The sequence below is a fragment of the Peribacillus simplex genome (genome assembly GCF_030123325.1).
GTDB classification, from domain to species: domain Bacteria; phylum Bacillota; class Bacilli; order Bacillales; family DSM-1321; genus Peribacillus; species Peribacillus simplex_D.
In genome coordinates, this window is record NZ_CP126106.1 from 3,427,906 (window position 1) to 3,485,576 (window position 57,671).

Genomic DNA, 57,671 nt, shown 5'->3' on the forward strand with positions numbered 1-57,671 from the left:
TAATAAATAACCCCCAGAAAAGTCCTAATGTAACATGTGCTCCATGTGTCCCTAATGTTGTAAAAAGCATCGATGTAAATGCACTAGTTTGCAGTGTAGCTCCTTCGTGATAATAGGTAATGAACTCAGTAATTTCAAATCCTAAGAACCCTAATCCAAGAAGGAGAGTGATCACGAAGAATGTCAACATGGCTTTCTTGTTGCCAAGTCGCATGGCATGAATTCCAAGCCCGATGACAAAACTGCTTGTTAAGAGCAAGAATGTTTCAGCAAGTACTGGAGTGATTTCAAAAATTTCTGCTCCAGCAGGACCGTTACCCGTACGATCAACTAATGTAAAATATGATGCAAAGAGTGTTGCAAAAAGCATAATTTCGGCTCCAAGGAAAATCCAGAAGCCTAAAATATTTAGACGATTTTGTTCCGTACTATATTCAAGAGGTTGCGAGTGATCTATTTCCATTTATTAACACCCCTAAATTTTGCTTCTGTCTCTTTAATTTCTTCTACAGAAATGTAATGCCCATGGTCTATTTCGAATGAACGATGAGCCATGCAAACAAAGATGCCGATTAGTCCAATAATCGCAAGAAACCATATGCTGAATACTAACGCAAATCCAAAGACAAAGAAGATACAGGACATGATAAACGGTACGCCGCTGTTATTGGGCATATGAATTTTTTCATAGTCACCCTTGAATAATTCATGACCTTTATATTTTGCATCCCAAAATGTCTCCCTTGAGTTCACTTGTGGAATAATGGCAAAGTTATATTCTGGTACTGGATTATGAGTAGCCCATTCAAGGGAACGTGCATCCCAAGGATCATCACCAACATCTTTTGGAGCATGGCGAATGCTATAGTAAATCGTATATACGATTAATACAAAGCTGATTGCCATTAATACTGCCCCGATGAACGAAATCATATTCAATGGTCCAAATCCAGTCGATTCAGAGTATGTGTATATACGACGTGCTTGACCATCTAAACCAGTGATATACATAGGGAAGAATGCTAAGCAAAAACCAATGGTTAGAAACCAGAACGCCCATTTCCCAATCCTTTCATTCAACATGAAACCAAACATTTTCGGCCAGTAGTAAGTTCCGGCACCAAGCACCGCAAATACTACACCCGGAATAATGACATTGTGGAAGTGAGCTACTAAAAACATTGTATTATGGTATTGATAATCCGCCGCTGACATCGCAAGCATAACCCCAGTAACTCCACCGATTGTGAAAAGTGGTATGAACCCTATTGAATAAAGCATAGGGACGGTAAATCTGATTCGACCTTTCCACATCGTGAACAACCAGTTAAAGATCTTGATTCCAGTCGGAATAGCAATTACCATCGTTGTAATCGAGAAAATACTATTAACATATGCTGCTTGCCCCATTGTAAAGAAATGGTGCGTCCAAACGAAGAATGAATATATAGAGATAAATACCATTGAAGCAACCATTGATCGATAGCCATATAGGTTACGCCGTGAAAAGGTTGGGATAATCTCGCTAAAAAGACCAAATGCAGGCAAGATTAAGATATATACTTCAGGATGTCCCCAAACCCAGAACAGGTTAGCCCAAAGCATATCCATACCGCCATCAGTCATTGTGAAAAACTTGGTTGCGAATAGTCGATCCATTGTTCCCATGATCAGCGCCACTGTTAATACAGGGAATGCGAAAACGATAATAATGCTTGTGACTAAAGAAGACCATGTAAACATTGGCATTTTCATTAATGTCATACCGGGTGCTCTCATTTTAAGAATAGTCGTCAAAAAGTTAATCCCCGTCATTAATGTACCTATTCCGGCTATCTGAATACCAATCATATAATAATTCGTTCCAACATGCGGGCTAAATTCATTACCTGCAAGAGGGAAATAAGATGACCACCCTGCATCAGGCGAACCACCAATTACAAAAGAGATGTTGAATAGCATCGCACCCATAAAAAATAACCAGAAACTTATGGCATTTAGTCGTGGAAATGCTACATCTCGGGCCCCAATTTGTAATGGCACTACGAAATTCATTAAGGCCATAATGTACGGCATCGCCATAAAGAGAATCATCACAACCCCGTGTGTTGAAAAAATTTCATTATAGTGCTGTGAATCTAATAATTTGTTATCCGGTACGGCAAGTTGCGCACGCATCATCACTGCATCTACCCCACCACGAAATAGCATCAACAAAGCAGATATTAGATACATAATACCTATTCTTTTATGATCGACTGTTGTTAGCCAGCCACTCCATAAATAAAACCATTTTTTAAAGTGGGTTATACCAACAATGATCAAGAGAACAGTAACACCAATGGCCACCATTGATGAGTATATGACGGGACTGGGATTAGGTATAAGAAATCTAGAGAAAAAACCCATACTTTTGTGTTTCCTTTCTGAAAATATTTTTCTTGAGATAGACTAAGAAATTATTCATGTTTGTGTGGTGATTTTTCTTTACTATTACTCGACTTATGATCATGCTCCATATGTTCACCTTTTGAATTCGCGTTAGAGTCACTTGAGCCATGATGATGTCCAGCATTTTCACCTTCTGGAGCTGGCGAGAAGTCTAAATGAGTTCCAGTAAACGTTAACTGTCCCTCATGACCCGGTTTTAATAATTCATTGAATCTTACTTCAGTAATAGGTTTCGCAGTTTCTTTAACTTCCTTTACCCATTCATCAAACTTATCTTGAGACATCGCTTCGACATGGAACGTATTTTCAGCGAATCCTTTCCCACTAAAGTTTGCATTTCGTCCCATCATTTCCACTGATTCGTCCGCTGCTAAGTGTAATGTGGTCACCATGTTAGACATGGCATATTTTTGACCGCCAAGTTGTGGAATCCAGAAACTCGTTATAGGCCCGAATGAATAAAGTTTAAATTCAAGTGGTCGATTTGTTGGAATATACAAGTAGTTTACTGTCTCGATATCGTTTTCTGGATAACTAAAATGCCACTTCCAGTCAGATGACGAAGCGTAAATAACTAATGGATCTTGACCTTTGTACCCTTCCGGAGTGGCTTCCACTTTATTGTTGGAAATTACAGAAACAACGGAGAAGAAAATGACGATTAAAATTGGCACCCCAACAATAATCGTTTCAACAACATGATTTCCTTCTATGTAGGGTGGTTCATAATCTTTAGGTAGTTTAGAGTCACGGTATTTCGTTAAAACAAAGACTAAAATAGCACAAACAACAATTACTATAACCGCCATGATCGCAATTGATAGCCAAATCACATTGGCTTGCGTTTGGGCTTGAGGTCCTTTGGGATCTAATACCGCTAATGATTCACAGCCAGAAAGCACATTGACTATGGTAGAAAGAAAAGCTAATAAAACCCATTTTATTTTCATATAAGCATCCTTTCTTTAAGATTTTATTTCTAAGTTATCCACAAAGGATGAACCTATCCCTAAAAACGCTTATTAAGATTGGTAATTTATCACAAATACATTTATAAGCGGGATGATTATGTAGAATTCATATGGGGAATGTTCAGAGAAACATGTAATCTAAATAACTACTTGTTTTGAAAAGTAATTTGAATATGTGAGGAAATAATGCATTGATCTTTTTATTCCTAGTGGTCAAAGTAAGGGGAGTGAAGATGAATATTTAAAATGGTGGCAATTGTCCTTAATAGGGGTTGGCTGCACTAATGGTACTGGATTTTTTCTTGGATCGGCCAATGGTATAAAAATAACTGGCCCTTCAATTGTCCTGTTCTTCACGACAAGCCGCAGGGATCTTAATTTTGTTCAATTGGTCTTTCATTATTATTTCTGCTCTTCGTATTTTGTAAATAAAATTAGTTGTTTTAACAGTGCTTTTTCATCTACCCTAATACATTGAAAAAATTTCAAAAAACCTCTACAAAAGAGTCTTCCAAAATAATATATCTCAATTAACCGCTTGCTTCCTTCAGAATTCCGCGTCAACACGGAAAGTATCCGCTAATAATGCCTTAACTGTTAGAGATGTGCACCCTATGGACCGCACCGCCGTACGCACAGAAAAACCTCATCATAAAAAGTAGATGAGGCAACTTCTAATTATTTTGTTATTTCCCAAAATCAAAATAATTCCGCTTTAACAACCGCTTCATCTTCAATAACGCGTCATAAGTCGTCTGTTTCCCTAACTGTTTAGTATCAATTAAAAACAGCTGGTCTTCAATCTCTTTAGTCGTTTCATCACTTTGAAAAAAAGCATCGCAACTCTGACAATGAGATGAAGGAGTTTCCGTAATTTCTACCGCCCTCGTACCATCCGGCAGTTCCCAATACACGGTCCCCTTTACTGATGCAAGCTTCCCTTTCTCACACCATGGACACGTCTCCATGCTATTCATCCCCCTTTTGAGTGCCCTTTTTTTGCTGTGCCTGGAATTTCTTTTCTTTTAACAGATCTCGTTTTTCACGCTGGTTCTTCAATGAAGCATGCTCTGGGTTGGTCACGTATTTTTCCCGTCTATTCATTCGCCTCAGCCCTTCAGGCACTAAATTGAATTGCTTGTCGTTCATTAAACCCGATACACCTATATCTGACTGTTTTTCTTCCATATCAGGATATACTCCTTTGAAATAATCATCTGCAAGTCCTGGTGTATATTTCTCAGGTTCAGGATATGTGGTTATCACACCTTCAAAATTGCGCAGCACCGTTTTTGTTGGGGATTGTGAAAGGATATAATTCGGCTGCAGTGTGATCTTCCCTCCCCCTCCTGGAGCATCGACGACGAAGGTAGGTACAGCATAACCGGATGTATGGCCTCGGAGCCCCTCGATGATTTCAATCCCCTTTGAAATGGGTGCCCTGAAATGACCGATGCCTTCCGAGAGATCGCACTGATAAATATAGTAAGGGCGGACACGGATCTTAACCAGATCATGCATCAGCTTTTTCATGATGGCGACACTGTCATTTATCCCCGCTAAAATAACTGCCTGGTTGCCTACAGGTACACCTGCATCGGTAAGCATCTCACATGCTTTCTTTGACTCTTCGGTAATTTCTATCGAGGTATTGAAATGAGTATTCAGCCAAACTGGATGATATTTTTTTAAAATGGCACATAAATTTTCAGTGATTCTTTGGGGAAAAACAACCGGAGCCCGCGTACCTATCCTGATTATTTCAACATGAGGAATTTCCCTTAAGTTTTTGAGGATATATTCAAGGATTGTGTCATTGATCAATAATCCGTCACCGCCGGAAATAAGGACATCCCGAACTGCCGGCGTGTCACGTATATAACCGATTGCAGCGTCCAATTGTTTTTTTGGCACTCCCATGCCAATTTGGCCTGAAAAGCGTCTTCGCGTACAATAACGGCAGTACATGGAGCATTGATTCGTCACCAAAAAAAGAACTCGATCCGGATATCTATGGGTCAGTCCCGGTACAGGGGAGTCCTCATCCTCATGAAGCGGGTCTTCCATGTCATATTTGGTTTTATGCATTTCTTCAGAGATGGGGACCGATTGCATTCTGATTGGACACCTTGGGTCATCTTTATTCATTAACGAAGCATAGTATGGGGTGATATTCAATGGAATGGTTTTTGTGGAAATCCTCACACCTTCCTCTTCATCCGGAGTCAGGTTTATCACTTTTTTCAAATCATCAACAGTTCGGATCGTATTCGTAAGCTGCCACAGCCAGTTGTTCCATTGTTCTTCGGTTACATCTTTCCATAGCTCTATATCTTTCCAATTGCGATCTGGCTTATATAAGTCAAATAACATGGTTATACCTCCTGAGTTATGATAGTAGTATTAAATGCAAGAAGGGTGCCAAAATGACCCAAAAATTCGAATGCCCATGAAAAAAACCGGATTGCTGGCTGCATCCGGATTTTTTCCATTCAAATATGTTTTTTTATTTTATATTGCAAGGTCTGTCTTGGAATCTGCAATAGCTTCGATGCCTGGAAAACGTTACCGTTCGTTTGACGAAGGGCCTCGGTAATCAATTTTGTTTCCATCTCAATCATGGCCTCACGAAGCGGAAGGATTTTTTCTGATGGGGTGCGCTTTTTTAAAAATTGGGGCAGATCTTCAAGATTCAAAACATCATTCTCCGTATGGTTCATCATGAATTCTATCGTATGTTTAAGCTCCCTTACGTTTCCAGGCCAATGATATTTCCGAAAAAAAACCTTAGTCTTCTCATCCATGCCTTTTATCGACAGTCCTAATTTACTGTTAAATACTGATATGAAATGTTCAGAAAGAAGCTCTATATCATCAATCCGCTCCCTTAATGGAGGCAGCTCGTAGCTCAATACGTTCAATCGGTAAAATAAATCCGGCCTTAGCCTGTTTTCCGATACTGCCTTTTTCGGATCTATATTCATAGCTGCCATGATCCTGACATCCACCTGTACACTCTTTGTACCGCCTATCCTCCTGATGAAGCCATCTTCTAGCACACGCAGAAGCTTTGCCTGCAAATCAATCGGCATCGATTGCAATTCATCTAAAAACAAGGTTCCTCCGTTGGCTAATTCAAACAATCCCTGACGTTCCACAGCACCAGTGTAGCTTCCTTTTGCCGTACCGAATAGAAGCGATTCCAATAAACTTTCTGGTAGGGCAGCACAATTTTGCGCGATGAAAGGTTCTTTACCGCGGCTCGAATCCTGGTGGATGCTTTGAACAAAAAGCTCTTTTCCTACACCGCTTTCCCCATAAACCAATACGGATGAGGAGGAGCGGGCAGCCTTTTTCCCTTGTGATATCAAACCTTTAAACCCAGTATCATTTGTCAGGATTTCTCTGAAAGAATACAACCCGCCGTTCCCAGGCGTTTTCCTTTCAGGACTTTTTATCGTCTTGAGCGAGCTTTCCAGATCAGCTAACCTTTCAGATAATTGTTTCAAGCTTGAATAATCCTTGGCAATTTCTATTGCACCTATCATAAACCCATCAACATATATGGGGAGCGTCGTATTTAGCGTCTCAATGATGCGCCCATGTGCATTTACATACGATTGACTATAGTTGTAGATTGGTTTTTCAGATTTAATGACCCGGAGTAAGGTCGATGATTTGTAATTCAAAGAAGGGAAGGCTTCAAGCAAGGGTTTCCCAAGCACCTCACTTCTTTGCATCCCATCATGATTGGCCGCCACTCCGTTATAAAAGATGGTCTGTCCTTTTGGATCTATCACATGAATGCCTTCATCAATAGTTTCTAATATCGCTTCCAACACTTCACTTGTATTAAAAAATTCACTTGGCAAGATATCCCCCCTCAATACCCACTTGCTAAATGTATATGAGGAAATGCCAAAAACTTGTCATCAACCGCCTAAAAATGAGCATTCAAGTAAAATTTTTCACCCAAAGGTTCATATCCTCCAGTTTATCAAAGATATAACAATTATTGGCCAAACGTCCACGGTACGAGTATCCATGCTGATGCAATGCAGCATTCATGCCGAATGAGAGCGACCGGGCAATCGAATAGATACAATAAATTCCATGTGAAATAAGATGGTCTTCAAGCGCGGAAATCAAGTGTTTCATCAAGCCGTACTGCCGATGTTCCGGCAATGTCGCACAATCGGTGATTTCTGCATTATGGTAAAGGGAATTAATTTCTGCGGAAGCAGCACTGACAATCCTCTCTTGATGGACATAAATATAAAAAACCGTTCCCATTTCCATGCACTTTTTCACATATGCCGGATCATTCATCGGTGTGGGATACACTTCGAAAACCTTACCATATAATCGGGCCAGCTGAAGTGCATCTGTAAATTCTGCTTTACGGCCTTGATAAGCTGACGGCGGATCATCCAGGCCGGATTTTGCCGGCAGACTCTGAACATCGGTAAGGATTTGATCTTCCTTTTCCCATTCTGCACTGTTACGCCTTTCATTCCGGTTATATTTAACAAGGAAGAAACAATCGCTTCCCAAGAAGAATTTATCGATGCTTCCTTCATATAGAAAGCCTTGAGCAAGCAATGCCATAACGTTTTCCCTGCGAGACTTGAAGATGACTTTTTCTGCTGATATGCCTTTAGCCACCTTTAAAGATTCCTCCACGCATTCTTGAAAATGACCCAAATAATCATCAACCCTGATTCGCTTATTAAAATGGTCGATCGTAATATGTATGGTGCACCTTGGCTTTTGAATTTTTTTTTCAATGATTCCAGCCTCCATTTATCCCCCTCCTTTCACATTTTCGAAAATTGGTGCGAAAGGCCTGACCCTTCCTGGAATCAGACCTTGGGAAAAATGATTATTCCTGGTCCACCCCACACCATTCAATAATGGTCAATGCGATGATTTCCGCAACCTCCATCATTTTATCCACCTTTATATATTCGTTCGAATCATGTGCCATCTTCGTTTCCCCTGGTCCAAACACAACTACGGGGGTAGAGCCCACCGATGAAAGATACCCTCCATCCGTCGCCCAAGGGGACGCTTCGACAAACGGTTCTTCCCCTACCACTTTTTCATAATATGTTCCAATTGTCTTCATAAGCGGGTGATTTAATTCGAGGTTGCCAGGCAGCCACCTGGCCCCAAACCATTCTAATTCAATAGGATTTCCTTTGAACCATGCATCATTCTGGTTTAAAGCATCTATTCGCTCCTTCAGCGATTTCTGTGCCTCTTCCATCGTTTCTGTCGGGGCGATGCCGAATCTACCTTCTAGAACGGCTGTATCCGGCACGGAGGAAGGCCAATTCCCGCTTTGAATGCTACCTATGTTGATTGGAATGGGAATAGGGACATTTTTATAGAGTGAATGACGGAGTGACTCATTCCGTTCTTGTTCAAGCATCTTGATTTCTTTCATTACACCAACCGCTTTATCTATTGCACTGACTCCTTCATACCTCGTGCCTCCATGTGCAGACTTGCCTTTTATTCTCAGTCGAAACCACATCGAACCTTGCTGTAAAGGGAATAGTTTCATATTTGTTGGCTCCGGAATGATCGCACCATCAGCTTTATACCCCCGTATGACTGCCGCAAGTGTGCCGGCACCACCGCTTTCTTCTTCAATCACACTCTGGAATATCACATCTCCCTTCAATTGGATTCCAGATTCGACGATCGCTTCGATGGCCAGCAATAAAGATACATTGCCCCCTTTCATATCCGTCGTTCCCCGCCCGAAAACTTTCCCGTCAACCAACTTGCCGCTATACGGTTCATCGTGCCATGCCGCATGATCTCCTTCAGGAACCACATCAATATGCCCGTTTAAAATAATGGATTTCCCCTTGCCTGTTCCCCTTTTTATAGCCACAAGGTTCGGATTACCTTTAAAATCCCTGCGGTCGCAATAAAAATGGGGATGTTTTCTTAATTGTTCATCCCCGATTTCCCAAAGGTCTATTTCTAGGCCAAGTTGTCTGCACTTCTCGACCACTATGGCCTGTGCACTTCCTTCTTGCCCCCTTTTGCTCGGTTCCTGAACCAGCTTTTGCAAAAGCTGAACCCCATTCATCCGATGTTCATTCAACCATGTTCTTATTTTCTCCTCATACATATCCATTCTCCTCTCTCATTCTTTTAAAATATGGATGTTTTCAGAGACGGTAAACGAGGCTTCGGTCCGATTCCTGACTTCCTGAATGCTGGACGTATCAAATACATCAGTTAATAGGAGGCCCTCCGAAGTTACGGAAAAAACGCCTAATTCGGTGATGATCATATGTACGCATTTCTTGGCAGTTAACGGCAACGTACATTTTTTGACCAATTTAGACATGCCCGCCTTATCGTTATGTTCCATCAAGACAATGACCTTTTTTGCCTTCGCAGCCAGTTCCATTGCACCGCCCATGCCTGGCACCCGCTTTCCCGGGACAATCCAATTAGCGAGATCCCCCGCTTGACTTACCTGAAGGGCTCCTAGAATCGTGATATCCACCCTGCCTCGCCGTATCATCCCAAATGCAACAGTACTGTCGCAGTAAGAAGCCCCGGCTCTAATCGTGATCGGCAGTCCCCCAGCATTGCAAAGATGCGCATCTTCCTTCCCCAATTCAGGGGTACTGCCAATTCCCACAAGGCCATTTTCTGCATGAAACATAACTTTATGATCATTCAAAAGATGATTCGGTACAAGTGATGGAATGCCAATTCCCAAATTGACCAGCATCCCATCACTGATTTCTGCTGCTGCCCGTTTCGCTATTCTGTTTCTATCTCCGGTTCCCAAACCCATTTCCAATCGACTCCTTTTGATGGAATGATATAATCCACAAAGGCACCGGGTACAATGATGTCCTCTGGATCCAAAGTGCCAAGCGGAACGATTTGCAAGGCTTCGACTATAGTGATTTGACCGGCCGCAGCAACGATTGGATTCGTGTTCCTGGCACTTTTATCAAATATAAGATTTCCATAAGGATCTGCCATTTCTGCGTAAACAATGGCGATATCCGCAGTTAATGCCGGTTCCACCAGATAATTTTTCTTACCCAGCTTTACGGTTTGCTTGCCGTCCCGGACGATATCGGCCTCAATTCCAATATCAGTCAATATCCCGCCAAGTCCCATCCCTCCGGCCCGGATGCGTTCGACAAGTGTCCCTTGCGGAGAGAACTCCACTTCGAGTTCTCCATTATTCATTAATAGTCCTGCATTTGGATTGGAACCGATATGGGAAACGATGATTTTTTTCGCACGGCGTTGGGTGACCAGTTTTCCGATTCCGATATCGGGGAAACCTGTATCGTTCCCAATCAAGGTTAAATCCTTAATACCTGATTCCAAAATCAGATTGATCAATCCCGGAGGCGTCCCTATGCCGCCGAATCCCCCAAACAGGATGGACTGTTTATCTTTAAAGTGATGGCGGACATCCTCCAAACGACAAATCTTCTGGAACGTATTTTCCACCACTATGACTCACTTCCTTGTTGTGATGGCCGTTTACCTATCGATTCATTAAATTGCCAAAAAGTTATATCGACCCTCATTAACAATTCAGCACACTCCTCTTCCGATATCGTTAACGGCGGGGAGATGATGATCGCTGCCCCTGTTACACCGTCAAGGCCTGCAGCTGCGGGATAAAGAAGTATTCCATTCCTCATTCCCAATTCAATGATTTCATTAGTCACGTCTGCCTCCTTCGGAAATGGGACCTTCGTTCCTTTATCCTGGACAAATTCGATGCCAATCAATAAACCTCTCCCGCGTATATCACCGATAAAGGAATACTTCCCTGCCAACTTTTTCAGGCCCCTAATCAGGTAATTCCCTCTGTCGGCTGATTTTTCGACAAGTTCATTCCTTTCGACATATTCTAAAACGGCCAAAGATACCGCACACGATAACGGATTTGCACTTAGAGTATGCCCTCCTATAATTGACTTCGAGCCTTTCATTATGGGCTCCATCACGTTTTTGGTCATTACTGCGGCCGCTATTGGTGTATACCCCCCACTCATACCCTTACCAAATGTTACGATATCAGGCTCCACATCCCAATATTCGGAAGCAAGCATCTTCCCGGTACGTCCAAATCCGGTCATTACTTCATCCGCAATGAATAAAATATCATTCTCTTCGCAGATTTTCTTGAGTTTTCGAAAATAACCATCAGGAGGAACAATGGCCCCTCCGGCTGCGCCGATAACAGGTTCTGCAATGAAAGCCGCTATATTTTCACTGCCAATACGCCGGATTGATGCTTCCAATTCCGAAGCACAGGACATTCCGCACGTATGTGGATCAAGTTGAAGTGGACATCGGTAACAATATGGAGGAGATACAGAAGGATATGATTCAAGCATGGAAGTAAACCTTTCCCGGCGAATCGGATGTCCAGACATTGAAAGAGCTCCCATCGTGATGCCATGGTAGCTCATCCATCTCGATATGATTTTCTGTTTCTTTGGCTTCCCTTTTTCCTGCCAATGCTGAATGGCAATTTTCAATGCTGTTTCAGTCGCTTCGGAGCCGCTGTTTACAAAAAAGCTGTATGTCAGTTCCCCTTTGGTCAATTCTGCAATTTTTCCGGCAAGTTTCTCTGCAGCATCGCTGGTGAATTGGGACCGATACACAAATGAAACCTGTTTAGCCTGTTTTACCATCGCTTCAATGATTTCCTGGACTCCATGGCCAATATTGGCTGTAACAGCACCGGAAGAAGCATCAAGGTATTCCTTTCCATCTTTGTCATATAAAAACACTCCCTGACCATGGCTGATAGTCGGGTAGGCTCCTCCCAGGACCGGTTTGATCAATGAAGACTGCTCCATAAGCCCACACACTCCTTCTCATTAAAAACAAATGCAATATAGTAAAGTGTATGTCCAGATGAAAGCAATCTTGCTAAAGAAATTGGCCTAAGCATGTTAACGGATAAATTTCTTGCTTTCATGGGCGGTCTTCCAAAAATGGCCACAAAAAAAGTGTATCCGCGAGAGATACACTTTTTTCTTACAATGCGCTATTTAGTTTTTCTTCACGAATTGACTCCAAAAAACTTTCATCCTTTAAAACAGCCAGCACATTTTTATAAAAAGCAGTTTTATCGATAACTGAAGTATGCACATATTCATACTCTTTTAAAGACGGATGACGCAAAACATTTTTCATGCAGGAATGACAAACTTTTTTAGTTCCTAACTTATAGTAGTTCAAGTTACTTGCATCCCCATTAGAAGTATCTTCGTTACAAACGAAACAAGTATGGCTCACACGGCCTTTTTTATTATACTCGGCCAAAGCCCCCTCTAAACGAATGGATGCTGGAATTGTTAATAACACATAATCACCTTTTCTATTTTAAATCTCTTAGTATTATATCAGAAAAATATAGAATTTGAACTATTAGACTCATATTCCCTAATAATGCTTGTAAAATAGGATTATTTCCAGGGCTGACAAGAGGAAAGACTCCTAAAAAACACCCTAATGCAAAATATATTCATACATATCCCAAACAGATTAAAACACCGTCCATTTTTTGAACGGCGCCTTCAAACTGTATCATGGATGGATCTGGATCATCGCTTTTCCGTTCATTACCTTCATTACTGCTTTTGAACCAACCGGCACCGTTACAAATGGATGAACATGACCAAAGTTGGCATTAGCGATCACGGGTATGCCATTTAACTCCTTTTTGGTGGCGATGATTTCCTGCAAAGCATATTCAGTCATTCCTGAATCCTTTTGGAAACGGCCGATGACGATTCCTTTAATCCCACTTGCACCTGGCTGATGGAGCAAGGATTGTAAATCCCGGTCAAAACTGAATGGGTGGCTTTCTTCGTCATCTTCTATGAAAAGGATACTGTCCTTTAAAGATGGCATGTACTCTGTACCTTGTAATAGATTGAGTGTACAAAGATTTCCCCCAATGATTGTCCCAGCAGCTTCACCTTCCTGAATGCCCATGTATCCAGCATTCGGGTGGAAAGTGCGGTCATCCTGTTCTAAATGCCAAGAATCATCACTCCACGTTTCACTTGGATCAAGATAAAAGCCTTCACTTTCAATTACAGCCTTTTTAAAATATTCCATCGTATATTCCAGACCAGCCTTCATCCCGAACGTCGAGAAATGAGGACCTGAATATGTAGTTAAGCCTGTTTTATTATATATGGCCAATAAAATTGCGGTTATATCACTATACCCCATCAACACTTTTGGATTTTCCTTAATCAAATCATAGTCGATATACCTTAACAATTGGTTAGCGTTATATCCCCCGATGGCTGTAAAAATCCCCTTAACATTCGGATCCCTGAACGCATCATGCAAATCCTCGATCCGGTCTTCGATCGAATTCGAGAAAAAGTCATCATGGAACAAAACCGTTTCACCATATGTCACTTTAAAACCAAGCTCAGTCAATCTTTCTTCTGCCAATCTGCGTTGTTCCCCTTTGACAATCGCCAAGCTTCTTGAAGGAGCGATTACGCGTATTTCATCCCCTGCTTTTAAACGGGAAGGTTCCATATCTTTATCCCCCTAAATTAGTTACATTTCTTTCGTTATTTTAGCAGAAATGGTGAACAAAGAAAAACCAAGACCCTTAATGTCATTCACACAACTTATTTTCCTTTCAGATTGGCCTGATTTCCCGCCTCAATGTCATTTTCCGGCCATTCCCGTTGTGCATAATCAGGATTGGAAAAAGGAATGGTTATGCATCGCCTGTCCCACCTGGATTTAACCATGTTTTTTCAGTCAACGACCTGGAATCTAAAAGATCCAGCGTCAACCCACCAATTTCCTTACATAAAGAAAAGACCAGCTTTATCAACTGGTCTTTGGGTTATTATATTAGCAGCAGAATGAAGCACCAATGATAATCAATAGAATGAACAAGACAACGATTAATGCGAAGCCTGATCCAAATCCGCAGCAACCACCGCCGAATCCACCGCTGCCGTATCCACCTCCACCATAACCGTATCCTGGTCCTGCAGCATTTCCACCATATCCGTACATATGTTTCACTCCTTTTAGAATTCTGATTTCTCTTTACACCTTACCATATGTCAATACGCCCGCCTCGGTCTGTGCATTTGCCCATTTTTCTGGATTTAAGAAAAAACTTCAATCAACACCTCTTAACCTTTAATCATTCAATGTCTGAAATACCACACGATTAACCATGAAAAATGTCAAAAAAACGTTTTATATTTATTGTGTTACTTCAAAATTGGGATATAATAAGGAAAAAACAATTCTTAAGCCTTTTTAAACTATCTCATACCTACTTGGATACATAAAAGGCAATACGGGGGAACATAATTGAAAACGAACGCAAAATCCTTCATCCCTTTCGCTGCAATTGCCACGATCCTTCTAATCAGCTATATCCTTCAAAAAGTCCCAAAAACATATGGATCAGATGATTCGATAAATGTTTATCAAAAATTCCAATCAGGCCAGCCCATTCAGTATCTCGTCATTGGTGACAGTATCGGAAGAGGTTCCGGAGCTGAAAATCCAAATCTAACATGGTTCAAACAGTTAGAAAATAAAATGAATGATGCCAATGATATTCCTTTACACGGTGACTATGTGGTCCAAAGCGGATCCACTGCTTTTGAAGGCCTATTCAAGCTTTCCCAAAGAAGGGAACATGATCGTAAAGATCTGATTTTCTTCGTTTTTGGTGAAAATGACCGTAAATATATGAATGTCGATGATTTTACCATGACATATGAAGCGTTAATGAGGAAGGCAAAACGTCTCCACCCTAATGCTGAATTATTCACAATAACAGAGAGTTCCTTGAAATATGAGGAATTTGCTTCAGCCATCGGACTTTTATCCAAACATTATGGCGCAACGAATGTAGATATGCGACCAATATTCAAAAATTCAGGATATACGGAAAAACAGCTGACCAGAGATTTGATTCATCCAAATGGACTTGGTTATAAATTATATGCTGATGCAATTTATGAACGGTTCCTGGATAACATCAAGCGGGAAAAGGCTGTAGCAGGCCTTCCATCCATGCTGCATGACCGTTCTGGATTTGAATTATCGGAAATTGACCACTATGAAAAGATGAGCGGTTTCCGTCCAAGGGGCGGCTATTTCACTAGTAGCGAAAAGGGCAGTGTAATTGAATATACCTTCAAAGGAAGTATGCTTGGTGTGAAACTGCTTAGAAGTCCTGATGGCGGGGAAGTGAATGTATGGATTGACGGAAATGAAATCACGACTTTGAATACGTGGTGGCCATTTGCCCGTGAAAGATATTTATTTGTCACGAATGGGCTCCGTCCCGGTTCACATATTGTCCGTTTTGAGGTGACTGGCAGGACTAAAGCAATGGAACTTACCACCATTCCATTTGTCCGGATCGCATCAATCATCACGGATTGAATCCCGACTAATATTAAAATACCCCCTATCAATTTCTGATAGGGGGTTTTCCAATCAATCAAAAAGCTTTTTGTATTCTCCGTATCCTTCTTTTTCAAGATCTTGGAGCGGGATGAACCTTAATGATGCAGAATTGATGCAATAGCGTAATCCCGACGGTCCCGGACCATCATTGAAAACATGTCCCAGATGGGAATCGGCCGTTTTTGAGCGAACTTCGATCCTTCTCATACCATAACTCGTATCGAGGTTTTCCACCACTTCCTCTTCTTTAAGCGGTTTAGTGAAGCTTGGCCAACCGCAGCCTGAATCGAACTTTTCCTTCGAAGTGAAAAGAGGATTACCTGAAACGATATCCACATATAACCCTTCTTCCTTCATGTTCCAATATTCATTGTTAAAGGCTGGTTCCGTTCCATTATTTTGTGTGACCTCATATTGAATCGGAGTGAGTTCCTTTTTTAATTCTTCTTTACTTTTCATTTTTTTCCCCCCAGTGATGTTGTATGAATGCTTTGCGTCCAGAGCCGATTGAATATCTTTCATAATGCTCAGGTTGCTTTTTATAATAATGCTGGTGGTATGTCTCAGCTGGATAAAACGTTTTGGCTGGTATTATCGGAGTTACAATCTGTCCAGAAAATTTCCCGCTCGCCTGCAGCTTGGCTTTCGATGCTTCTGCAATTTCACGTTGGTTTTCGTCATGATAAAAAATCGCGGTTTGATAGGAACTTCCCCGGTCATAAAATTGCCCGCCGGCATCTGTCGGGTCAATTTGCTGCCAAAACAACTCGATTATTTTCTCATATGGATATACGCTTGGATCAAAGGTGATCTGAACAGCTTCATAATGTCCCGTAGTTTCAGAACAAACTTCTTTGTATGTGGGATTTTCCGTAGTCCCGCCTGTATAGCCAGAGATAACGGATTCGATGCCAGGCTGTTCATCGAACGGTTTCACCATGCACCAGAAACATCCACCTGCGAATGTTGCTTTCTCTAATTGCTTTGTCAAATGAAAATCCTCCTTTTTTACAAACAATCCATTGAATGCATTTTAACGCTTTTATTTTACCCTGTAAAATAATATGCCGATCGAACCTTTTTACGAAAATGGTCCATTCCCTTTTAAAAAAGGGGAAACATGCCCAAGCATAAAAACATATGATAAGACCATAATGGGAAAATGAGAGGTGTTGGAAATGAGCGATAAACAATCATTTTCACAAAAATCGGTAACATATGATTTACTATCGGCTAATAATAAAAACAGCGAGCCGCAATTGCATGCTTATTATTACCATAAGCATTTGAAAAGTCTCGAAAAATCAACACAACATTTGGGATATGAACAAATGGATGTCATACTGCCAGCACAAATTCGCTTTTTACATGCTGCCCCGACAGCTCCCTCATTTGATGTTTATGTAAATGAAGTGCGTATTCTCAAAAGTTTCTCATATAAAGAGAACAATGATTATTTACCACTGCCTCCTGGCAATTACCAATTGGATATATACCGCAGCGGGCAAAGCACCTTCCCTCTTTTAAGCCGTCAATTGGCTCTCGAAAGCGGGAGTTCCTGTACTATTGCTCTAGCACCTACCCAGGCTAATGAATCGTTGAAATTGTTAACTTTCGAGGATGATCCATTTGTTCCTCAAAATGAAGCAAAGGTTCGATTCATCCAGCTTTCACATGATTTACTCTCGGTGGATATTGCCGTCAAAGATGGAGATGTCGTTTTTGATCAACTCGATTTCAGGAAAGCAAGCGAATATCTTAATATTCATCCAATGATGGTAGACTTCGAAGTGAGGATAGCTGGAACAAAAGAGATTGCACTCTCTTTGCCAAACAAGGCTTTCCAAGATAATACTCCCTCAACCATTTATATAATTGGATCGAATCGGGAATCATCCTCAATAGAAACCCTAACGCTCTCTCCTTAAATGGATAATAAACAAGGATGTATCGAAATATTTAGATAACAAAACATGGGATAGTCTATAATGGGGCTAATCAAAAAATATGGATAAAAATCATTAATATGTAAATAGTAAGGTAACTTACCATTTATTCACACCAAACATTGGGCATTGTAATCTATTTTCAAATAAAGGTTGTATAGATTGAATCTCCAAGTCCTCTGTATTTAATGGACTTGATGATTCATAAGAACAGATATATGTTCTTTCTTGGAGTGAGAGGGCTGTTATTTAATTTTACTAATAAGTTTTTTATACTGTAAATCACCATATCCTATTGTTGGGAAGTGGATAAATAACCTGTTAATCAATTCTGTTTCAGGCAGGCTTTTATTTTTAGAAATATAATTTGTTACTGGATTATTTTCTTTTAACATTTCTAAATATATGTCTATTGCCTGATACATAACTGGCAATACTTCAATTGATGTTTTTTTATGTTTTAATAATATATCTTCATAAACAGTTAAATAGTTGCCTAATCTAAGTTCAGTTTGCCTTACTTTAAATTCATCCTCTCTAAAACTGTTCAAGAACACTCTACCGCTATAATCGTCCTGTTCAAGGTAAGCAAGGATTGTAAGAAGGTTCATTTGGCAAAACATATCTTCACCAAACCACAAAACGATGCATTCATAATCTTTGTTAAATAGATTATTTAATGGATTAATTACCTTACCGATATAATTTTCAACTAATTCATGGTGTCCTATTGCTCTTGTTTTTATGAATTCCTCATTAAAAATGTTCTTAGTAGTTGTATTTACACACATAGCTTCGTTAAATGGAGCATAGTCTGTATTTCTCATTAGTTTTTTATCCTTAAACTCATCATACATAGCTTGGCCATTCAATATATTGAGAACATATTCGCCAAACCACTCTCCGTGTTGGTTTTGTATCTGATCAACCTCGATTTTTCTCGAAAAATCCATTCTGCATCACCCTTTATGTTTATGAATATTGAGCTTATTGAATGATTGAACCGGCATCCTGTTAGGTTGAAATGCTCTGGGACTATGCCAAAAACAGTTTTAAACGCCCTACTATATACTTCTTGAATCATCATGATCAAAAGCAATACCAATCATTCTCTTACCACTTTCTAATCATTTGTAGATAAGTGAAGCCTTCTAAGAAGCATACAGTGCCTAATACTTATCCCTGTCATTTGGTGGAATTTAAACGAACAATAATAAGGCGAGTATCCCAGATCATTGGCACGTTCATCTAAAGAAAATTTATATGTTATATGGTTTTCAATCCAATCAATCATAATTTGCATGTTCATATAATTCACCTCGAATGGAAATTATAAGTGGGTTCCATTTCATTTATTTGATATTTCTTGTGAGTTATATAAATTATAAAAGTCTGCTCCTATCACTTACTTTAACTCAGAAATTGATAAGTAATCTATATAATAATCAAGGTTTTAGGTTTTAATAAACCAAAAGGGGCGTAAAAAAGAACCACGCATTTTAGACATATCTAAAATGCGTGGTTCTTTTATCATCAAATATTTAACACATCTTTTATTCGTATCACTGTAAAGATGATGGGATGGTCAATAAAAATGAAATGTCATCATTTTCAAGGTCGAATTCTTTCGCCTTCACCCTAATATCACTTTTCAGTTCCATATCCTGTAATGACACATAAATACTTTCGTCATTGGGACTGATGCTAACCCAATCCGGCATGTTATAACGCTCATTTATTAAATTCATTACATATGAAACAGGAAGGTTCATTTTTCCGACTGCAATTGATTTTTGCTTTAAGATCAAATCCCCATTTTTTTGGGCAATTGGTTCAAAAGTCAATTTCATTTCCACTTCACGGTTGAAAAATGGCATCGTTCCATATAACTCGACTTCATCCGTTAAATAAACTTCATAGTGAATGGATCCCGTCAATCCCTCTTTATCCAGATACTGGTTGATTAATCTTGTCAAATCTTCCCGATTCGTGTGAATTTGAAATTGGATATCTTCTTCATGGCTTACCTTGGGTATCATCTCTTTATCTTTTGTCGGCAGATTAACTAAAATCGTTACAAACAGGATGACCAGGATGTTTAGGGCTAATAGGGAAATAAACAAAGTCTTCCATTTGACATTTGTCATTCTTGGTCATCATCTCCTTTGGCACTCGCTTCCAATGTGTCCTTTCCGATAGTGGTAATATCCATATCATTATAGATTCTTGTCGCGATTAATTCATATCCGCGGTCATTTGGGTGAAAATAATCCTCGGCATACAGCAAATCTTCTTCGGAATTCTCGAAAATGTCTGCTATATCAATAAAATAGGCTGAATCATATTCTTCGATAATCTCTTTCCCGCTTTCATTCCAATCATTCATGATCATATCAAGTTCATAAAAATCTGCGAACCATTTGGAAAATGGATTATAGACGCCCACAAGATAAATTTGCGCATGATCATTTTCGGAACGAACCTTATCAAGTATCTGCCTTAATCTTTTTTCATACCCTATTTTTGCCGAATCAAACTGATTCAGTTCCAAGTCCGAGAAATTCTGCTTAAAAACCTTCATGATATCATTTCCACCGATTGTGACGACAATTGAATCAGCTTGCTTTATGTCTTCTTTAATCCTAGCTTTATCCAGTCTTTTCAATAGTTGGTCGGTCCTATTTCCACGTACGCCATGATTAATCATCTCAACGGAAGTAATCGATGGTTCTTTTTCCAGCTTATTTTGTAAATAAGGCAGATACCCGCCATTATCTTTACTATCACCAACACCTTGAGTCAAGGAATCGCCAATCGATACGATTTTCACAGGGTCCGGAAAAAAGCTGGCAGGAATGGTTTCCTTTTTACTCAGCTCAACTATGCTTTTCTGCTGAACAGATGGCTGATTTGAGGCTGTTTCACTTTGGCCGCAGCCTGAGATCCAAACTAGGCATATGAAAAGACAGGTGATTCTGTACCTCATGACCCTCACCTTCCTACCCATATATTATATCATGCAGAAAACAAATGATTGCAAACAATATACCTTCTTTTTTCATTGTACTTTTAGCTTGAGCATTCCTTACTATACAATATGAAAAATGCAGTGAATTAAAGCTAGTCCTATAAAAATTAGCATGTTACTTAGCATGCAAAATCATTCTTCACTTCCGCTGTTTCTTCAAAAACAAATTGCCTTATTTTCACCATCGCAAAAGCTCTAAATGAAATCATTATTAATGGGTGGATGAAAACAGAAAGAACAGGTCATTCAACCTGTTCAATAATTCTGTAAAATTTTAATATGCTTAATGATTTCATCCAAGGGAATATCTTGCAGACCTGTATAATCCATGATGATCTTTCCTTCTTGATCAATTAGAAAAAAGCTGGTCCCATGAATCACCTGATCTTCTGCTTCTGGTTTTTTGACGATCGTTTTAAAGTTATCCAATGCAAATTGCTCGATTTCTTCCTGACCATAACCGGTCAGAAAGTGCCAATTTCCGTAATCCACATTAAATTGGTCACCATACTTTTTTAACACATCAGGTTTGTCAATTTCCGGATCCACGGAAAACGAAACGAACTCTACATCCGTAATACCTTCATCCTTCAATTGCTGCTGCAGCTTCGTCATATTCGAAGTCATGGGCAGACATACCGTCTCGCAGCTTGTGAATATAAAATCCGCTATCCAAACCTTTCCTTTAAGATCGCTTTTTGAGAAAGGTTTCCCCTCCTGATCAACGTAATTGAAATCTTCGAGATCCCAATTTTTGGCATCAGGTACACCATTGGAACCGCATGCTGTCAACAGCAATAAAATTGATGCTCCCATAGCTGCCATAAGCAAATGCAGCTTTCTCATTCCTACCCCGTCCTTTATGTATAAAATATTCTGTTACTTCATTTATTCTATCAGACCAATCGTAATGAGAACAGCAACTATTCCTACGAATTAAAGACAATTGTAAAAGTAACAAAACCCCCGCATATGCAGTTTCTTTTGGTTACTCCATATCAATCCCAATAATACATGATTGCCATGGCTCCTTCACCTGTATGGGTACTGACAACGGCCGTTGTTGCTTCTATCTTTATGTCTTGATATCCTGTTAAATCTGAAATGGCCTGGCGGACCTTATCGGCTATTTCAAGACCATTCGCATGTACAAAACCAATGCCTCTAATTTTTTTTCCTTGTGTATCTTCTTTGAATTTCTTGATGATGAACTTCACGACCTGTGACTGGCTCCTGGCTTTGGATACAGGATTCAGGACACCATCATCCAGAAGTGCAATCGGCTTTATGTGCAGCAATGAACCGATAAAAGCAGAAACTTTACCAATCCTTCCGCCTTTAACGAGGTTATCAAGTGTTTCTATGACAATGATTAAACTTGACTGCTTTTTAATATGTTCCAATCGTTCAATTATCTCAGCTACGGATTTCCCTTCCTTCGCCATCTTCGCTGCCTCGATCACCTGAAATGACATCGCTTTTGAAATGAATTTCGAGTCAAGAACGGTAACCTTCGCTTCAGACATGTTAGCTGCGCTTTCCGCTGAGCGAACTGTGCCGCTCATGCCACCAGTCATATGTATGGAAATTATCTCGCTACCGTCTTTTCCGAGTTCATCATATACCTCCACAAAGGTACCTACGGCTGGTTGTGAGCTTTTTGGCAGTTCTTTTGACTGGTTCATCCTTTTCAGGAATTCTTCTTGTTCGATTTCAACCTTATCCAAAAAAGTCTCCCCATCTATAAAAATTGATAAAGGGACCATTGTTATATCATAAAATTCCAGTTCTTCTGGTGTCATATCTACTGTCGAGTCTGTTACTATCTTTACTTTATTCATCATTACACATCCCTAACTTAACATATCTATTGTATTATACCTATTCAAGGTACGCATTCAAACCAAAAGTCTTCTTTTTCAAGTGAAGTGATACTATCCTATTGAAATGATTACACAAAAAAAGACCGCTCCATGAGCTAACATGGACACATGCCGATTCCTTCGATATTGCCTGGCATTGTGTCATCTCTTTTAACGGAGAAGTTAGCTATGGAACAGTCCGCATTAAGCATTATTGAGTAAACTTCCAAAAAAAAGCTTGTTATAAACGGGCCATTTGAGTACGGATGCTAAATAATGCTTAAATGAGTAATTTTCTTTATGATCTTTATTGGCAAAAACCTTCTTAACAAACACTTCCAAACGCACGGTCAACATAAAAAAATTCGGATCACTAGGCAGTAAGACAGGTATTTCTGAAATTGTGACCTTATGTCCAAAACAATCTTTGAATTCCAAGCATTTGAACATCAAAATATCAATCCTCATTTTTAACCGATTGCTTACATTATACACAATAAATCCAAAAGTATAAATATTCAAATGTGTAAAAAAACAGAGAAATCAGATTGTCTTTCATAAAAAAAGGCTGTTTTCGCATACTTTGTTGCTATTTACCAAGTAATGCGGTGTGGTTGATTTCCCCTCCAGATGCTCGCTTTCCGCGGGGCGGGCGGTGAGCCTCCTCGGCGTGAACGCCTGTGGGGTCTCACCTGTCCCGCTGCTCCCGCAGGAGTCTCGCACTTCCGCTCCAATCAACCTTAAATCGTTTCGTTTTAAAAACAACAATCTTTACGAAAAGAGCCTAAAAAAAAGGCCCATAAGGGCAAAATGCCATTATGGGATTCTTCTTATAAACCTTCCTCGTAGGTGTCTTCCCGCAAGCTTTCACGTTTCACCCTTCGTTTATAGACGACTTTTGATAACGAAATACTTATTTCGTATAATAACAGCAATGGAACCATCACCATAAAGTCTGACATAAAGTCAGGCGGCGTAATCGATATCGCTATGACAACCAGTACAAAGTATGCATACTTCCTTAACTTTTGAAGCACATAAGGATTTATTATGCCAAGGGAAGTCAAAAACATGGTTACGACAGGAAGCTCGAATAGAACTGCAAAAGGTATCGTCATATTAAATACGAATGAAAAGTACTTATCTGCTGTAAAACTGGTTATGAACATCCCATCGCCCAGTTCAATCAAAAATTGAAGAATGGTCGGGAAGATGACAAAGTAACCGAAAGCAAGCCCTCCGATAAAAAGCAGGAAAAGTGCCGGAATATAGGCAAGGGTCGCCCTTACTTCATTTGGCATCAAAGCCGGTTTGACGAATAACCAGATTTGCAGAGCAATTACCGGTATGGTTGCCGCAATGGCTACGACACCTGAAAGCATAAAGTAAATCCAGATAATATCACTCGGACCCAATACCATCAGGTCAAAATCGAGATCTTTCACGAACCAATTATAAATCTCCTCAACATAAATAAAACTGGCGATAAAAAAGATCAAAAAAGCAACAGCAGTAATGATGAGCCGTTTTCTCAATTCATCGAGATGATCGATGATATTTAATTCTTTATCTTCCAAAGTTGATCACGCCTTCATTCTAAAAAATCCGTATCTTTGTTCAGCATAAAGGCGCAAGACGATTGCATCTTACGCCCCAGCATTCAATCATTCATGATTTTTTTGTTGTAGCTTCTTATCTTCTTCATAATCACCTTTTGTTAAATCACTCGTGGACTTTTTAAACTCACGAAGCGTTTGCCCAAAAGCACGTCCAATTTCTGGAAGTTTCTTCGGACCAAAGATAATTAAAGCCAATATTAAGATGAGAATTAGACCAGGTACTCCAATGTTCGACATGGATACATCCCCTTTGGTGTTGTAATTAGACCTACTCCGATTATAATACCATTTCCAACCAATTGAAAGGGAACTGGCAATTCGTCATAGAATGGTAACAATTATCGACAGTATGCCCATATACGACTGGGCCGGCAGAATAAAATGTAAAAACGTAGGTATTATTCTATCCTAATTTAACATTTAATCCATGCTTAAATCAATAAGTGAAATAAATTACTGTCTTTATTGACCTCTACGAAAGAGAATCCTTTCTTGTTCATCCTCTGAATGAGCCCTTCATAATCATTTTTATCTTTTAGTTCTACACCAACCAGGGCCGGACCGCTTTCTTTATTATTTTTCTTCGTATATTCAAAACGGCTTATATCGTCATTCGGTCCTAACACCTCATCAAGGAATTCCCTTAAAGCTCCAGCACGTTGTGGAAAATTCACGATAAAATAATATAGCAGCCCTTCATATAATAGGGATTTCTCCTTAATTTCCTGCATACGCCCAATGTCGTTATTCCCTCCGCTGACCATGCATACAACCGTTTTGCCTTTGATTTGTTCTTTGTATAAATCCAACGCGGCTACAGATATGGCCCCTGCCGGTTCAGCGACAATCGCATGCTGATTATATAAATCGAGAATCGTCGTGCAGATTTGGCCCGAAGGTACGACAACGATATCTTCCAGGTTTTCCTTACAAAGCTGATATGTCAACTGTCCCACACACTTGACAGCTGCCCCGTCAACGAATGTATCAATGTTTTCAAGTTCAGAAACTTTTCCTTCCTTGAAGGAGTATTCCATCGAAGCAGCACCTTGCGGCTCAACTCCAATGCATTTCGTATTTGGGGAAACCGATTTGAAATAACTGGATACTCCGGCCATTAGACCGCCACCGCCCATAGCGGCAAATACATAGTCGATTCCATCTTCACAATCATTCAGGATTTCTACAGCCGTTGTACCCTGCCCGGCGATTACCTTTTCATCGTCAAATGGATGGATAAAGGAACGCTCTTCTTTTTCACAGCATTCCATCGCCATGGCAAATGCATCATCGAAAGTATCGCCGACAAGGATGATTTCCACATTATCCCTTCCGAATAACTGCACTTGATCGACTTTTTGCCTAGGAGTTGTAGCCGGCATATAAATTTTCCCATGGATGCCTAATTGGCTGCAGGAAAAAGCTACTCCTTGTGCATGGTTTCCCGCACTTGCACAAACGACTCCATTCTTCGTCTCTTCCTCGGTCAGGCTTTTCATTTTATAGTAGGCCCCTCTTAATTTAAAGGAACGTACGTGTTGTAGGTCCTCGCGTTTTAAATAAACATTACAATCATATTTTTCAGAGAGCCTCTGATTTTTTTGTAAAGGAGTATGCAAAACGATTTCTTTCAGTTCTCTATAGGCAATTAGAATATCTTCCAATTGAATCCCCCTATTCTTAGATGCAGTCTGATTCATAACAATCCCTCATTTCCTTCCTTAATGAATTCAATCATTATAGCACTTTACTGTTATTAATGTAATTGATTTTTCTAAAAATTCTTGCTTTTGTTCATTTCATACTAAAAAAATCCGATTATGGTCATTTCCCCATAATCGGATTATCACTTTATTTTTTTTGTAGAATAATAAAATCATGTGCATAACGATTTTTTTCATCGATGCTGCCTGGGTTTGAGGAGACTTTATCCCATTGATTTTCATCAATCACGGGAAAGAAAGTATCACCTTCAAAGGTTTCATGAATTTCCGTAATATACAGGCGATCCGTAACAGGAAGGATTTCCTTGAAGATTTCGGCTCCGCCAATCACAAAAACTTCCTCATCACGGCTATCTGCAAACGTTTTGATTTGTGCAATATCATGTAAAACTACGCAGCCTTCCGCTTTAAAATCCTGATTGCGGGTAACGATGACATTTTCCCGGCCAGGCAGGACCCTGCCGATCGAATCAAATGTTTTTCGGCCCATGACGATCGGATGGCCCATCGTCACTTTTTTAAAATACTGCAAATCTGCCGGTAAATGCCATGGCAGTTCATTGTTTTTTCCTATCACACGATTTTGATCCATAGCCACTATCAACGATATCATATGCTAACCTCACCTTTTATATGGGGATGGGCTTCGTAATTTTCCAAAACGAAGTCCTCGAAGCTAAAATCAAAGATATTTTTCACATCTGGATTGATTTTCATGATTGGCAATGGTTTGGGATCACGGGTCAACTGCAGTTCCACTTGTTCAAGGTGGTTAGAGTAGATGTGGACATCCCCGAAAGTATGTACAAATTCGCCAACTTCCAAATCACACACCTGGGCGATCATCATCGTTAAGAGCGCATACGAAGCTATATTGAAAGGAACACCTAAAAAGACGTCCGCTGAACGTTGGTATAACTGGCATGAAAGCTTTCCATCAGCGACATAGAATTGAAAGAAAGCATGGCAAGGCGGCAAGGCCATTTCGTCCAATTCCCCAACATTCCAAGCACTGACTATCAATCTTCTTGAATTTGGATTCGTTTTTATTTGTTCGATCAATTCACTGATCTGGTCGATTTGCCTTCCATCGGCCGTTCCCCAAGAACGCCATTGATGACCATAAATCGGACCTAGCTCCCCATTTTCATCAGCCCATTCATTCCAAATCCGCACGCTGTTTTCCTGAAGGTAGCCAACGTTTGTATCACCCTTCAAAAACCATAATAATTCATGGATAATCGCTTTTAAACTAACTTTTTTCGTTGTAAGTACAGGGAATCCATCTTTTAAATTGAATCTCATTTGATATCCAAAGGTGCTGATTGTTCCTGTTCCCGTACGATCACCTTTTTGCGTTCCATTTTCGAGTACATGCTTACATAAATCTAAATATTGCTTCATGATAAACCACCTTTTCTACTTTCATTCTCCTTATTTTAACGTATTATTGCCCAATGTTTAATCTAATTGCTTAATAAAATTATAAGTCTCGGGCGCTTTTTGTCTAAGCAATTGATTTTGTTCATCGTTCACATAAAACATGGCAAACGTTTCTGCAAAGTATTCCTCAGGGTAATTGGAAAAATACGTAATCCCAGGAAACAGCCCATCCACTTCCTTACCCCAAATCTTCAAATAATCCATATCTTCACGGATTCCATCAAACACTATATTATCAATTGAATGCCCCAGTTCATGCAGTTCCAAATTAACGGAGCCATGTCCGTTGCCCTTGTCACTTGCCCCGATTTTAACCAATACCGTATGTGATCCGCCCATACCAGGCACATCATCCCAAGTTGTTTCTTTATTCAAATAACCACGCGGAGTTTTCCCCTTTAATTTGGCCGCGGATTGATTTTCTGTTATATCACCATCAAATAGTTTGATCCTCACGCCACTTTCAGCAGTTTTCACCAAAAGGGAATGAGGCAGTTTATTAATGGTTCCGGCAATTTTGAGTGCTTCCCTTTCATCGAACTCCTCTTCCGGAAATAAAAATATCCTTTGTAATTCATTATTCCCCTTAAAAAGTTCAGCTTGTCTTAAAAGATTATCTTTGTTTAAATTGCGCCATTTTACCCCTTCATCCTTCGCTAACGTATAGGAGAGCATTGAGAGTAAAAAGACAAATAATGCAAGTATGGATAACCATTTCTTCCTTTTCACACTCTTCTCCCCTTTCTTCATTTCTCATTATCGTTAAGAAAATATAAGTCATTTAAAATCTCTAAACCTAACATACTATTATATTAGTATAACATATTGACCTAGTGTAAAAAATCTATGTTTTTTTGGTATTTTCGGTTGCCCATTCATTTTGAGAAGAACAATTGATCCTGTCTTTTCATATATCAACAATATATAATCGTAAAAGGTTTAAGGTGATCGCATGGAAACCAACAATAAAAAAACCATTTTGGATGAGCACCGTGAACTTGCTGAAGAAGTCCTTGATATCTACAGTTTAAAAGTGTTCATCATTCTCGACCTTTTTCTGTTCTCCATTTTCTTTGGCATTCTGCTGCATCCGCTAATGTCTTCTCTTTGGCTTAACTTTTTATTGCCTTTGCTTTTCTTCACTACATTTACCGGCCTACTTCAATTACTTGATATTTTCCTAAAAAAAAGCTGACATCATATGTGATGTCAGCTTTTTTAAATATTGCTCAACCATGTTCCTTGAGCTTTTTCCCTTTCTTCAAATGAAGTGCGATCGTGGTACCGAAAATCAGCAAAATAAAGACAAAAAAGATCGCAGACGGGATTTCGATCCCTGCAACGGCCATTAGCATTTTTATAGCAATGAATCCGATAAGGACATATGCGGCAGTTTCCAATTCAGGAACCTTATCTATCAATTTTAGAAATAGCCCTGCCACTCCCCGCATCATCAAGACACCAATCATACCGCCTGTCAAAAGGACCCAGACCTTTTCACTCACCCCGAATGCGGCCAAGACACTATCGACGGAAAATGCTATATCCATCAATTCCACTGCCGCAACCGTTCCCCATAATGTACCAAACATACGGATCAGTATGCTGTTTTTACTCATCCCCTGGATATCTTCATCGATTCCAGCTTGTTTTTTTCTTTTATTCCTAAAGTATTTAAACGAGAGCCAGCCAAGGTATGCTGCTCCAATCACCTTCACCCACCAAAGCTTAATGAGGAAAACACCGATTCCTATCGCGATGAATCTAAAAGCGTAAGCACCTAATAAACCATAAAAAAGGGCTTTTTTCCGTTGTTTTTCAGGAAGGTGCCTGACCATTACAGCCAATACCAGAGCGTTATCCGCTGATAGTAATCCTTCCATTAATACGAGCGTTCCAATCAATCCCCAGCTCACCGGGTCGGATAATACCTCCACCCACATATGCCAGTCAAAAAATTGCGCATACGTTTGCATGATGTTATTTAACAACTCTGACATGATAAAGACTCCTCTGCTACTATAACAGCAAAATTAGAAAACCTTTTAAAATAACATTGTTCCCCGTTATGATAAAAACTCTTCTTTTATTTAAACACAAAATAAATACGTTGCATGACAACGTATCATTTCGATGCTTATTAGAAATTCCTTTTCATTTCATCATACCCTTACAATTCAATAAAATCAACGAGACCAACCACTATGAGAGCCTTTGTTTACTCGTCCACTCTGGCGGCGTATTTTTATCCCAATATATTTTCCCGATATTATAATGGGTGGCAAATGAATCATGATAGGTATGATAGTGAAAATCGAACCAATACCCTTCCAGTGGAGGATTTTCCTGCCTGACATGGAATCTGATGATATCCTTGCCGCTGATTGAATCATAAATATGAAATATCTTCTCGGCCCTGCCTGCACTCGGCTGCTCAGTGATGGTTAATTGCTGTAATTTTTCATCTGGATATTGTGCAGCCATTTCTGTTATGGCTTCTTCCATTTTTGGTAATATGGCCATTTTGAACTCATCGCCAATTTTAGGATTGATCTTTTCGCCAAATTTCATAAATGCGTTTTCCTCTGCCTTATTCAGAATGCCCGATAAAAATTCTTCCCGGTTGAATTCTTCCTCAAGTTCAGTTGAATTCTGTGAAGGAAGATAGGCTAATCCCTCTTCTTCCACTAATCCCTTTTTAGTATCCTTTAACGAATCGGCTTCCGCTAGCCACGCCAGATCTGAAGGAGTGACAAGACCAAACGTCAAAACGGATACTAAAATGACAAGACTTTTCCTGAACCAAACCGCTGCTTTCAACTAACACTCCCCCTCCTTTTTTTGTATTGTCTTTATATTTAGTATACTTTTATTTTTTGGTAATTACGAATATATAGTTACCCATGTTTTGAAAATCAAAAAAAAGGATAAATACCTATATAAAGTTTATGAACCAGAACTTTTTTAGTAAATATCAACAATTTTACATTTTAATGAAGGATTTTGACGATTATTGGAGAAATTAATTAGATTCAAGTCTTTTTAAGGAGGGGTCTTATATGGCTTCGACTGCCATGGTGGCTTTATGTCTTGTAACATTGGCATTTTTCGTATATTTATCATTTGCTGATTAAGAATAAATGAATACCTACGAAAAATCTCCTTGTCATTTTTCTACAATGACAAGGTTTTCTTTCCAATCAAACATAAGCCTAACCTTTTGGCAGATAAAAGGACTGAATAATGGGGGAATCATTTTGGAAAACAACAATGAAATCATTAAAGATAAGGATTACAAAAGGGAAACAGATAAAGGGAACGCCGGAATGGTCGTTACAGCTCATCCAGTAGCCACTTCCATTGGGGAAAAAATATTACGTGAAGGTGGAAATGCTGTCGATGCGGCTGTTGCCATCCAATTTGCCCTAAATATTGTGGAACCCATGATGACTGGTATCGGCGGAAGTGGGTTCCTTATGGTATATAACGCTAAAGATAAAGAAACGAAAATTTACGATGGCCATGTAAGGGCACCTAAAGCCGCTCATCGAGACATGTTTCTTGATGATAAAGGGGAAGTCATCCCATTTAAAGAAAGATCAATCAAAGCTACAGCTGTTGGGATTCCCGGAATACTGAAAGCTATGGATGAAGCACTCACCGAAAATGGAAGCAAGCCTTTAGCTGACCTCATCGAGCCTTCCATAGAATTTGCAGAAAAAGGAGTTCCCGTCAATTGGGTACTTTGCGATGCGCTTAAAAATTTTGAATATCGATTAGGTGATGAAGCGCGTAAGTTCTTCATGCCAAACGGAAAAGCGTATCAAGATGGCGATTTGCTCATAAAAGAAAAACTGGCGAATACCTATCGGATATTACAGCGTGAAGGCATTTCCGCTTTTTATGAAGGAGAAATCGGAGAGGGCATCATTTCCTGCATCAAGGAACTTGGAGGGTTCATGGAGCTTTCTGATTTAAAGGACTATAAAGCTACAATCGATGTACCCATGTATGGGACTTATAAGGATTATCTAATTGCATCATCGAATGCCCCAAGTGCTGGCGGATTCACGGTCATCCAAATCCTGAAAATATTGGAGAGCTTCCATATAGAACAATATGATGTCCGTTCTTGGGAAAAATATTATTTAATAGCAGAAGCGATGCGACTGGCATTTACAGATAAAAAGGCATTTCTCGCTGATCCTGAATTTGCCGAATTGCCATTGGCGGGTCTCATGCATGACGAGTATATTGCTAAACGCCGTTCATTCATTAATTTCAAAACAAGAAATAATGCCATTGACTTCGGAAACCCTTGGATTTATGATTCCGTGAAACAAAGGGAAGTCATTCCGCAGCCTAATGAAGAAGATATCAGTGAAACGACACACTTCACTGTCCGTGACAGATGGGGTAATATCGCAGCATGCACTTCTACAGTGGAACATCCATTCGGATCAGGGATCATGGTTTCCGATTATGGTTTCATGCTGAATAACGAACTGACTGATTTCGATTCCATTCCAGGCGGCATGAATGAAGTGCAGCCCAATAAACGCCCCGTCAGCTGTAAAAGCCCGACCATCATCTTTAAAGACGGCGAGCCGATCTTGACGTTAGGTTCACCTGGTGGACCGACCATCATCAGTTCAGTCGTACAAACGATCATTAATGTACTCGATTTAAAAATGGATTTGAAAGCAGCCATCGAGGAACCTAGAATTTTCACTCCAATGGGCCCTCATATTGAATGGGAGCCTGGAATGGATATGACTAGCAAAGGCCACTTGGAAGCGATGGGCTTCGCCTTTAATGATGTTCCCCACTCTATAGGGAATGTCCAAGCGATTCAAATCAACCCTGATGGCTCGAACTATGGTGCTGCCGATTCAAGCCGGGAAGGCTGTGCCATTGGTCTTGATGAAACAGATTATAAATCGTGATCACTGGATTGAATGAAGCCAAAATGGAATTTGGATGTTTTTCTCTTTATTACCTCAAATCCAAATTCCTCAAAGCGGGAGCTGCGAAAATGGTCTTTCAACACGACTCTCTTGCATGCAACCCGCTTGGCTTCATTCATTATTTCCACAGATAACTCCTTACCTACCGCAAAATGAGTCAGTCCCCTGATTCCATTCGATTCCTGAATCGTTTCTTCAAACATGGGATCGAAATATACGACATCAAAATGATTATCCGGCAATGTTTTCAAAATTTCGTAATGATCACCATGCATGACCTCAACTCTTCGCACCGCAGAAATCATCTTTTCCTCTGCATCCTCCCATGTCATCATCCCATGGTCTACGAGCAATGCCAAATATTGATTTCCTTCCAATGCGACAACCTGTCCATGTTCACCCACTGCGAAACTCGCGACTATCGCATCCGAGCCCAAACCCATGGTACAATCAAGCACAGCGTTCCCTTCATTTATATCTCCGGCAATGAGAAATGGGTCACTTTCTCCGCGCATTATTCTTTTTATACGGATCATCGCTAGGTTCGGGTGAAAAAAGAATGGTTCTTTTTCCTGGTATCGATATAACTCCATCTTGTTTTTACCAAAAACAAGGCAATCATCTTCATTCTGTTCCGCTTGGATACCTCTGACCGATCTTTTTCTTCTGGCTATAAAGGGGATTTGTAATTCTTCAGCTAACCTTTTGGCTAATATCATCGTTTCTTTATCGGCTCTTCCTACTGTCGTGACAAACATGTATCCTACCCCTTCATACTCTCTAAAATTTGAAAAGAATGCCCTGTTTCCAGGGCATTCCGCTTCATCACTTATTTACTTGACTGAACGCTGCCAATAAATTTTCCATGATAGCTTCCATTGGCTGTCCTTCTATATCATGGCGTGGAATGAAATGTACGACCTCTTTGCCATTTAAAAGAGCCATCGATGGTGAAGAAGGTTCTATTCCATCGAAATATTCCCGCATTTTTGCTGTCGCGTCCTTATCTTGGCCGGCAAATACAGTTACCAAATGATCTGGCTTATTGTCTGCTTGGAGTACCGCTTGAGTAGCAGCTGGACGGGCTAACCCGGCAGCACAGCCGCAAACTGAATTCACGACCACAAGTGTCGTACCTTCTACCGATTCCATAAAGCTTTCAACCGCTTCAGCGGATTCCAACTCATCAAAACCTGCTTGCACCAGTTCCGCCCTCATTGGTTTCACCATTTGTTTCATATATTCATCATATGCCATTGACATAAAAAAACCTCCTTGGTTACAATTCTTCAATTAGTATAATCATACTATATTCTTGAGCGCATATGCAAAAATGACGCTTAAAGCTTTGTAAAATTTCATTGTTCCTCACAAAGAAACATGGTGGCAGAATTCACTTTCATTCTGCCACCATGTTTTAGTCTGCCTTATAACTTAAACTTTCATCACGCCGCCTGAGCTGGCATTCGTCACAAGTTTGGAATAACGTGCCAAATAGCCTGTCCTGACTTTTGACTCGAAGCCTTTCCAATTGGCTTTGCGTTTTTCGAATTCTTCATCGGAAATTTCCAATTGGATTTTACGATTATTCAAATCCAATTCGATGATATCTCCATCTTCAACAAAGGCAATCGGGCCTCCCTCAGCTGCTTCCGGGGATATATGACCAATGCTGATGCCTCGGGATGCGCCTGAAAAGCGGCCATCTGTGATCAAACCGACTTTCGCTCCAAGTCCCCTCCCGACGATTTGGGAAGTGGGTGCCAACATTTCCGGCATACCCGGCCCGCCTTTAGGGCCTTCGTAACGAATGACCACTACATCCCCTTCTTTGACCTTTCCAGTAATGATCCCGGAAAGTGCATCTTCCTGGGAATCGAAACAAATGGCAGGACCCCTGTGGTAGCCACCAACTGATGCGTCAACCGCCCCTACTTTTACGATGGAGCCTTGAGGAGCAAGATTACCAAATAATACCGCAAGCCCGCCACGCTCAGAATGCGGATTATCTAACGGATGGATCACATCCTTGTCCAATATTTCACAACCGGCAACATTTTCGCGGAGCGTTTTACCTGAGACAGATAGGCAATCCCCATTAAAGGCACCTGGTTTTTTGAGTAACTCATTAATGACGGCACTTACACCACCGGCATTATGTACATCTTCAATATGATAATCGGATGCCGGTGCGATTTTCGCTAGATGCGGTACCCGGTTAGCTATTTCATTTATGCGTTCCATAGGGTATTCAAAACCTGCTTCATGTGCCAATGCAAGTGTATGGAGAACGGTGTTGGTCGAACCGCCCATCGCCATATCCAATGCAAATGCATTATCAATCGCATCAATCGTTACGATATCACGAGGTTTGATATCCTGTTTGATTATCTCCATCAATTGTTTAGCGGATTTCTTAACGAATTCCTTACGTTCTTCGGCTACCGCCAAAATCGTTCCATTTCCCGGAAGCGCAAGTCCTAAGCCTTCTGCCAGGCAGTTCATGGAGTTTGCCGTGAACATTCCCGAACAAGAACCGCAAGTAGGGCAGGCAACTTGCTCGATTTCCTGCAAATCTTCTTCATTGATATTCCCTGCTTGATATGCGCCCACACCTTCAAAAACGGATGTTAATGAAAGGGATTTACCGTTTTTGTCTTTACCTGCTTTCATGGGTCCGCCACTTACGAATATTGTTGGAATATTGACACGAAGTGCTGCCATCATCATTCCCGGCGTTATCTTGTCACAGTTTGGAATGCAAACCATGCCGTCAAACCAATGTGCTGATACAACAGTTTCCACGGAATCCGCGATGATTTCACGACTTGGCAAAGAATAGCGCATACCAATATGACCCATTGCAATTCCATCGTCTACCCCAATCGTATTAAATTCGAAAGGAACACCGCCAGCTTCGCGAATCGCTTCCTTCACTATTTTTCCGAATTCCTGAAGGTGAACATGACCTGGAACGATATCGATGTATGAATTACAAACCGCGATGAACGGTTTGCCGAAATCTTCTTCTTTAACCCCTGCTGCCCGCAACAGACTTCTATGTGGAGCTCGATCGACCCCTTTTGTAATCATGTCACTTCTCATATTTGATGTAGACATTTGTTGTACCCCCAATTTCCACTAAATGTTTAATGATTCAGAATAATATAATTTTTAGTATACTCTAAAAATTCTAACACATTTACATACAAATGCAACCATTCTACACTAAATATCTACAAAAATCATTTTACTAAAATAATAGAGATCAAATTTATAGATACGACCTAAAGGGAACTTATGTCAAACGACTGGAAATGAACAGCAAAAATAAAAAGGCATGCGGATTAAATCATCCGCATGCCTTTTGCCTGTAACCATTTTAGAATTCATTAAGTTATTCCCATTAAATCTCACTTGTCATTCGCTTGTCTTGATTCTGTCATTTGCTTCCAAACCGAACCTTTTGCTTCTTCCCCATTTTCTATACGGTCAATGGCCATCTTGACCTGCAGGGCCACTTCGAATTCAGGGTCCTGTTCCGCCTGCTTAAGGTAAGGGAGGGTCGTTTCATTTCCCACTTCATATAAAAACATCGCCGCCCTCCATCTAACCAATTTATTTTTATCCGAAAGTGATTGAGACATTTCTCCCATCGCTTCTTCAAAGCCAAGATCGGATAAACAATCCCCAGCCGTACGTCTTACGGCTGCACTTTTATCTTTCAATGCTTTATACAAGCTGGGAAGCACTTTTCTATCTTCGATCATTCCCAAGTATACGACCGCGAGCCTTCGAATGGAGACCTTACTATCGGAGAGCGCCATGTCCAATACAGGTATATCATCAACCGTTGGATCTTCCATTTGTTCTAATGCCTGATAACGCTTTTCCCAACTTTCGTCATTCAGCATTTCTTCAGTCAGTTTAATTTTTGGCCGTTTCAAAATCGCTTCCTTCGTATCCACCATTTCTTTTGCAGCGGCTACCAGCCGATTAATTCGTTCTTCCGGGTAAGCTGCAACCAACTCATCGGATACTTCCTTCACGATATCTTCCATATCACCATATCTTACGCCATAATCCTTCCATTTTCGAAGCAGGACTACATTGTCATCTTCTTTTTGGGCAGCGGAAATGCCCTTTATGAAATAATCCGGCAAGGCAAAACGTTTTTCTTGTTGGCTATCACTTGCTTTAATTTGCATCGGAATGCCCTTGAATTGTTGAATGGCAACAGTTACTTCACCGTAATGTTCATTTAATGCCGTTTGTTGATTTTGTTCTTCGGTTTTTTCCCCGAAAACCTGACGGATTTGGACCAAGATATCTTTCCAATCATATTTCGCATTTCGCTCAACGGCTAGGAAGTCCGCAACATGATATACCCCTTTCACTCCCTCGATCGTAAATAAATCTCTGATCAGCCGGGGTGCTTGGTCAGCTTGATCTTTCTTATAATTATTGCTTTTACCAGCTAATAGCTCTTCTGTTAAATTGATTTTCATTGTATTCGGACTTGGTGTAGGTTCTATCGACTTAATTTTCATGCATTTCTCTCCTTTAACAAGACGTTTCCATGTACTAGATATTATCACATCGGCAACAGATTCTCATGCAATTGAGATTGGCTAAAAAAAGACCGATCCAAGTTTGCTCCCTTGGACCGGTCATCCCGCTCATTCCTCTTCCAATTTTTCCGCTAAATACGTCCATCTTTCCATCAAATGGTCTAATTTATCCGTCAGTTCCTTTTCTTCTTCAAGCAGCAGGCGGACTTTTTCAAAATCGCTTCCCGCTGCTGCCATTTCTGATGTTATGTCTTTCAGGCGCAACTCGACCCGTTCCATGTTCCCTTCTATCTCTTCCCATTCCTTACTTTCCGCATAAGTTAGTTTTTTCTTTTTCTTTTCGGTCCGGTTCATCTGAGGTTCTGGTGGTTTTACTGGCACGGCCTCTTCAGTCTTTTCTTCCAAGAACTCTGAATAACTGCCGTAATAGAAGTCAATTTCAGCTTTATTCTTGAAAACAAGAAGCTGATGGCACGTCTTATCCAGGAAATACCTATCATGTGATACAGTTATGACTACACCTGAAAACGTTTCTAAATAATCCTCCAGAACGGTCAAGGTTTGCGTGTCCAAATCATTCGTCGGTTCATCCAAAAGCAGGACATTAGGTGCCGACATCAAAATGTTAAGAAGATATAAACGCCTTTTCTCCCCTCCGGAAAGCTTGCGAATAGGCGTCCCATGAGAGCCCATTGGAAACAAGAACCTTTCAAGCATCTGCGCAGCCGATATGTAACTACCATCTTTAAGGGCGATTGAATCCGCCGTTTCCCGGATATACTCGATCATGCGCAAATTCTCATCCATATCGACGCTTTCTTGCGTATAATACCCTATTTTCACGGTTTGCCCTTTTTCCAGGTTTCCTTCATCTATAGATTCCCGCCCGGCCAGGATATTTAACAAGGTTGATTTGCCGCTGCCATTATTACCGACGATCCCAATTCGATCACCCGGTTTGAAGAGGAAGGAAAAATGGTTGATGATGGTTCGATCACCGAAGGATTTAGAAACATCCTGCATCTCGAGTACCTTTTTCCCAAGGCGGGCACCGCTTAATTCCATTTCCAGGTTCTCGGTTTTCTGCTTATCCTTTACACCTGATTCCAATGTTTCGAAGCGTTGGATCCTAGCCTTTTGTTTCGTTGTACGTGCCTTTGCGCCTTTACGGATCCAGGCCAGTTCTTTTTTGAATAGACTTTCCTTTTTCGATCTTTCAGCCGATTCGTTCTCTTCACGAATGGCCTTTGATTCTAAATAATCAGCATAGTTTCCTTTGTATTCGAAAAGCTGTGTTTGGGCAATTTCCCAAATCTTATTGGACACGCGATCAAGGAAATATCGATCATGGGTCACAAATAAAACGGACTTTTGGTATTTCCCCAAATATTCTTCAAGCCAAGTGATGCTTTCAAAATCAAGATGGTTCGTCGGCTCATCCAAAATCAGTAAATCAGGGGTCTCAATCAAGGTTTTTGCCAGGGCCGCACGTTTTTTTTGGCCACCTGACAGTTCACCCAATTTCCTCGAATGATCGGGAAGACCAAGCTTGGTCAGTATCGTTCTCGCATTGGCGCTTGTATCCCAGGCACCTAGGGTGTCCATATCCTGTTGCTGCTTTAACAACCGGTCCTGAATTACGCTATTCTGTGGATCTACCTGGAGTTGAACGAGCGTTTTTTCATACTCCTTAATCAACGAAAATACAGGTGTTGAACTTTCATACATATATTCCATGATCGTCAATTTCTCATCAAAATGCGGATCTTGGGATAGATAGGAAATCGTGTAATCATTCGGATGATCCTTCGTTCCTAAATCACTGTCTTCCAAGCCTGCGATGATATTCAATAATGTCGATTTGCCGGTACCGTTTATACCGACGATCCCGATTTTTTCCCCTTCGGTGATGGAAAAAGAGACATCTTTAAAAAGCAGCTTTTCCCCTTGGGTTTTCATTACATGTTCCATGCTAAAAACTTTCATAATCGTACATCCCATTCCTTATTAAATTCCTTTAAAAATCCAACCATATATTCATGCCTATCACTTGCAATCTTCTTGGCTGTACAAGTATTGAGCATATCTTGCAAACGCAATAATTTTTCATGAAAGTGATGAATGGATGAGCTTTTGCCATTCCTGTATTCCTTCTTGGTCATGTTTTCCCTTATGGGCAATGAAGGATCATACATAAGTTGTCCCTTTTTTCCGCCAAATGCAAATGTCCTGGCTATGCCAATGGCACCAATTGCATCCAGGCGGTCCGCATCCTGAACAATTTCAGCCTCGATCGAAGGAAGCTTCAACTGCCCTGCACTATATGAAATTGTATTGATGATCTGTTTGATGGCATCAACACTATCAATATCCAACTTTATTTCATCAAACCAAACGTCAAGCTTTTTCCAGCCTTCATCGGCTTCCTTGTTTAGTTTATCATCCGGGATATCATGAAACAGAGCCGCCAATTCAATGATAAACTCATTTCCTTTTCGTTCTTCTTTTGCAATATGTAAAGCCAGCTTACGAACACGATCGATATGGAACCAATCATGGCCGCTGGCATCTGAATTCAATTGGTCATATACATACTTCTCCGTCAATTCAATCATCGTTTGTTTCATTTCACCACTCCATGTCCCTTCTATTTTACCATGGTTCTCAAAAATGGTGTGCTTTAATCTTCATTGAACCAACTGATCCCAATCGTCTGTTCACCGGTATGCACCCCGATGGCACTGCCCAGTGGGGATACATGGATCGACACATGAGGAAATTCTTCGGAAATCATCTTTTTCCATCTTTGTGCCTGCTCCGCCACTGCACCATATAATATGGTGCATTCTTTTACTTTTCCCGCTTCGACTGATCTGCGAAAATCAGTGAAGATCTGTTTTTCCGCTTTTTTAAGGTTCCGGGGTTTAGATTTAGTATGAAGCATACCGTTTTCGATTGATATGATGGGTTTAAAGCTCAATAGGCTTCCTAGAATATACTGTGCGTTCGTTAACCTGCCGCTGCGATGCAGCTGATCTAAAGAACCTATTAATACATAGGTCTCATGGTTATCCGCATACATTCTCGTTTTGACGAAAGCCTCATTGATGGAATCGCCATTATCAATATAATGCATGAGCCTTTTCAAGATTAATAGCATTGGAAAGGAAATAAGTAAAGTATCAAAAACATCAACAGGGATCGAAACCATTTGTGCAGCTTGCCTGCTCGCGGAAACGGTCCCGCTCAATTCACTTGAAAGATGTACGGCTATGATTCGTTCATAGCGTTTTTCAAGCTCCTTATATAACGCTTGGAATCTGCCGACTGAGGGCTGTGATGTAGTGGCGGTGATTTTTTCCTCACTCATCCGCCTGTATAATTCCTCGGGTAATAGGTCGACACCATCTTCATATTCCTTCCCATCAATGATGACGACCATCGGAACGACGTATACATGTTCATTCAATGATAATTCTTCGTCCAAAGTTCCCGTACTATCCGTTACCCATGCAATTCGTTCCATGGTTTCCCCCCTCATTTGTGTCTTCCATTATATTCAACATCCCAACCATCTGTCCCCATTTAAATACGGATGCATATAAATATCTTACCTCAAAAAAAGAGCCCAACTAGAGCTTCCGTTGGACTCAATATCATTTTTCATAATAATTTTTTTATATCCTCTTCCATTTCCAGAGGTTTTGTTTTAGGTGCATACCGGCTCACTATATTTCCATTACGATCAATCAAGAACTTTGTAAAATTCCATTTTATCGATTTGGACCCCATCACTCCAGGAGCATTTTCAGTCAGATAGCTGAATAAGGGATGGGCTTCCTTGCCATTGACATTCACTTTTGCAAACATCGGGAATGTTATGCCATGATTCAATTTGCAGTATGAATCGATTTCCAGATCATCACCAGGCTCCTGATTCAAAAACTGATTACAAGGAAAACCAAGCACGACAACCCCATCCTCTTTATATTGCACATACAGGCTTTGCAAATCATCATACTGTGGCGAAAAACCGCATTTGCTTGCAGTATTCACTATAATCATCACTTTCCCTCTATATTCATCAAGCGAGATGGTTTCGCCATTGATTTTATTGACTTCAAATTCGTAAATGGACATGTATGATCTCTCCCTTTAGTATGATGATTCATTTTACCGTATTTAAAGGTAGGTTTTCCAACTTTTATCCTTTCCTATCATCCCTGAATCTTAACTGCTTGTACGGATTGAATCAAATACTCTATCATGTCTTCCAAATCATCCATCTGCTCTTCTTTTACAAGCCTCCCAAATGAAACTTTATATATAGAAGAAGTGACGTGTTGCAGTTTTTTACTGACCGTATCGCTGGTCGTCACTGTAATGATTCTCTGATCTCCCCAAATTCTTTCCAGGTCATTCAACAATTGTTCAGCACTCGCTTCATCGAGCTTTTTGGGAAAAGTAATGAAAATATCGACCGTGCAGCCCGAATGCGTATCATCAATAGCTGCATCAAGTAACTCCGAACTTAGGTTCTTGAGTGAAGCCCGTAACTCAATGGCACCACTAATCGAAATGGATGCGATTGGCTTTTTCAATTCCATCTCGATCTTATATGATCTGGACATAGTCGAGAGATTCACTATATCATCACGCTTTGTGACCAATATATCTCCAATGAAGTCACGATCGTAAACCGCTCCTTCCAATACCACTTTCATGTTCTCAAATGCTGTAGGATCAAACAATCTCCAAACACCTCTCCAACTTCATAGTTTATGTATTCATGATCTTCCCATTTTACCATTCCCAAGCCATTTCCTTCGCGATTTACAAGAAATTATTAAAATAGCTTTTCTATTCAATAATTTTCTATATAATTAAAATATTATGATTTTTGAAGAAGGAGGCTAATCATGCCAATCAGAATTCCGGAACAACTGCCAGCAAGGGAAATTTTAGAACAGGAAAATATCTTCGTAATGGATGAGGAAAGAGCTACCAATCAGGAAATCCGTCCATTGAATATATTAATTTTAAACCTAATGCCAGAGAAAGAAAAAACGGAGGCCCAGTTACTGCGCTTTCTTGGCAATACTCCGATTCAAGTAAATATATCATTCCTGCGCTTGAGCACACATGAATCAAAAAACACAAGTAAATTTCATTTAGATCAATTTTACAAATCATTTAATGATATCCGCACGAAGAAATATGACGGCTTGATCATTACAGGCGCTCCAGTAGAAAAGCTGGAATTTTCAGATGTTAATTATTGGGAAGAACTGCAGAGTATCATGAACTGGTCAAGCGAAAATGTCACATCCACCCTACATATTTGTTGGGGGGCACAAGCTGCCCTGTACCATCATTATGGAATAGGCAAATACGAACTTCCAGAGAAATGCTTCGGGATATACACCCATGAGGTCCTTGAACCGAATGAAAACCTAGTCCGGGGATTCGATGATTATTTTATGGCCCCTCATTCCCGCCATACGGATATTGACTATCAAAAATTAGTTACCCATCCGGAACTGAAGGTTCTCGCACAGTCCGATCAAGCTGGTGTATTGATTGCTGCTTCGGTTGATGGAAAAAGAATTATGGTTACCGGCCATTTCGAGTATGATGCCGATACCCTTGGTGAAGAATACAAGCGCGATAGGGAGCGTGGAATCAATACGCAACTCCCTGAAAATTACTTTCCTGATAACGATCCGACCAAGGTACCTCTTCACCGCTGGAAGAGCCATTGCAGCCTGATGTTCTCGAATTGGCTGAACTATTATGTCTACCAATCAACCCCATATGAGTGGGATTGAAAGGGTAAGAAAAAAGAAGCTTTCACTTTTAAGTGAATCGTTTATTGGGCAGCCACTTCCGATTATCATGGGAAACAACCTGAGTTTCTGACTCAGGTTGTTTGTTTCATGATTCCTTATTACCGAAATAAACCTCTTCAAAAGGTTGGACGACCACAAATCCTTGACCTTCGAATTTCATTTGAACGGATTCGCCGCTTCCCCTTCCAAAAAACGACTTCAGTGAAACATCCGTCACGAATTCAGGCTGCAATTCCCCTGACCAAGCCACTGTGGCATTCGGGTCCGTATAGACCGGATTCCCATGTTCCACCATTAAAGTAAGCGGCTCATAATGGGAAGTGAATGCGACCATGCCTCTCCCCTCGAGCCTTATGTTGAACAATCCCCCCGCCAATAACCCGGCAATGCGCCGCATCATTTTTATATCCCATTGAATCCCCGGCTCAAATGCAAGTAAATCATTTCCGTTAACACAGATTGATTCACCATTTAATTGTAAAATGGAAATCTTCTTTCCTTGATCCGCGACGTATAGCTTGCCGCTTCCAGTCGCTTTCATTAAAGATGCACCCTCACCTGTCAAAGCCTTTTTGAAGAGCTTACCAAGACCATGCTCCAAGATACCTTCCCGTTCGAATTTAATATTTCCGCGATAAGAAATCATCGTCCCCATTTTTGCCCAGATCTGCTGTTCCAAATTAATCTCCAGAATTCGTTCCGTTTCAAGTTCGAATAAACCTTGCCCTTTATCCTGCTGTTTCGTCTTTTCAACGAATTGATCGATTTGATACTTGTCCATCACTGCACCACCTCTTTTTGAAGGAGGAAAAGCCACATGAACGATACAGCTTGCTTTAATTCCTTTGAAAAATGCCCCAGTTTTGTATAGTCCACCCCTCTCTTTGCAACGCCGGTATCAGCCACTGCCTTCCATCCGGTTTCTAAAGCCATTTTTTCAAATTCCCAAGGCTGCATTGTATTCATGATGACTTTATCTCCTAATAACCGTTGAAAACTGAATTTTTTTCGCGGTTCAGCTGTTGGACCAAGTATTCCAAAACAGGCATAACCGCCAGGCTTTATTACCCGCTGAATTTCCTTCATCACCGTTAATGGTTCACCCGTATATTCCAAAGAATTAATGACCATTGCCGCATCCATTTCTTCATCTTTGAATGGAAGATTATAAAAATCTCCTTGCAGGAAAGAAAGTTCTGATTGTTGAGCGGTTTTTCCCTTTGCAAATTCGATCATCACATTGGATAAATCAACTCCGGTTACTTCAAATCCCGCTTCGGCCAATTTCAATGAACCAACTCCATCTCCACAGCCAATGTCAGCCACCTTCACTCCCGAAGATACATATTCAGAAAAGAAAGGAATAATGTTTTTCCGGCTCCCCGTTTCCCACATTTCTTGCGAATTCTTCGCCCACATCGGTGCAAAAACATCCCATTCCTTTTTCGATTCTTTATGCCATGTATGTAAATTCATCAGAAAATCCCCCTCCTAACTAGGCAAGTTCCTTCTATATTAAAATACTCAGTTTCCCAAATCAAAATACCGGTGCTTCTTTATAGCTATTCTGCTCAAAGTTAAAAAATCCTCTTTTATAACTTCGTTCAGGAATACAGATAATTTTCAAATACATAAAAAAAACTGCCAGCGGCAGCTTATTTAGAATTTTCTTCATTTCTTTTTTGTATCTTTCGTAAATCCTCGACACGGTCAGGAGATTCTTCAAAAAATTCAACCAGGTCACCAATCCTATCGATGGCATTCCAACTAAGGTGGTGTTCGATCCCCTCTACATCATGATAAATATTTTCTTCCTTGACCCCAATCAACCTTAGCATCTGTTCTAAAAGTTCATGGCGGTAAACGAGCCTTTTTCCAACTTTTTTCCCATTTGCAGTTAAAACGAGACCCCGGTACTTTTCATATATCAAATATTTTTCTTGATCAAGTTTTTGAACCATCTTTGTAACAGAAGAAGGGTGGACGGAAAGATTTTCGGCAATATCGGAAACTCTTGCATATCCTTTTTCTTCAATAAGTAAATAAATTTGTTCTATGTAATCCTCCATGCTCGGTGTAGGCATTCGGAATCCTCCCATTCAAACGCATATCTAAAAATTTTACTATATAAACGACCCCGAAACAAGATGATATAAGTCTCAGGGCGCCTTTAATGATGTTTCTTCTCAAGTTTGCTTGACGTTTTGTTCTGTTGGGAATGTAAAACTGATCTTCTTTTCAGAGTCGGACCAAGATAAAATGGCATCAAAGGTCTTTTCCCCTTTTTTAAAACCGCTTATCAAATCCGTTTCACCGTTCGCCAACAGCTTTTTTATATTTGCTTGACTGATTTTCTTATTAAGGATTTTTTTGGAGATTGTGAAGTTACACTTTGTTTTTTGATAACTTACACATCCATAGAATTCCCCTTTATCGACAATCTTAGAACCGCATAGTTTACAGCTGCCAATAGATGATGAACTTCTCTTTTTAGGGCCGCTCCGTTGAATCGACTCGGTGTCCAGCCCTTGAAAATCCCAGCTTTCCGATGATTCCACGGCATCACTGATTATTTTTGCTGACATCCTTTTAACAGCTTCCATAAATCCGCCAGCTGAAGCCTTCCCTTCACCAATTTCCCTTAAACGCTGTTCCCATTTGGCTGTCATCTCGGGTGAAGCCAGGATTTTCTCCCCAATTGCGGTAATCAGCACTTTCCCTTTATCAGTCGCAAATACCTGGTTTTTTTTGACATTGATGTATTTACGGTCTTTCAGCATGGTAATGATGCCCGCCCGAGTTGCTTCGGTTCCAAGACCCTCGGTTTTCATCAGCACCTTTTCTAACTCTTCATTATCCAGATGCTTTCCGGCAGTTTTCATCAACGTGATCAGCTGACCTTCTGTATAGCGCTTGGGAGGCTGGGTTTTTCCTTCTTTCACCTTTATATTGGCGACCTTTCCAGAATCCCCTTTTGAGACGGACGGCAAAATGATATCATCATCATCCTTGTCATTTTGGAAAATCACTTTGCGCCATCCCTCTTGAATCTGCTGCTTTCCTTTAGAAATGAATTCGGCACGCTTATCGACAAGCGTTTTAATGGTGGTGTAATCGAAAATGGCTTTCTCATAATGGGCCGCAATCAAGCGGCGTACCACCAAGTCATAAATATTCCGTTCTTCAGCGGAAAGCCGCTTTGGATCAGTTACCTGCTCCGTCGGGATGATTGCATAGTGATCAGTCACTTTCTTTTCATTTACAAAGCGTTTATTATTCATGATGTTCGGTTGTGGCAAGGGAAACAGGGATTCATATTCCGAAAATCCGCTTAGTTTTTGCAAAATATCGGGAAATGTTTCAGCTTCCCCCTCCGTCACATAATTGGAATCTGAACGTGGATAAGAAACGATCCCTTTTTGATATAAGCTTTGTACTATATCAAGCGTCTGTTTCGGTGAATATTTATAAATCTTGTTCACTGTCGCTTGCAATGACGAGAGATTAAATAACAAAGGCGGCTGAAATTCTTTCCTTTCTGTATCCATTTCAGCTATTTCAGCTTCCTTATCCTTGCAAAAAGCGGCAATTTTATCAGCCATTTCTTTTGTCTTGATTCTCGGATCATTGTTCTGCTGCCATTTTCCCTTATATTTCTTTCCATCCATATTGAAGTCAGCGAACACTTCCCAGAACGGTTCAGACTTGAATTGCTCAATTTCCATTTCCCGCTTCACAATCAAGGCGAGTGTCGGTGTCTGAACCCTTCCAGCTGAAAACACATCCGAAACGCCCCTTTGTTTCAATAAAATACTATACGCTCTCGACGCATTCATTCCCACAACCCAGTCCGCACAAGCTCTCGTATATGCTTCATAATAGAGCGGCCTGGTTTTTTCCTCGCTCTTCAGATTTTGGAATCCCTCATAAATCGCTTTTGGGGTCAAAGAGGAAATCCATAATCGTTTCATCGGTTTATTGACATTACATAGATTAACGATGTTGCGTACAATCAATTCTCCTTCACGCCCGGCATCACCTGCATGAATGATTTCATCGACTTCCTGTTTCCCGAGCAAAGTCTTCACAACATTGAATTGCTTTGCCTTTTGTCGGGTCACTTCATATTGAAATTTCTCAGGAATCATCGGCAACGTTTCCATCGACCATTTTTTCCATTTTGAATGATAGGTTTCCGGCGAAACGAGTTGACATAAATGCCCGACGGCCCAAGTTACATAGGCTCCATCGGGAAAAAGTTCATTCGGCATGATTTCTATATAGCCTTGCTGTTTCTTCGTTTTAAATTGAGCCGCAAGCGTTGAACCTTGATCTGGTTTCTCCGCAATGATTAGCTTCATGTTCATCTTCACCTAATCCGTTAAAAAATATCTTCCCCTATCATTATACCTTAATTATCACAATCGGCTAGATATGACTTCGTTTTTACTGAACTGCTAGTAGAAAGCATTAAATGATTACTTTACTGCTGCGAAGATTGGGAATTTCAGGCTGATGATAAAAGACGTCGAATAGGCAGTTTAATTTGCAAAAAAACAAGCTTCATTAATTGATGGCCAAAATAGTTTTAGGAGGAATCGAACTATACACAAAAACAACAAATACAATGTTAAATGTGCCTTTTCTTGCCTTCCATTGGTTAGATGAAGATGAGGAAATAAAATTTTTTGATATTATTAATACAAAAGCTAAAGGTATAGGTACTTCTTTAAGTAGATTTTTAAAAAGAGAAAGTGATAATCTTAGTTGGATTGCAACACAGTTAATTATTGACCCTAACAGTCCCTTTTATAATAAAGGAACGTTAATTGGCAAAAGAACTAGAGAAAGGCATATCACTTTACAAAATGCATATAATTTTCTTTTATTATTAATTAAAAATACAAAGATAGCCGAGTTACCTAAGGAAAAAATACTTAATATAACCCTTACATATTTTAATTGTTTTAAAGAATTGTTACCTGTTGAATGGAGTGATTATAAGCAATATCGATTAACTCATATAGTCTGTTTAAATGCTTTAGCTATAGCCGGCAATAAAATTATTCCTTCAAATTATAATTTTGTTTCTAACCAGTTAAACATTAAAGAAATAAATAAAAGAATGAGCAGTATAAAGATATTTGATTGGTCTAGTGAAGGAACATTGAAATATCTAAAAGGTGCTAGTGGTTCTAAACTCTTAGCTGATGACATCATTGCATCTGTAGAAAAATAATTCTTGAATTCCCATTTTCAAATATTAAAATGGCCGAAAAATCAAATTGATTTTCGGCCATTCTTATTCCTTATTCTTTGGAGGGAACTTTCCAGCTCAGTTCATGTATGTATTGTGTTAAAGCATCTGTTAAAAAAAGCATCAACTGTAGCTTTGAAATAAAGATTGATCAAAAGGTCCTCCTGAACCCTCATATTCGTAAATAAATACAATCCATTTTGAAAAGAGATTGATCAAAAAGGGTTCTTTTCTAGTGATTTAGTATACAATTTTTATAAAATAGTTGATTATTTTTATAGTGATCATTATAGAACTAAACCAGCTAATAGGATGTCAATATCTTTCTCTAATATTTTCATTTCCCTTATGATATACTATTTTTGGCCATGCCAAATAGCCCTCCAAAACCCTTTTGGAAGGATTTTTCTCTGTTTCACAAAACCGTTAATTAGGCTAAATCTAGGAACGTTTCTTTTCTGCTTAATATAGCATAAATCCAATGAAGTAACTTATTTATACAGGCAACGATTGACACTTTGGCAGGTTTTCCTTCTGATTTTTTCTTATCATAGAAGGCTTTAAGCTTTTTGTTCCTTGAACTTCTTATGCCGCATAGTACGGCAAGATACAGAGAGTGACGTAGTCTGCTCGAACCCCTTTTGGTAATACGATTAATGGTTGCCGTAAACTTACCCGATGAGTGAACACTTGGATCCACTCCAGCGAAGGCAACCAGTTTTTTCGGATGATTAAACCGATCGATTTCACCAATTTCTGAGATAATCGTGGCTGCGATTTTTTCTCCGATACCGGGAATCGATTGGATGATCTTATATTCTTCCATTTCATTTGCCAGGGCCACTATACGATCTTCCAAATCAGAAAGGTGTCCCTGGTAATGAAAAAGCAACTCAATATACATACGAAGATTGATTACGTGACTTTCATACACGTTTTTTTGAAATGGATTTCGAGATGCGGAATTCATTATTTTTTTTGCTTTTTCCCACGCCCATTCACCCGATCTGCTAGGACAGAACTCTATTACACTCTCTGCTAGTCTACTTTCTCCGGCCGTTAATACCGCCTCTGAAGTAGGATATTCCTTTAACATCAATAAAGAAACCTTCGAATATAGATCCCCAAAAACCTTCCGGTATTCAGGAAACACTTGATCTAAAATGGTGTGAAACTGAAGTTTAGCCTCCACATACATATTCGTTACGATTTCCTGTTGTCTGGACAAATTACGAAGGTCTAAAAGCTGAATTCCTCTAATTTTATGAGGTTCAAAATCCTCCTTGTAATACAGCACACACAACTGGTACGCATCGATAGCGTCTGTTTTTACCTTCCGTAAACTGGACTTCTTTGCCTGATAAGAAATAATCGGATTTAGTAAGATATATAGAATCCCTTGTTCCTCCAAGTATTGAATAACGGGAGAATGGTAATGCCCTGTAGATTCTAAAATGACCATAGGCATCTGCCCTGCCACCTCTTCAACTTCTTTTAGAAAGTCTAAAAATTGATCCAATTCCTCCTTGGTATGCTTCATTGAAAAGCTCTTCCCATACGGTTTAGATTGGTCTAAAAATGCCTGTACTTGGCTCTCTCCTTTTGCCACATCCAGACCAACAACTGGATTCATTGTTTTTTCCTCCTCTACTTACTAACCAGTACCCCTAGTCCTCCATGCAGTGTCATAGCTTCGCTTGTTATACGAGATCTACGTCCCAACCAGCCTCAAACATGTTTCTACAAGTAGGGGGCCGGACAGTTTAGTTCACGGGATCAAGTCCCACGCACCCGTACGTCCTACCCTGGCTACTGATATAATAGATTCTATTTAAAAAAGGTCAACCAGTAAAAACTGGCTAACCTTATAATACGAACGCACCCGTTAGTTCATTAAGGGATTTGAATAAACTTGTATAGGGAGTACAATTAATTTTACAAATTAAGGTTATTAAGTATTTTATATTTGAAGTTGTTTATCATTTACATACATGAGAAAAGCTTTTGCTTTAGCAAATTCCCCCTGTAAATTGGCAGGTATCTTATCTATTTCATCGGATTCTTTTATTCCACTTTGTGCCATTATTTGTTCGTATGTCATAATTGCATCTATATACTCCACATACTCTGTAGCATTTAATACCTCTTTACTTGATTTTTGTCCGTTCAATTTATCAAAGTATGGTTGAATTTCAAATAAAACTCCTTTAATTTCGTCTAGTTGTTCAGATGGTATTTGAGAGTAATCTATGTTGCCATATTGATCACCATATTCCAGCTTAGCAGCTGAAATCACATTTAATAAATCTTTAAAATGCGCGAATTCCTCTTGTTCCAAATCGCCTTTAGCCTGTGTTAATTTAGCATCTAGGAGCAAGTATCCCTCCATAGTTGCACTTGATATATGTTTTTTTACGTTTTCAAATGAACCGTAAAACTCATCAGCAAGAAACGTTTGGTAAGCAAAAGCACCCGTTGGAATGATTAAAGAAACTGCTAAAGTGCAAGCCACTAAACGTTTTCTCACGTATCTTTTTATATTACCTCCCATTTCTGTCTTTGCTTTATTTACACCCATTTTACTTCTTTCATGAAGTTCTATCGGTATTTCTATATTTGCTAACTCTTGTTTTAGATTATTATTCATAATTACCAGCCTCCTTATAATTTTTACGGAGTTTATTTAGCGCCCGGTATAAGACTGATTTTGCTGTGCCAAGGGGTATCTCTAATATCTCTGATATTTCTTTTAATGTATGGTCATGATAAAACCTTAATAGAATAACGCTCTTCTCATCCTCTTGCAAAAAATCCATTAACTCTTGTAATGATAGTGAAAGTAAAAGATCTTCTTCTTCCGTCCCCATTAATACTTCAAAATCGGATTTTAGTAGAACCACCTTTTTGTTTTTTCTAATTATATTGATTGCACAATTAATGGTAATTTTCATCAGCCATGTTTTGAAATACTCGGGTTTTTTCAAAGTATCTATTTTTTTAAATGACTGATACGCTACTTCTTGAACTACATCTAAAGCATCATCTTTATTTTTCACATAAACATATGCCAGCCGATAAATATCTTCTTCAAATTGTTGGTAAAGCTTCAAAAAGGCTTTATCATTCCCTTTTTGAGCTTTTTTTACCAAACGTATCATCAGAATTCCCCCTTTCTTTTCGTTCTACATCTATTAGACAAACAAAAGTCTCATTTGGCTTGAAATTTTTTAATTTTCCTACAACAAACAAATAATCGCCCAAATAGTGGGCGATTTCAATAAAAACTAGGTGCATTATATTAAACTTCCTTCTTTCACTATCCTGCTCCGTTAGTGCCATAAGAAAAAGGCTGCCTCAGCAACCTTCCTTATTGAAGTAAAGACCCGTTAGTTGAGGAACAAAGTATTATTATATAAAGTATATTAATCCAGAAATACCCAAAGAAATTAGAGCTATGAGACCTGAGATTAATGCTATTTTCGTTCTAAAGCTTCGATTTTTTGTTGTTTCTGAATGAAAATTTGCTCCTTGTTGTTGTCCACCGGTCCATGCTCCGATAAAAACACCTGAAATAACAATACTTACTATCCCAACAATAAGAAAAAACTGAAACATTAATAACTCCCCCTTGTTAGGCTCTCGTGTATTTCCATTACATATTATACCATGGAATTCACTGGGTTTCTTATAGAACTATACTGCCCCTTTAGTTCCAAAAGAAAAAGAGCTGCCGAAGCAACTCCCTTATTGAAGTAAAGCACCTGATAGTTGAATAATAATGGTTACATTCATGTTTCTTTATTCTGTAATAATAGTTTTTTAACAAAATTACAAAACTCTTCATTACCATGAACTTTAAAAATTATCTTATTCTCGAACTCAATTGATAACATCCATTCTTTATCCTTACCTATAAGTCCAGTATAAGAAGTACCGCCTTCATCTGCTGTGTTTTCAGTCAATAGGTAATACAATGGAAATAGTACAGATGTTTTATCCTGTCTCTTTAAACTATAAGTTCCAATGCTTTCTATTACTCTTGAAATATTATCGTGAACATTAACATTAAAATAATTACACCCCTCATTTATCCCAAACATTCTACATCCTTCTAATAAAGATTCATTTAAATCTTCTGGAGAAAATTTTGCAGGTTTTAGATTATGAACAACTGAATGGAAAAGAGTAAGGTGATTATTCAAATCAACCGAATATAAAACTGTACTTGTATTAAAAAAATTTTCTTCAAGGAAATCGTTTGGAAATATGTATTGTTCTAACCATTTTCTTATTTCTTTAGATTCCTCATTATCTAATGCAGTAGCTAATCGCACATTACTTCTCCCCTCATGTTTAAGAAAAATAGTCCTTCTTTTGTAGTTCCATTATAAAAAATACATTATTACCTATGAAGTTGTTCAACTATCTGCCCCGAAAGTTGCATAAAGAAAAAGCTGCCTTAAAGACAACTCTGATCTTCAGCTAACGCACCCGTTAGCTCAATAAGGAATATTGTTTAACAAATCATAGAAATTGTAAATCTAACCTTTTAGAAGGGTTACACCTTGTCCAAAAAAGACCGGTCTAAATGTTAGAACGGTCTTTCCTTATATATTCAAATATTAACTACTCTCGTCAACATGGTGGTGATGATGGTCGCTGCTCTCTTCCTGGTCATGCTGGTAAGCTAGTGTACCGGGGTTAGTATTGCCAAATGTTAGATACCACGGCATCCCTAACGGTCCACCCGCTGAAGCCGGTGGCACGAACACATCGAACGTTTTATGATGATGATGGAGGTTGTATCGCAGCACCGAACCTGTGTCGGGACCGTCACCATTAATTGGCACAAACAGTTTTCCATCAGGACCAAATAGAATTGCCTGCGCAAAGGCTCGTGGCTGCCCGACGAAATCAAGGTCAATCTTGTCGAGAAACTTGCCCGTTTCACCGTCGAAAATCAGAATTTTGTCCGTGTTACTCGCGTCCCTTCTGAAACTGGTGATATAGAGGTTGTCATCGGGACCGAAGACTAAGCCTTCTGGACGGTTGAGGTCGTTAAGAGTGTTGCTCTCAATGAATACTCCAAGGAACTTCCCAGTTTTCGGATTAAATCGCAGAACAGCTCCACCTTCCGGCTGTGGCAGATTGCGTACGGAGACATACAGCAAGCTGTCGGGACCAATGACCAAAGCACGAGGATGGAACTGTCCAGTGAAGCCGGAGTGGTCGAGGTTTCCAAGAAACACCCCAGTGGTGCCATTATACATCCGTACTTCTCCCGGCACGTCTACGTCACCCATGTCCGCCACAAACAGGATATTTTGTTTCGACAGAACGATGCCGCGCGGTGCAAACGGGGCGCCTGGTGCATTCGATTTGACAAGTTCACCCAGAAATGCACCGGTCTGCCCATTATACTTCAAAACGTCACCATTCTGAGGTTGTCCAACGTTTTGGTTCGTGACTAGGAGATTACCCACATGGTCGAAAATCAGTCCTCGAGGACCGCTTAAGCCATTGCTGCCGGATGCAACAAAACTGCCAAGAAACCTCCCCGTTTCTGCATCGAAAGTCTTCACGGTGTTGTCTGAGCCGTCACCAATGTAGAGAAAGTCATTTCGTAATTTCATTACCGAAAAAAACTCCCTTCTATTAAAATATTTTAGATTAAAAAAGTAATTTTAATCTTATTTTAATATATTCGTTTGAGAGCTTTTTGTATGGGATAAACTCGCTGATAAAACAACACAATTTTAACTTTACGTAGTACACACCAAATGGTCAGCTACTTCTCACCTTAATACTTTCATCGTAAATGGGATGGGTTACGTGTGGGATGTTGCCTTCGCCTACGATTAAGTCAGCAATACCAAAGAACATAGTCGTCTCTGATTCTTGTAGTGACTGATACTTATTCTTCTTCAACTATCCTGCCCCTTTAGTGCCATAAGAAAAAGGCTGCCTCAGCAACCTCCTTATTGAAGTAAAGACCCCTAGTTGAAGAACAAAGTATTATTATACAAAGTATATTAATCCAGAAATACCCAAAGAGATTACAGCTATGAGGCCTGAAATTAATGCTATTTTCGTTCTAAAGCTAACCTGCCCCGTTAGTTCCATAAAGAAAAAACTGCTGCCTTAAAGGCAGCTCTGATCTTCAGCTAAAGCACCAGTTACTGTTAATTAAGAAAATTATTTTTTAGGGCTTGTGCATTATCTTTATCTAACTCTCCATAACTTTCGTTTCCATTATTGCTATTAATTGTTGCTGTACCTGAACTTTCATTAAACCAAATTTCATATTCATAAAGTCTTTCAGGTTTATTTTCATCAAAAGTGTAAAACAAAGTAGCTTCTAGGTCTGGTTTTCTAGCCATTTTAACCACTTTATCATCCCATTTGATTTGTTCAAATGCCTGCCTTAGCAGCTCTATTGATTCTCTATCTGTTATCATTACGACATCTTCGTATTTTCCTTCTGTATCAATTTTTTGAACATCTACTCTTGTTAATTGTCCTTTTTCTTCCCCAATACATCCGACCAATAACACCATAAAGACAAAAAGAGAAGTAAAATTTATTATTTTTTTCATCATACACCTCCATAAATTTAGACGTTTACATTACAAAATAGTTCCAGCTTATCTTCAACTATCCTGCCCCTTTAGTTGCATAACAAAAAGGTTTAATAAAGCTTTCCAATCATTACTCCCATGGATTTTCGTATTTAGTTCTAATTTTATCGACTTTATTATATTCGCAAATGGTATCTTTTCCTGATAATTGAACTTTCATCGTATTTTTTTCGACTATAATAGTAAAATTGTCAGAACCACCATCATAGTCAAATTCGTAATCATTATTCTCTATGTGCTTATGTACCAGAAGATTGTTCTCCGCCCTGGAATCTTGAATTTTGAATTTCAAAATTATTTTCCCCTTTAAAGGTAAAGGAGTCTCGACAAACACTCTTTTCTTCATCCGTATTTTTCCATGTACCTTTCCAAGATAGTGCTTTTCCTTCACCACACGCAGCTAATACTAATGCAGCCATCGTTGAGATCATTAACATTTTTTTCATTTATACACCTACTCCAAAGGACAACTTTATTTCCTGCTCCTTTTAATACGAACTAAAAAGGTAAAAGTTCCCTTGTATTGAACTAACCCTGCCCCGTTAATTCCATAAGAAAAAGCGATCCTTCTTAATGAAGACCGCATCCGTTAGTTGAAGTTCAGGGATATGTTTTTATGTGCTTATAATTTATTAACTCACCCCTTGTATCTACAACGCTCCGAGTAAATGAGTTAGCAAGATTGATAGGTTTAGGGAATAATAAGGTTCATGCCATGATGGTGGAATTAGTAAATGAAGGGTATTTGAAGAAGGAAGGCAGAAGTTATGCCATTAACGTGAATGATGAAGAATTGGATAAATGGAGAGATAAGGAATGACCTTTTACGACTGCATTGATAATCCCTGTTGTAACCTTCTACGCAATGATCAAAGGAATCGATTATATGTATAGTGAAATGACTGGAAAAGAAAAACCGATTACGTCCATTAACTTTCACCAACGGAAGGACGGATGGGGATGAATAAAAAATTAGTAAAATGTAAGTCTGCGTTGATAGAATAATTGAACATAAGCAGAAGGGTTCGAGAATCTTTAAAAGATCTCGAACCCTTCTGTTTTAATATGTGAGTGTCCAGTCTAGTTTACGGGATGCATGGAAAAAAAACGAGTGAAAATATAATTTCTGGTAATCAAAGTTTAAGAGATTTTTACGAATAAAAAAAGTGAAGAAGGAAAACCCTTTAGAGTGGCTAATATGAGTTAGCAACAAACCTACATTGACATGTCATTGCGCTTGTTTTTATGAGAGATATATTTTTTCGGTATCGCAACATTATACGGCACATTGCTATGTCCGTAGCTACGATGAATCATCATATACAGTAAACCAATACCTACAACTATGACTCCTGAAACGAGCACGATATAGTTATCATACCAAGGTGCATCTGGCGTTCTTGGCCAACACATGTTGATCATTGCGATGATTCCGTAGACAAGCGCACCAATATTGACGGGCAGTCCCCACTTGCCCAATTGATACTTACCACTTGGCTTCCATCCTTTTAGTCTAGCTCGAAGTGCAGCAAAGACAACCATTTGGAATCCAAGATAAATGCCAAATGCCGCAAAACTGATTACCTTTGTGAGCGCATCTGTAGACACTTTTGATCCAAGCACAATGAGGGCTGGGACAATTGCGGCAAGAAGCAGCGCATAAGGTGGAATGTGACGAGCAGCCGAAAATTTCTTTAACAATCGGCTTCCTACAATCATGTCATCACGGCCATACGAATAGGCAAGTCTGCTTGCTGCCGCTTGTAAACTCATTACACATGAAAGGAAAGAAATCAACACAATACCCAGTACAATTTTCGCGCCAACAGCACCAAATGCATCGTTTAGTAAGGTATCAACAGGCGTTACGTCCTTACCAGCGATAACTGCTGGGATATCAGCAACTGATAGTACTAAAGCAAGGCAAACAAAAGTTGCTGCAGCACCGCCAATGTAAATGGTCCGACGCATTGCCTTTGGGATAAGAACACCTGGATTCGGTACTTCTTCAGCAACATCACCACAAGCTTCGAACCCATAATATTGAAAAATTCCAATTAATCCAGCTGCTGCAAATGCATACATGTAGCTATGACTACCTTGAGCACCAAAAGAATCAAAGAGCACATCAAGACCGTGCACCCTTTGTGTGATAAGCAACCAAAATCCAACTACAAGCGCACCGATAAGTTCAGCAGCAAAACCAATAACTGCTGCAGCTGCGAGAACCTTTGTGCCAAGAAAATTGATGATAGTCGATAGTGCAAGAAGGACTACTGCACAAAGAATCGCGGAGTCCACCGATACTTCAAAACCCAAAACTTGTGCTAGATAAGGTCCAGCTCCGTACGCGACACTGGCAATCGTCACAAGCAAGGCCATTAAGTAAACCCAGCCAGTCATCCACGCCCACTTGCGCCCCCATAGTCTTCGTGCCCAAGGATAAACTCCTCCTGCAACAGGGTATTGCGCAACAATCTCACTGAAGACAAGTGCGACTAGTAATTGTCCGAGTCCAACGATAAAAAAACTCCAAATCATAGGTGGGCCACCTTGCGCAAGTGCGTATGCAAATAGTGAGTACACACCTACTACAGGTGAAAGATAAGTGAACCCTAGCGAAAAGTTTGCCCACGGACTCATGTCGCGGCGAAATTCAGATTCATATCCAAGCGATGCCAGTTGTGCAGCATCACTATCATAATGTTCTGACGCAGAACCTCCAACTTTTTTATTCAGATTTTCTTGCATATTTGAGCCTCCTTAAAATGGTAGATATATTCTTATATGCAATTGTTGCGCCAATATAAAAAATAATATAAATATTCAGTTAATTAAACTTTGATAGAG

Annotated in this window: 58 protein-coding genes and 2 pseudogenes (1 of these 60 running past the window's edge); 8 read left to right on the forward strand and 52 right to left on the reverse strand. The window is 39.8% G+C overall.

Translation table 11 applies throughout. The features are described 5' to 3' along the window. The 3 genes in view from qoxC to qoxA are tightly spaced (at most 50 nt apart) and all read right to left on the reverse strand, a layout consistent with a single transcriptional unit that may run on beyond the window. Positions 1-463, reverse strand: the 5' portion of a protein-coding gene (gene qoxC / locus QNH43_RS16110; protein WP_283914912.1) for a cytochrome aa3 quinol oxidase subunit III. Its footprint begins 134 nt before the window's first position; only the first 463 of its 597 coding nucleotides appear in the window; the start codon lies at positions 461-463; the stop codon falls past the left edge of the window. Next, on the reverse strand, positions 454-2,409 hold the full coding sequence (gene qoxB, locus QNH43_RS16115) for a cytochrome aa3 quinol oxidase subunit I (RefSeq protein WP_283914913.1): 1,956 nt from the start codon (positions 2,407-2,409) through the stop codon (positions 454-456). The genes qoxC and qoxB overlap by 10 nt, the downstream gene beginning before the upstream one ends. Positions 2,410-2,459: 50 nt before the next feature. Beyond that, complete coding sequence (gene qoxA / locus QNH43_RS16120; RefSeq protein WP_283914914.1) at positions 2,460-3,401, reverse strand: cytochrome aa3 quinol oxidase subunit II; 942 nt, start codon at positions 3,399-3,401, stop codon at positions 2,460-2,462. A 211-nt stretch (positions 3,402-3,612) separates the two neighbouring features. On the opposite strand from qoxA, the pseudogene QNH43_RS16125 reads away from it, so the two are divergent. Continuing rightward, positions 3,613-3,777, forward strand: a pseudogene (locus QNH43_RS16125) (amino acid permease); the annotation flags it as partial. Between the two features lie 331 nt (positions 3,778-4,108). Here QNH43_RS16125 and QNH43_RS16130 read toward each other — a convergent pair. From QNH43_RS16130 to QNH43_RS16180, 11 genes are all read right to left on the reverse strand, one after another. Next, positions 4,109-4,390, reverse strand: coding sequence for a YokU family protein (locus QNH43_RS16130; RefSeq protein ID WP_283914915.1), 282 nt, complete (start codon positions 4,388-4,390; stop codon positions 4,109-4,111). Position 4,391: 1 nt separating this feature from the next. Further along, entirely contained in the window at positions 4,392-5,795 is a 1,404-nt protein-coding gene (gene ablA / locus QNH43_RS16135; protein WP_076366038.1) for a lysine 2,3-aminomutase, read from the reverse strand. Positions 5,796-5,914: 119 nt separating this feature from the next. Then, positions 5,915-7,294: a sigma-54 interaction domain-containing protein gene (locus tag QNH43_RS16140; RefSeq protein WP_283914916.1), complete on the reverse strand. Its 1,380-nt coding sequence runs from the start codon at positions 7,292-7,294 to the stop codon at positions 5,915-5,917. An 82-nt stretch (positions 7,295-7,376) separates the two neighbouring features. Then, entirely contained in the window at positions 7,377-8,225 is an 849-nt protein-coding gene (gene ablB, locus QNH43_RS16145) for a putative beta-lysine N-acetyltransferase (protein WP_283914917.1), read from the reverse strand. 79 nt (positions 8,226-8,304) lie between these two features. Further along, a complete protein-coding gene (locus tag QNH43_RS16150) occupies positions 8,305-9,576 on the reverse strand; it encodes a peptidase (RefSeq protein WP_283914918.1) in 1,272 nt (423 codons plus the stop codon). A gap of 9 nt (positions 9,577-9,585) precedes the next feature. Further along, positions 9,586-10,251 carry a 3-oxoacid CoA-transferase subunit B gene (locus QNH43_RS16155; protein ID WP_076366359.1) on the reverse strand — a complete coding sequence of 222 codons (666 nt, stop codon included), beginning with the start codon at positions 10,249-10,251 and terminating at the stop codon, positions 9,586-9,588. Next, positions 10,218-10,907 (reverse strand): CoA transferase subunit A, encoded by a 690-nt coding sequence (locus QNH43_RS16160; RefSeq protein WP_283918382.1) that lies wholly within the window; start codon positions 10,905-10,907, stop codon positions 10,218-10,220. Before QNH43_RS16160 ends, QNH43_RS16155 begins: the two co-directional genes overlap by 34 nt. A 23-nt stretch (positions 10,908-10,930) precedes the next feature. Beyond that, positions 10,931-12,295 carry an aspartate aminotransferase family protein gene (locus QNH43_RS16165; RefSeq protein WP_283914919.1) on the reverse strand — a complete coding sequence of 455 codons (1,365 nt, stop codon included), beginning with the start codon at positions 12,293-12,295 and terminating at the stop codon, positions 10,931-10,933. Positions 12,296-12,476: 181 nt separating this feature from the next. Then, the gene (locus tag QNH43_RS16170) at positions 12,477-12,806 is read right to left on the reverse strand and encodes a hypothetical protein (protein ID WP_076366028.1); all 330 of its coding nucleotides are present in this window, start codon (positions 12,804-12,806) and stop codon (positions 12,477-12,479) included. Positions 12,807-13,028: 222 nt separating this feature from the next. Continuing rightward, complete coding sequence (locus QNH43_RS16175; RefSeq protein ID WP_283914920.1) at positions 13,029-14,003, reverse strand: S66 family peptidase; 975 nt, start codon at positions 14,001-14,003, stop codon at positions 13,029-13,031. 327 nt (positions 14,004-14,330) lie between these two features. After that, entirely contained in the window at positions 14,331-14,498 is a 168-nt protein-coding gene (locus QNH43_RS16180; protein WP_076366024.1) for a YjcZ family sporulation protein, read from the reverse strand. 306 nt (positions 14,499-14,804) lie between these two features. On the opposite strand from QNH43_RS16180, the gene QNH43_RS16185 reads away from it, so the two are divergent. Next, entirely contained in the window at positions 14,805-15,893 is a 1,089-nt protein-coding gene (locus tag QNH43_RS16185; protein WP_283914921.1) for an SGNH/GDSL hydrolase family protein, read from the forward strand. A gap of 54 nt (positions 15,894-15,947) precedes the next feature. On the opposite strand, the gene msrB is transcribed toward QNH43_RS16185, so the two are convergent. Both msrB and msrA read right to left on the reverse strand, forming a co-directional pair. Further along, positions 15,948-16,376 carry a peptide-methionine (R)-S-oxide reductase MsrB gene (gene msrB, locus QNH43_RS16190; RefSeq protein WP_283914922.1) on the reverse strand — a complete coding sequence of 143 codons (429 nt, stop codon included), beginning with the start codon at positions 16,374-16,376 and terminating at the stop codon, positions 15,948-15,950. After that, positions 16,366-16,857: a peptide-methionine (S)-S-oxide reductase MsrA gene (gene msrA, locus QNH43_RS16195; RefSeq protein WP_434060202.1), complete on the reverse strand. Its 492-nt coding sequence runs from the start codon at positions 16,855-16,857 to the stop codon at positions 16,366-16,368. The genes msrB and msrA overlap by 11 nt, the downstream gene beginning before the upstream one ends. A gap of 238 nt (positions 16,858-17,095) precedes the next feature. Between msrA and QNH43_RS16200 the strand changes: the two genes are divergently transcribed. Beyond that, on the forward strand, positions 17,096-17,845 hold the full coding sequence (locus QNH43_RS16200; RefSeq protein WP_283914924.1) for a DUF4397 domain-containing protein: 750 nt from the start codon (positions 17,096-17,098) through the stop codon (positions 17,843-17,845). Between the two features lie 263 nt (positions 17,846-18,108). On the opposite strand, the pseudogene QNH43_RS16205 reads toward QNH43_RS16200, so the two are convergent. The 12 genes and pseudogenes from QNH43_RS16205 to QNH43_RS16260 form a co-directional block, all read right to left on the reverse strand. Next, a pseudogene (locus tag QNH43_RS16205) lies at positions 18,109-19,172 on the reverse strand (AraC family transcriptional regulator). A 253-nt stretch (positions 19,173-19,425) separates the two neighbouring features. Next, on the reverse strand, positions 19,426-20,010 hold the full coding sequence (locus QNH43_RS16210; protein ID WP_076366014.1) for a YpmS family protein: 585 nt from the start codon (positions 20,008-20,010) through the stop codon (positions 19,426-19,428). Beyond that, a complete protein-coding gene (locus tag QNH43_RS16215) occupies positions 20,007-20,849 on the reverse strand; it encodes an SGNH/GDSL hydrolase family protein (protein WP_076366012.1) in 843 nt (280 codons plus the stop codon). The genes QNH43_RS16210 and QNH43_RS16215 overlap by 4 nt, the downstream gene beginning before the upstream one ends. A gap of 297 nt (positions 20,850-21,146) precedes the next feature. Next, positions 21,147-21,737 carry an SCO family protein gene (locus tag QNH43_RS16220; RefSeq protein ID WP_283914925.1) on the reverse strand — a complete coding sequence of 197 codons (591 nt, stop codon included), beginning with the start codon at positions 21,735-21,737 and terminating at the stop codon, positions 21,147-21,149. A 152-nt stretch (positions 21,738-21,889) separates the two neighbouring features. After that, on the reverse strand, positions 21,890-22,732 hold the full coding sequence (locus QNH43_RS16225) for a DegV family protein (RefSeq protein ID WP_283914926.1): 843 nt from the start codon (positions 22,730-22,732) through the stop codon (positions 21,890-21,892). A 225-nt stretch (positions 22,733-22,957) separates the two neighbouring features. Next, a complete protein-coding gene (locus tag QNH43_RS16230; protein WP_306804680.1) occupies positions 22,958-23,221 on the reverse strand; it encodes a DUF2535 family protein in 264 nt (87 codons plus the stop codon). Positions 23,222-23,583: 362 nt separating this feature from the next. Continuing rightward, the gene (gene tatC, locus QNH43_RS16235) at positions 23,584-24,330 is read right to left on the reverse strand and encodes a twin-arginine translocase subunit TatC (RefSeq protein WP_076366006.1); all 747 of its coding nucleotides are present in this window, start codon (positions 24,328-24,330) and stop codon (positions 23,584-23,586) included. Between the two features lie 87 nt (positions 24,331-24,417). After that, the gene (gene tatA, locus QNH43_RS16240; RefSeq protein WP_034307557.1) at positions 24,418-24,609 is read right to left on the reverse strand and encodes a twin-arginine translocase TatA/TatE family subunit; all 192 of its coding nucleotides are present in this window, start codon (positions 24,607-24,609) and stop codon (positions 24,418-24,420) included. A 194-nt stretch (positions 24,610-24,803) separates the two neighbouring features. After that, positions 24,804-26,072 carry a threonine ammonia-lyase IlvA gene (ilvA, locus tag QNH43_RS16245; RefSeq protein ID WP_141994643.1) on the reverse strand — a complete coding sequence of 423 codons (1,269 nt, stop codon included), beginning with the start codon at positions 26,070-26,072 and terminating at the stop codon, positions 24,804-24,806. A 151-nt stretch (positions 26,073-26,223) separates the two neighbouring features. After that, positions 26,224-26,709, reverse strand: a complete 486-nt coding sequence (locus tag QNH43_RS16250) for a dihydrofolate reductase (RefSeq protein WP_076366002.1) — start codon at positions 26,707-26,709, stop codon at positions 26,224-26,226. After that, on the reverse strand, positions 26,706-27,500 hold the full coding sequence (locus QNH43_RS16255) for a thymidylate synthase (protein WP_098369320.1): 795 nt from the start codon (positions 27,498-27,500) through the stop codon (positions 26,706-26,708). The genes QNH43_RS16250 and QNH43_RS16255 overlap by 4 nt, the downstream gene beginning before the upstream one ends. A gap of 57 nt (positions 27,501-27,557) precedes the next feature. Then, positions 27,558-28,268: an anthrax toxin lethal factor-related metalloendopeptidase gene (locus tag QNH43_RS16260; protein WP_076365998.1), complete on the reverse strand. Its 711-nt coding sequence runs from the start codon at positions 28,266-28,268 to the stop codon at positions 27,558-27,560. 223 nt (positions 28,269-28,491) lie between these two features. Between QNH43_RS16260 and QNH43_RS16265 the strand changes: the two genes are divergently transcribed. Next, a complete protein-coding gene (locus QNH43_RS16265) occupies positions 28,492-28,734 on the forward strand; it encodes a hypothetical protein (RefSeq protein WP_283914927.1) in 243 nt (80 codons plus the stop codon). Between the two features lie 34 nt (positions 28,735-28,768). Here the strand turns inward: QNH43_RS16265 and QNH43_RS16270 are convergent, their stop codons facing one another. Both QNH43_RS16270 and QNH43_RS16275 read right to left on the reverse strand, forming a co-directional pair. Continuing rightward, the gene (locus QNH43_RS16270) at positions 28,769-29,539 is read right to left on the reverse strand and encodes a TerC family protein (RefSeq protein ID WP_076365994.1); all 771 of its coding nucleotides are present in this window, start codon (positions 29,537-29,539) and stop codon (positions 28,769-28,771) included. A 202-nt stretch (positions 29,540-29,741) separates the two neighbouring features. Further along, positions 29,742-30,359 (reverse strand): YpjP family protein, encoded by a 618-nt coding sequence (locus QNH43_RS16275; RefSeq protein WP_076365992.1) that lies wholly within the window; start codon positions 30,357-30,359, stop codon positions 29,742-29,744. 437 nt (positions 30,360-30,796) lie between these two features. Between QNH43_RS16275 and ggt the strand changes: the two genes are divergently transcribed. Continuing rightward, entirely contained in the window at positions 30,797-32,485 is a 1,689-nt protein-coding gene (gene ggt / locus QNH43_RS16280) for a gamma-glutamyltransferase (protein ID WP_283914928.1), read from the forward strand. Here ggt and QNH43_RS16285 read toward each other — a convergent pair. From QNH43_RS16285 to QNH43_RS16325, 9 genes are all read right to left on the reverse strand, one after another. Beyond that, positions 32,473-33,264: a class I SAM-dependent methyltransferase gene (locus QNH43_RS16285; RefSeq protein ID WP_283914929.1), complete on the reverse strand. Its 792-nt coding sequence runs from the start codon at positions 33,262-33,264 to the stop codon at positions 32,473-32,475. The genes ggt and QNH43_RS16285 overlap by 13 nt on opposite strands. A 67-nt stretch (positions 33,265-33,331) precedes the next feature. Then, the gene (locus tag QNH43_RS16290; protein ID WP_283914930.1) at positions 33,332-33,769 is read right to left on the reverse strand and encodes a BrxA/BrxB family bacilliredoxin; all 438 of its coding nucleotides are present in this window, start codon (positions 33,767-33,769) and stop codon (positions 33,332-33,334) included. 171 nt (positions 33,770-33,940) lie between these two features. After that, complete coding sequence (ilvD, locus tag QNH43_RS16295) at positions 33,941-35,611, reverse strand: dihydroxy-acid dehydratase (protein WP_076366353.1); 1,671 nt, start codon at positions 35,609-35,611, stop codon at positions 33,941-33,943. A gap of 308 nt (positions 35,612-35,919) precedes the next feature. Further along, complete coding sequence (locus tag QNH43_RS16300) at positions 35,920-37,056, reverse strand: conserved virulence factor C family protein (RefSeq protein WP_283914931.1); 1,137 nt, start codon at positions 37,054-37,056, stop codon at positions 35,920-35,922. Between the two features lie 129 nt (positions 37,057-37,185). Further along, positions 37,186-39,063, reverse strand: coding sequence for an ABC-F family ATP-binding cassette domain-containing protein (locus QNH43_RS16305; protein ID WP_283914932.1), 1,878 nt, complete (start codon positions 39,061-39,063; stop codon positions 37,186-37,188). After that, positions 39,060-39,704 carry an HD domain-containing protein gene (locus QNH43_RS16310; protein ID WP_283914933.1) on the reverse strand — a complete coding sequence of 215 codons (645 nt, stop codon included), beginning with the start codon at positions 39,702-39,704 and terminating at the stop codon, positions 39,060-39,062. The genes QNH43_RS16305 and QNH43_RS16310 overlap by 4 nt, the downstream gene beginning before the upstream one ends. Before the next feature lie 53 nt (positions 39,705-39,757). Continuing rightward, positions 39,758-40,603, reverse strand: a complete 846-nt coding sequence (locus QNH43_RS16315) for a DegV family protein (protein WP_283914934.1) — start codon at positions 40,601-40,603, stop codon at positions 39,758-39,760. Between the two features lie 137 nt (positions 40,604-40,740). Continuing rightward, positions 40,741-41,217 (reverse strand): glutathione peroxidase, encoded by a 477-nt coding sequence (locus QNH43_RS16320; RefSeq protein WP_076365976.1) that lies wholly within the window; start codon positions 41,215-41,217, stop codon positions 40,741-40,743. A gap of 77 nt (positions 41,218-41,294) precedes the next feature. Then, positions 41,295-41,828, reverse strand: a complete 534-nt coding sequence (locus tag QNH43_RS16325) for a hypothetical protein (protein WP_283914935.1) — start codon at positions 41,826-41,828, stop codon at positions 41,295-41,297. Positions 41,829-41,996: 168 nt separating this feature from the next. Between QNH43_RS16325 and metA the strand changes: the two genes are divergently transcribed. Beyond that, positions 41,997-42,905 (forward strand): homoserine O-acetyltransferase MetA, encoded by a 909-nt coding sequence (gene metA / locus QNH43_RS16330; RefSeq protein WP_283914936.1) that lies wholly within the window; start codon positions 41,997-41,999, stop codon positions 42,903-42,905. A 106-nt stretch (positions 42,906-43,011) separates the two neighbouring features. Here the strand turns inward: metA and QNH43_RS16335 are convergent, their stop codons facing one another. The 4 genes from QNH43_RS16335 to QNH43_RS16350 form a co-directional block, all read right to left on the reverse strand. Then, the gene (locus QNH43_RS16335) at positions 43,012-43,707 is read right to left on the reverse strand and encodes an AIM24 family protein (RefSeq protein WP_283914937.1); all 696 of its coding nucleotides are present in this window, start codon (positions 43,705-43,707) and stop codon (positions 43,012-43,014) included. Then, on the reverse strand, positions 43,707-44,402 hold the full coding sequence (locus QNH43_RS16340) for a class I SAM-dependent methyltransferase (RefSeq protein WP_283914938.1): 696 nt from the start codon (positions 44,400-44,402) through the stop codon (positions 43,707-43,709). Before QNH43_RS16340 ends, QNH43_RS16335 begins: the two co-directional genes overlap by 1 nt. A gap of 179 nt (positions 44,403-44,581) precedes the next feature. After that, positions 44,582-45,010 (reverse strand): transcriptional regulator MntR, encoded by a 429-nt coding sequence (mntR, locus tag QNH43_RS16345; RefSeq protein WP_063234342.1) that lies wholly within the window; start codon positions 45,008-45,010, stop codon positions 44,582-44,584. Positions 45,011-45,112: 102 nt separating this feature from the next. Beyond that, the gene (locus QNH43_RS16350) at positions 45,113-47,287 is read right to left on the reverse strand and encodes a DNA topoisomerase III (RefSeq protein ID WP_283914939.1); all 2,175 of its coding nucleotides are present in this window, start codon (positions 47,285-47,287) and stop codon (positions 45,113-45,115) included. Positions 47,288-47,499: 212 nt separating this feature from the next. On the opposite strand from QNH43_RS16350, the gene QNH43_RS16355 reads away from it, so the two are divergent. Then, positions 47,500-48,165, forward strand: a complete 666-nt coding sequence (locus QNH43_RS16355) for a DGQHR domain-containing protein (RefSeq protein WP_283914940.1) — start codon at positions 47,500-47,502, stop codon at positions 48,163-48,165. Positions 48,166-48,613: 448 nt separating this feature from the next. On the opposite strand, the gene QNH43_RS16360 is transcribed toward QNH43_RS16355, so the two are convergent. The 8 genes from QNH43_RS16360 to QNH43_RS16395 form a co-directional block, all read right to left on the reverse strand. Beyond that, complete coding sequence (locus QNH43_RS16360) at positions 48,614-49,816, reverse strand: IS110 family RNA-guided transposase (protein ID WP_283914941.1); 1,203 nt, start codon at positions 49,814-49,816, stop codon at positions 48,614-48,616. Positions 49,817-50,143: 327 nt separating this feature from the next. Next, complete coding sequence (locus QNH43_RS16365; RefSeq protein WP_283914942.1) at positions 50,144-50,830, reverse strand: DUF3600 domain-containing protein; 687 nt, start codon at positions 50,828-50,830, stop codon at positions 50,144-50,146. Further along, positions 50,823-51,341, reverse strand: a complete 519-nt coding sequence (locus QNH43_RS16370) for a sigma-70 family RNA polymerase sigma factor (RefSeq protein ID WP_283914943.1) — start codon at positions 51,339-51,341, stop codon at positions 50,823-50,825. The genes QNH43_RS16365 and QNH43_RS16370 overlap by 8 nt, the downstream gene beginning before the upstream one ends. Before the next feature lie 250 nt (positions 51,342-51,591). Further along, positions 51,592-51,798: a DUF5316 family protein gene (locus QNH43_RS16375; protein WP_283914944.1), complete on the reverse strand. Its 207-nt coding sequence runs from the start codon at positions 51,796-51,798 to the stop codon at positions 51,592-51,594. Between the two features lie 173 nt (positions 51,799-51,971). Then, positions 51,972-52,517, reverse strand: a complete 546-nt coding sequence (locus QNH43_RS16380; protein ID WP_202317499.1) for a hypothetical protein — start codon at positions 52,515-52,517, stop codon at positions 51,972-51,974. Between the two features lie 288 nt (positions 52,518-52,805). After that, entirely contained in the window at positions 52,806-53,816 is a 1,011-nt protein-coding gene (locus tag QNH43_RS16385; RefSeq protein ID WP_283914945.1) for a Vgb family protein, read from the reverse strand. Between the two features lie 549 nt (positions 53,817-54,365). Beyond that, complete coding sequence (locus tag QNH43_RS16390; RefSeq protein WP_283914946.1) at positions 54,366-54,779, reverse strand: YhfM domain-containing protein; 414 nt, start codon at positions 54,777-54,779, stop codon at positions 54,366-54,368. 281 nt (positions 54,780-55,060) lie between these two features. After that, complete coding sequence (locus tag QNH43_RS16395) at positions 55,061-55,267, reverse strand: hypothetical protein (RefSeq protein WP_283914947.1); 207 nt, start codon at positions 55,265-55,267, stop codon at positions 55,061-55,063. Between the two features lie 185 nt (positions 55,268-55,452). On the opposite strand from QNH43_RS16395, the gene QNH43_RS16400 reads away from it, so the two are divergent. Further along, positions 55,453-55,641 carry a helix-turn-helix domain-containing protein gene (locus QNH43_RS16400; protein WP_283918383.1) on the forward strand — a complete coding sequence of 63 codons (189 nt, stop codon included), beginning with the start codon at positions 55,453-55,455 and terminating at the stop codon, positions 55,639-55,641. Positions 55,642-56,036: 395 nt separating this feature from the next. Here QNH43_RS16400 and QNH43_RS16405 read toward each other — a convergent pair whose 3' ends face one another. Further along, positions 56,037-57,572 carry an APC family permease gene (locus QNH43_RS16405; RefSeq protein WP_283914948.1) on the reverse strand — a complete coding sequence of 512 codons (1,536 nt, stop codon included), beginning with the start codon at positions 57,570-57,572 and terminating at the stop codon, positions 56,037-56,039. Positions 57,573-57,671: the final 99 nt, after the last annotated feature.

Coding starts and splice junctions, on each gene's coding strand:
- mntR (WP_063234342.1), bottom strand. CDS start 45,010: ATGCCTACACCGAGCATGGAGGATTACATAGAACAAATTTATTTACTT.
- QNH43_RS16225 (WP_283914926.1), bottom strand. CDS start 22,732: ATGAATAAAGTAAAGATAGTAACAGACTCGACAGTAGATATGACACCA.
- QNH43_RS16255 (WP_098369320.1), bottom strand. CDS start 27,500: ATGAAGCAATATTTAGATTTATGTAAGCATGTACTCGAAAATGGAACG.
- ilvD (WP_076366353.1), bottom strand. CDS start 35,611: ATGAGAAGTGACATGATTACAAAAGGGGTCGATCGAGCTCCACATAGA.
- QNH43_RS16180 (WP_076366024.1), bottom strand. CDS start 14,498: ATGTACGGATATGGTGGAAATGCTGCAGGACCAGGATACGGTTATGGT.
- QNH43_RS16155 (WP_076366359.1), bottom strand. CDS start 10,251: ATGGGTTTGGGAACCGGAGATAGAAACAGAATAGCGAAACGGGCAGCA.
- tatA (WP_034307557.1), bottom strand. CDS start 24,609: ATGTCGAACATTGGAGTACCTGGTCTAATTCTCATCTTAATATTGGCT.
- QNH43_RS16300 (WP_283914931.1), bottom strand. CDS start 37,056: ATGAAAATTAAGTCGATAGAACCTACACCAAGTCCGAATACAATGAAA.
- QNH43_RS16405 (WP_283914948.1), bottom strand. CDS start 57,572: ATGCAAGAAAATCTGAATAAAAAAGTTGGAGGTTCTGCGTCAGAACAT.
- QNH43_RS16385 (WP_283914945.1), bottom strand. CDS start 53,816: ATGAAATTACGAAATGACTTTCTCTACATTGGTGACGGCTCAGACAAC.
- QNH43_RS16370 (WP_283914943.1), bottom strand. CDS start 51,341: ATGATACGTTTGGTAAAAAAAGCTCAAAAAGGGAATGATAAAGCCTTT.
- QNH43_RS16360 (WP_283914941.1), bottom strand. CDS start 49,816: ATGAATCCAGTTGTTGGTCTGGATGTGGCAAAAGGAGAGAGCCAAGTA.
- QNH43_RS16340 (WP_283914938.1), bottom strand. CDS start 44,402: ATGAATTTACATACATGGCATAAAGAATCGAAAAAGGAATGGGATGTT.
- QNH43_RS16375 (WP_283914944.1), bottom strand. CDS start 51,798: ATGTTTCAGTTTTTTCTTATTGTTGGGATAGTAAGTATTGTTATTTCA.
- QNH43_RS16315 (WP_283914934.1), bottom strand. CDS start 40,603: ATGGAACGAATTGCATGGGTAACGGATAGTACGGGAACTTTGGACGAA.
- msrA (WP_434060202.1), bottom strand. CDS start 16,857: ATGGTGAAACCGTTCGATGAACAGCCTGGCATCGAATCCGTTATCTCT.
- QNH43_RS16215 (WP_076366012.1), bottom strand. CDS start 20,849: ATGAGGTACAGAATCACCTGTCTTTTCATATGCCTAGTTTGGATCTCA.
- QNH43_RS16265 (WP_283914927.1), top strand. CDS start 28,492: ATGGAAACCAACAATAAAAAAACCATTTTGGATGAGCACCGTGAACTT.
- QNH43_RS16290 (WP_283914930.1), bottom strand. CDS start 33,769: ATGTCAATGGCATATGATGAATATATGAAACAAATGGTGAAACCAATG.
- qoxB (WP_283914913.1), bottom strand. CDS start 2,409: ATGGGTTTTTTCTCTAGATTTCTTATACCTAATCCCAGTCCCGTCATA.
- QNH43_RS16395 (WP_283914947.1), bottom strand. CDS start 55,267: ATGAAAAAAATGTTAATGATCTCAACGATGGCTGCATTAGTATTAGCT.
- QNH43_RS16270 (WP_076365994.1), bottom strand. CDS start 29,539: ATGTCAGAGTTGTTAAATAACATCATGCAAACGTATGCGCAATTTTTT.
- QNH43_RS16365 (WP_283914942.1), bottom strand. CDS start 50,830: ATGAATAATAATCTAAAACAAGAGTTAGCAAATATAGAAATACCGATA.
- QNH43_RS16320 (WP_076365976.1), bottom strand. CDS start 41,217: ATGTCCATTTACGAATTTGAAGTCAATAAAATCAATGGCGAAACCATC.
- qoxA (WP_283914914.1), bottom strand. CDS start 3,401: ATGAAAATAAAATGGGTTTTATTAGCTTTTCTTTCTACCATAGTCAAT.
- QNH43_RS16305 (WP_283914932.1), bottom strand. CDS start 39,063: ATGAAAGTTTTTAGCATGGAACATGTAATGAAAACCCAAGGGGAAAAG.
- QNH43_RS16350 (WP_283914939.1), bottom strand. CDS start 47,287: ATGAAGCTAATCATTGCGGAGAAACCAGATCAAGGTTCAACGCTTGCG.
- QNH43_RS16175 (WP_283914920.1), bottom strand. CDS start 14,003: ATGGAACCTTCCCGTTTAAAAGCAGGGGATGAAATACGCGTAATCGCT.
- QNH43_RS16355 (WP_283914940.1), top strand. CDS start 47,500: ATGGCCAAAATAGTTTTAGGAGGAATCGAACTATACACAAAAACAACA.
- ilvA (WP_141994643.1), bottom strand. CDS start 26,072: ATGAATCAGACTGCATCTAAGAATAGGGGGATTCAATTGGAAGATATT.
- QNH43_RS16220 (WP_283914925.1), bottom strand. CDS start 21,737: ATGAGAAAGCTGCATTTGCTTATGGCAGCTATGGGAGCATCAATTTTA.
- QNH43_RS16285 (WP_283914929.1), bottom strand. CDS start 33,264: ATGTTTGTCACGACAGTAGGAAGAGCCGATAAAGAAACGATGATATTA.
- QNH43_RS16335 (WP_283914937.1), bottom strand. CDS start 43,707: ATGGACAAGTATCAAATCGATCAATTCGTTGAAAAGACGAAACAGCAG.
- QNH43_RS16210 (WP_076366014.1), bottom strand. CDS start 20,010: ATGACAAATGTCAAATGGAAGACTTTGTTTATTTCCCTATTAGCCCTA.
- QNH43_RS16150 (WP_283914918.1), bottom strand. CDS start 9,576: ATGGATATGTATGAGGAGAAAATAAGAACATGGTTGAATGAACATCGG.
- QNH43_RS16200 (WP_283914924.1), top strand. CDS start 17,096: ATGAGCGATAAACAATCATTTTCACAAAAATCGGTAACATATGATTTA.
- ablA (WP_076366038.1), bottom strand. CDS start 5,795: ATGTTATTTGACTTATATAAGCCAGATCGCAATTGGAAAGATATAGAG.
- msrB (WP_283914922.1), bottom strand. CDS start 16,376: ATGAAAAGTAAAGAAGAATTAAAAAAGGAACTCACTCCGATTCAATAT.
- QNH43_RS16390 (WP_283914946.1), bottom strand. CDS start 54,779: ATGAAAAAAATAATAAATTTTACTTCTCTTTTTGTCTTTATGGTGTTA.
- QNH43_RS16130 (WP_283914915.1), bottom strand. CDS start 4,390: ATGGAGACGTGTCCATGGTGTGAGAAAGGGAAGCTTGCATCAGTAAAG.
- ablB (WP_283914917.1), bottom strand. CDS start 8,225: ATGGAGGCTGGAATCATTGAAAAAAAAATTCAAAAGCCAAGGTGCACC.
- QNH43_RS16165 (WP_283914919.1), bottom strand. CDS start 12,295: ATGGAGCAGTCTTCATTGATCAAACCGGTCCTGGGAGGAGCCTACCCG.
- QNH43_RS16250 (WP_076366002.1), bottom strand. CDS start 26,709: ATGATATCGTTGATAGTGGCTATGGATCAAAATCGTGTGATAGGAAAA.
- QNH43_RS16230 (WP_306804680.1), bottom strand. CDS start 23,221: ATGAGGATTGATATTTTGATGTTCAAATGCTTGGAATTCAAAGATTGT.
- QNH43_RS16310 (WP_283914933.1), bottom strand. CDS start 39,704: ATGAAACAAACGATGATTGAATTGACGGAGAAGTATGTATATGACCAA.
- metA (WP_283914936.1), top strand. CDS start 41,997: ATGCCAATCAGAATTCCGGAACAACTGCCAGCAAGGGAAATTTTAGAA.